The organism is Stenotrophomonas sp. S39 (assembly GCF_016624665.1).
In the GTDB taxonomy this organism is placed as follows: Bacteria; Pseudomonadota; Gammaproteobacteria; order Xanthomonadales; family Xanthomonadaceae; genus Stenotrophomonas.
On the sequence record NZ_JACVTT010000029.1, the window covers coordinates 1 to 49,071 of the forward strand.

The 49,071-nt window shown below is 65.4% G+C and carries 43 protein-coding genes; 18 read left to right on the forward strand and 25 right to left on the reverse strand.

What is annotated here, in order from left to right; translation table 11 throughout:
* Positions 1–1,849: 1,849 nt before the first annotated feature.
* The 3 genes from IAE41_RS09715 to IAE41_RS09725 are packed head-to-tail and all read right to left on the reverse strand — an operon-like array spanning position 1,850 to position 5,485.
* Positions 1,850–2,794, reverse strand: a complete 945-nt coding sequence (locus IAE41_RS09715) for an AAA family ATPase (RefSeq protein ID WP_200732976.1) — start codon at positions 2,792–2,794, stop codon at positions 1,850–1,852.
* Entirely contained in the window at positions 2,781–4,811 is a 2,031-nt protein-coding gene (locus tag IAE41_RS09720) for a hypothetical protein (protein WP_200732977.1), read from the reverse strand. Before IAE41_RS09720 ends, IAE41_RS09715 begins: the two co-directional genes overlap by 14 nt.
* Positions 4,808–5,485: a hypothetical protein gene (locus IAE41_RS09725; protein ID WP_200732978.1), complete on the reverse strand. Its 678-nt coding sequence runs from the start codon at positions 5,483–5,485 to the stop codon at positions 4,808–4,810. Before IAE41_RS09725 ends, IAE41_RS09720 begins: the two co-directional genes overlap by 4 nt.
* A 532-nt stretch (positions 5,486–6,017) precedes the next feature.
* On the opposite strand from IAE41_RS09725, the gene IAE41_RS09730 reads away from it, so the two are divergent.
* Positions 6,018–6,866 carry a hypothetical protein gene (locus IAE41_RS09730; protein ID WP_200732979.1) on the forward strand — a complete coding sequence of 283 codons (849 nt, stop codon included), beginning with the start codon at positions 6,018–6,020 and terminating at the stop codon, positions 6,864–6,866.
* A gap of 223 nt (positions 6,867–7,089) precedes the next feature.
* Here IAE41_RS09730 and IAE41_RS09735 read toward each other — a convergent pair whose 3' ends face one another.
* The 16 genes from IAE41_RS09735 to IAE41_RS09810 form a co-directional block, all read right to left on the reverse strand.
* Entirely contained in the window at positions 7,090–7,416 is a 327-nt protein-coding gene (locus tag IAE41_RS09735; RefSeq protein WP_200732980.1) for a hypothetical protein, read from the reverse strand.
* A gap of 47 nt (positions 7,417–7,463) precedes the next feature.
* Positions 7,464–7,694, reverse strand: coding sequence for a hypothetical protein (locus IAE41_RS09740; RefSeq protein WP_200732981.1), 231 nt, complete (start codon positions 7,692–7,694; stop codon positions 7,464–7,466).
* A gap of 86 nt (positions 7,695–7,780) precedes the next feature.
* Positions 7,781–8,536, reverse strand: coding sequence for a SapC family protein (locus tag IAE41_RS09745; protein WP_200732982.1), 756 nt, complete (start codon positions 8,534–8,536; stop codon positions 7,781–7,783).
* Positions 8,537–8,647: 111 nt separating this feature from the next.
* Entirely contained in the window at positions 8,648–8,920 is a 273-nt protein-coding gene (locus IAE41_RS09750; protein ID WP_079221882.1) for a hypothetical protein, read from the reverse strand.
* 290 nt (positions 8,921–9,210) lie between these two features.
* Positions 9,211–11,247, reverse strand: a complete 2,037-nt coding sequence (gene fusA, locus IAE41_RS09755) for an elongation factor G (RefSeq protein WP_200732983.1) — start codon at positions 11,245–11,247, stop codon at positions 9,211–9,213.
* A gap of 439 nt (positions 11,248–11,686) precedes the next feature.
* Positions 11,687–12,436: a hypothetical protein gene (locus IAE41_RS09760; protein ID WP_234458408.1), complete on the reverse strand. Its 750-nt coding sequence runs from the start codon at positions 12,434–12,436 to the stop codon at positions 11,687–11,689.
* A gap of 68 nt (positions 12,437–12,504) precedes the next feature.
* The gene (locus IAE41_RS09765; protein ID WP_200732985.1) at positions 12,505–13,266 is read right to left on the reverse strand and encodes a heme ABC transporter ATP-binding protein; all 762 of its coding nucleotides are present in this window, start codon (positions 13,264–13,266) and stop codon (positions 12,505–12,507) included.
* Positions 13,263–14,306 carry an iron ABC transporter permease gene (locus IAE41_RS09770; RefSeq protein WP_079221878.1) on the reverse strand — a complete coding sequence of 348 codons (1,044 nt, stop codon included), beginning with the start codon at positions 14,304–14,306 and terminating at the stop codon, positions 13,263–13,265. The genes IAE41_RS09765 and IAE41_RS09770 overlap by 4 nt, the downstream gene beginning before the upstream one ends.
* The gene (locus IAE41_RS09775; protein WP_200732986.1) at positions 14,303–15,349 is read right to left on the reverse strand and encodes an ABC transporter substrate-binding protein; all 1,047 of its coding nucleotides are present in this window, start codon (positions 15,347–15,349) and stop codon (positions 14,303–14,305) included. The genes IAE41_RS09770 and IAE41_RS09775 overlap by 4 nt, the downstream gene beginning before the upstream one ends.
* 53 nt (positions 15,350–15,402) lie before the next feature.
* Positions 15,403–16,782 (reverse strand): YncE family protein, encoded by a 1,380-nt coding sequence (locus IAE41_RS09780; RefSeq protein WP_200732987.1) that lies wholly within the window; start codon positions 16,780–16,782, stop codon positions 15,403–15,405.
* Between the two features lie 121 nt (positions 16,783–16,903).
* A complete protein-coding gene (locus tag IAE41_RS09785) occupies positions 16,904–17,914 on the reverse strand; it encodes an alpha/beta hydrolase-fold protein (RefSeq protein ID WP_200732988.1) in 1,011 nt (336 codons plus the stop codon).
* 175 nt (positions 17,915–18,089) lie between these two features.
* Complete coding sequence (locus IAE41_RS09790) at positions 18,090–18,482, reverse strand: DUF805 domain-containing protein (RefSeq protein WP_108759964.1); 393 nt, start codon at positions 18,480–18,482, stop codon at positions 18,090–18,092.
* A gap of 194 nt (positions 18,483–18,676) precedes the next feature.
* The gene (locus tag IAE41_RS09795; RefSeq protein WP_234458414.1) at positions 18,677–19,954 is read right to left on the reverse strand and encodes a replication-associated recombination protein A; all 1,278 of its coding nucleotides are present in this window, start codon (positions 19,952–19,954) and stop codon (positions 18,677–18,679) included.
* 374 nt (positions 19,955–20,328) lie between these two features.
* Positions 20,329–20,967 (reverse strand): outer membrane lipoprotein chaperone LolA, encoded by a 639-nt coding sequence (gene lolA, locus IAE41_RS09800; protein ID WP_079221872.1) that lies wholly within the window; start codon positions 20,965–20,967, stop codon positions 20,329–20,331.
* A 111-nt stretch (positions 20,968–21,078) separates the two neighbouring features.
* Positions 21,079–23,016 (reverse strand): DUF3857 domain-containing protein, encoded by a 1,938-nt coding sequence (locus IAE41_RS09805; RefSeq protein WP_200732989.1) that lies wholly within the window; start codon positions 23,014–23,016, stop codon positions 21,079–21,081.
* Between the two features lie 36 nt (positions 23,017–23,052).
* Positions 23,053–25,413, reverse strand: a complete 2,361-nt coding sequence (locus IAE41_RS09810) for a DNA translocase FtsK (RefSeq protein WP_200732990.1) — start codon at positions 25,411–25,413, stop codon at positions 23,053–23,055.
* A gap of 233 nt (positions 25,414–25,646) precedes the next feature.
* On the opposite strand from IAE41_RS09810, the gene trxB reads away from it, so the two are divergent.
* The gene (gene trxB / locus IAE41_RS09815) at positions 25,647–26,618 is read left to right on the forward strand and encodes a thioredoxin-disulfide reductase (protein ID WP_200732991.1); all 972 of its coding nucleotides are present in this window, start codon (positions 25,647–25,649) and stop codon (positions 26,616–26,618) included.
* Positions 26,619–26,691: 73 nt separating this feature from the next.
* On the opposite strand, the gene IAE41_RS09820 is transcribed toward trxB, so the two are convergent.
* Positions 26,692–28,260, reverse strand: a complete 1,569-nt coding sequence (locus IAE41_RS09820) for an N-acetylmuramoyl-L-alanine amidase (protein WP_325166996.1) — start codon at positions 28,258–28,260, stop codon at positions 26,692–26,694.
* Positions 28,229–28,861 (reverse strand): hypothetical protein, encoded by a 633-nt coding sequence (locus IAE41_RS09825; protein WP_200732992.1) that lies wholly within the window; start codon positions 28,859–28,861, stop codon positions 28,229–28,231. The genes IAE41_RS09820 and IAE41_RS09825 overlap by 32 nt, the downstream gene beginning before the upstream one ends.
* A 63-nt stretch (positions 28,862–28,924) precedes the next feature.
* Here IAE41_RS09825 and IAE41_RS09830 point away from each other — a divergent pair, with 63 nt between their 5' ends.
* Positions 28,925–29,146 carry a hypothetical protein gene (locus tag IAE41_RS09830; protein WP_200732993.1) on the forward strand — a complete coding sequence of 74 codons (222 nt, stop codon included), beginning with the start codon at positions 28,925–28,927 and terminating at the stop codon, positions 29,144–29,146.
* A gap of 17 nt (positions 29,147–29,163) precedes the next feature.
* Here the strand turns inward: IAE41_RS09830 and IAE41_RS09835 are convergent, their stop codons facing one another.
* Positions 29,164–29,994 (reverse strand): hypothetical protein, encoded by an 831-nt coding sequence (locus tag IAE41_RS09835; protein WP_200732994.1) that lies wholly within the window; start codon positions 29,992–29,994, stop codon positions 29,164–29,166.
* A 169-nt stretch (positions 29,995–30,163) separates the two neighbouring features.
* On the opposite strand from IAE41_RS09835, the gene IAE41_RS09840 reads away from it, so the two are divergent.
* The 5 genes from IAE41_RS09840 to IAE41_RS09860 all read left to right on the forward strand — a co-directional run bounded on the left by IAE41_RS09840 (position 30,164) and on the right by IAE41_RS09860 (position 33,407).
* The gene (locus IAE41_RS09840; protein WP_200732995.1) at positions 30,164–31,288 is read left to right on the forward strand and encodes a GNAT family N-acetyltransferase; all 1,125 of its coding nucleotides are present in this window, start codon (positions 30,164–30,166) and stop codon (positions 31,286–31,288) included.
* A 112-nt stretch (positions 31,289–31,400) separates the two neighbouring features.
* Positions 31,401–32,141 carry a leucyl/phenylalanyl-tRNA--protein transferase gene (aat, locus tag IAE41_RS09845; protein ID WP_200732996.1) on the forward strand — a complete coding sequence of 247 codons (741 nt, stop codon included), beginning with the start codon at positions 31,401–31,403 and terminating at the stop codon, positions 32,139–32,141.
* An 86-nt stretch (positions 32,142–32,227) separates the two neighbouring features.
* The gene (infA, locus tag IAE41_RS09850; protein ID WP_005409596.1) at positions 32,228–32,446 is read left to right on the forward strand and encodes a translation initiation factor IF-1; all 219 of its coding nucleotides are present in this window, start codon (positions 32,228–32,230) and stop codon (positions 32,444–32,446) included.
* A gap of 274 nt (positions 32,447–32,720) precedes the next feature.
* Complete coding sequence (locus IAE41_RS22510) at positions 32,721–32,885, forward strand: hypothetical protein (RefSeq protein ID WP_234458411.1); 165 nt, start codon at positions 32,721–32,723, stop codon at positions 32,883–32,885.
* Positions 32,886–32,915: 30 nt separating this feature from the next.
* Complete coding sequence (locus tag IAE41_RS09860; RefSeq protein WP_234458412.1) at positions 32,916–33,407, forward strand: hypothetical protein; 492 nt, start codon at positions 32,916–32,918, stop codon at positions 33,405–33,407.
* Between the two features lie 76 nt (positions 33,408–33,483).
* Here the strand turns inward: IAE41_RS09860 and clpA are convergent, their stop codons facing one another.
* Together clpA and clpS are read right to left on the reverse strand one after the other, a co-directional pair.
* Positions 33,484–35,766, reverse strand: coding sequence for an ATP-dependent Clp protease ATP-binding subunit ClpA (clpA, locus tag IAE41_RS09865; protein ID WP_200732997.1), 2,283 nt, complete (start codon positions 35,764–35,766; stop codon positions 33,484–33,486).
* A gap of 373 nt (positions 35,767–36,139) precedes the next feature.
* On the reverse strand, positions 36,140–36,466 hold the full coding sequence (gene clpS / locus IAE41_RS09870; protein ID WP_079221861.1) for an ATP-dependent Clp protease adapter ClpS: 327 nt from the start codon (positions 36,464–36,466) through the stop codon (positions 36,140–36,142).
* 110 nt (positions 36,467–36,576) lie between these two features.
* On the opposite strand from clpS, the gene IAE41_RS09875 reads away from it, so the two are divergent.
* From IAE41_RS09875 to IAE41_RS09910, 8 genes are all read left to right on the forward strand, one after another.
* Entirely contained in the window at positions 36,577–37,065 is a 489-nt protein-coding gene (locus IAE41_RS09875; protein WP_108759973.1) for a hypothetical protein, read from the forward strand.
* A gap of 1 nt (position 37,066) precedes the next feature.
* Positions 37,067–37,528, forward strand: a complete 462-nt coding sequence (locus IAE41_RS09880; RefSeq protein ID WP_079221859.1) for an NUDIX hydrolase — start codon at positions 37,067–37,069, stop codon at positions 37,526–37,528.
* Positions 37,525–38,667, forward strand: coding sequence for a tRNA 2-thiouridine(34) synthase MnmA (gene mnmA, locus IAE41_RS09885; RefSeq protein WP_079221858.1), 1,143 nt, complete (start codon positions 37,525–37,527; stop codon positions 38,665–38,667). The genes IAE41_RS09880 and mnmA overlap by 4 nt, the downstream gene beginning before the upstream one ends.
* Positions 38,664–39,278 carry a high frequency lysogenization protein HflD gene (gene hflD / locus IAE41_RS09890; RefSeq protein WP_108759974.1) on the forward strand — a complete coding sequence of 205 codons (615 nt, stop codon included), beginning with the start codon at positions 38,664–38,666 and terminating at the stop codon, positions 39,276–39,278. Before mnmA ends, hflD begins: the two co-directional genes overlap by 4 nt.
* Positions 39,279–39,431: 153 nt before the next feature.
* Positions 39,432–40,622, forward strand: coding sequence for a methyl-accepting chemotaxis protein (locus IAE41_RS09895; RefSeq protein ID WP_200732998.1), 1,191 nt, complete (start codon positions 39,432–39,434; stop codon positions 40,620–40,622).
* A gap of 98 nt (positions 40,623–40,720) precedes the next feature.
* The gene (locus tag IAE41_RS09900) at positions 40,721–40,936 is read left to right on the forward strand and encodes a hypothetical protein (RefSeq protein WP_200732999.1); all 216 of its coding nucleotides are present in this window, start codon (positions 40,721–40,723) and stop codon (positions 40,934–40,936) included.
* Between the two features lie 97 nt (positions 40,937–41,033).
* On the forward strand, positions 41,034–41,381 hold the full coding sequence (locus IAE41_RS09905) for a hypothetical protein (RefSeq protein ID WP_200733000.1): 348 nt from the start codon (positions 41,034–41,036) through the stop codon (positions 41,379–41,381).
* Positions 41,382–41,518: 137 nt separating this feature from the next.
* Positions 41,519–42,040, forward strand: coding sequence for a hypothetical protein (locus IAE41_RS09910; RefSeq protein ID WP_200733001.1), 522 nt, complete (start codon positions 41,519–41,521; stop codon positions 42,038–42,040).
* Between the two features lie 220 nt (positions 42,041–42,260).
* Here IAE41_RS09910 and IAE41_RS09915 read toward each other — a convergent pair whose 3' ends face one another.
* Complete coding sequence (locus IAE41_RS09915; RefSeq protein WP_200733002.1) at positions 42,261–44,999, reverse strand: GGDEF domain-containing phosphodiesterase; 2,739 nt, start codon at positions 44,997–44,999, stop codon at positions 42,261–42,263.
* Between the two features lie 131 nt (positions 45,000–45,130).
* Between IAE41_RS09915 and IAE41_RS09920 the strand changes: the two genes are divergently transcribed.
* Together IAE41_RS09920 and IAE41_RS09925 are read left to right on the forward strand one after the other, a co-directional pair.
* Positions 45,131–47,233, forward strand: coding sequence for a PAS domain S-box protein (locus IAE41_RS09920; RefSeq protein ID WP_200733003.1), 2,103 nt, complete (start codon positions 45,131–45,133; stop codon positions 47,231–47,233).
* A gap of 3 nt (positions 47,234–47,236) precedes the next feature.
* A complete protein-coding gene (locus IAE41_RS09925; RefSeq protein WP_079221850.1) occupies positions 47,237–49,012 on the forward strand; it encodes an EAL domain-containing protein in 1,776 nt (591 codons plus the stop codon).
* Positions 49,013–49,071 lie beyond the last annotated feature (59 nt).

The window sequence follows — 49,071 nt, forward strand, 5'->3', positions numbered from 1 at the left end:
CCGCCACCCCCTCTCCCACTCTATCCCCCACGGAACGAACCAACCCGACGAAGAAGACATTCAAACACCGGGGGGAGCGGACACTAGGAGAGGCCGCGCCCCCGAAGCGTGATGACCCTATCCAGCCAATCAAATCCTGCCCACCGCAACGGATCACTACGCTCCATATCACCTATCCGACTTGCGTCATCCCCCGCAGGAACAAGAACACGTCGTTGACAACCGATCATGGCCAAAGTGCGGAGCATTTGGGCTCTGCTTCGATCCCGGTCGGCGCCAACCGCCAGGCGCTCGGCCACGGCTTCATCGTAGCGACGCTGGAGGAAGCGTTTGAGCTTCGGTATGCAGGAAGCACCGTCCAAGCAGGGCCTAGATGTGAAATCAGAGGCATCGATAGAGGCATAGACCCATCGCCCATCGATCTCCAACGGCTTCAAACGGCATCCACCCGTAGCGCCCCAGTTTCCAGACACGTCTCTGAGGCTCCAAAGCGCCTGCCTGGCCTCACTTAGATCTATCAGGCCCTGCCTATGGCTATTAAGGACTTCTGCGCATGCACGAATGCAGAAGTTCAGCTCGGATCTGGACAGCAGGAACAGTGCAGCGTTCCCACCCACCTCGCTCTGCATGAGCTCACATTGCCAAGCGCCCTCGGAATTCCTTTGCATCATCGAGAGCACGTCCTCGCAAAGCATTCTCCAGATCCAAAAGCCCGCACCTACTGGACAGCAGTGAACCAGCTCAGCAATTGAGTCGGCCTGCAAGAAAAGCAGAGACTCACCAAACATAAGCCACGGCAAGTCTATGCATACATGCTTTGATGCATCCTCAAGATGAGCTAGCGCAACCCTCCGAAAGGCAGTGGCGACAACGCCAATGAGCGGCAGGCAAGTGTCGGCCCCGCAACCTTGGCTGCGTTCTGTTCCGCTTGAACCTTGCAGATCCCAGTTTGTGCCCGCCAGGTCCTGGTCCGTCACCCTCTTCAAGGATCCGTCGCAGACCCCAATGCTCTTCAGTCGGATATCAAACCGCGGATCGACATCACGGCGCATGCAGTCCGGCACAGGAAGGTGCTGAAGACTGATCGCACAGGCGTCAGCAAAATGCGATGCCTGCCATGCGCCCGAAATCTGCACTTTCGAAGCCTGTGCAGCAACGAGTGAAAGCCAACCAGACATCTGTTCAACAATGCCTGGCAAGCGACGGAACTCTTCACGCCTCGCCACGGGAACGCAGCCGGAGGAACCAATTAGAGAGTGTCCGCATACACATGTGAAAGATGCTTGAGACGACCGATATGCGACTTGGCTCGACGTACCGCAGCGAACGCAGGCAGATAGGAGTGGCACGAGGTGCACCGGGCACTTAACAAGAGCGGTGTGCTGATGGATCCAAAGGTGCACACCAAGCGAAATACACTGCGTGCAGAACCGAAGAACAGGTGAGTGCCACAAGTCGGGCACCCCATCCTTCTGATCAACCTCTGCCTTCACCATGGAGTCAAGTAGTGTCCCTTGGCTGGTCACAGGGAGACAGGAAACATCATGCAGACTTCTGGCCCAGTAATCAGGCAGTCCGAACATCACCATGCGAGGGCGGCGACCACCCTGCTGCCCGCCGCCCCCCACGTAGCTAGCGAGCAGAGAGCTCGGCGCTAAGTGCCTCCACCATGCTGCCTTACTAAAAAGCGAGTAAGCACTCTCTCCGAGCACCTCACTGTCGATGCGCCAGGGCGCGTAGACCTTCACTCTCGCACTCCTATCTCCGCGTGAATGCTCTGGTGGGATCGCTACTTTGCACAAGCTACTTATGCCGACTTGAGCAACGATCGCCACCGATTGCCGCTTACCTACGCATTACGGTACGCGGCGAGGAAAGTGGCTGAGATGAGCTGAGGTTCAACCCCCATCCCCTCCATATCCTTGTCCTTGAGCGCAACGCACAGCATGGCGAGAAATGACCCAATCGTCGCCATTGGAAGACCATTCTCCAGATGACTTCCAGGCAATTTTCCAATTGCACTCCACACGTCATCTTTAAGCTGCTCGAATCGAAATCCTGCGCGATAGGCGCGCGGAAAGAGGAACTCCGTGTAGACCAGCGCCCTGCCCTCAACTGTCCATCTGCAGCTGTCAATAGAGCTCATGATTACGCCAATATCATCGATACTCTTCACGCCGCGAAACTGAAACAAGCGACTCATGAACCTCGCGGATAGATCAGACCTTCCTTTCGTCGCCAGTTCCACTTTCGTTTCCGACAGCTCCTTCTGCCCAAACAGAACCGTGGTCACATCAACGTCAGCTCGCACAAGGTGGTTGATGACCCTCTTGATCCAGCGGAAATGTTGATGCTTCATTTCCTGAGCCTCGTCTATTAAGAGAAAAATGTGCCGCTCATTCCCGGAGAGCGATAAAAGTGAGCGATGAACTTGCTCTCGCTTTCCAGCAATGGACTTGGCAATGCCATCCCCACCGCTGAGAGCAATCATAATCGTCTCAAGCATGCGCCCCTCGGATGGCGCGAGGTCGTCATCCCCGAACTCCAGAGTCAGCACCCCCGACCCGGGAAATTTTCCTGCCAATTCAGCCTCAAGCGCTTTAATGCAAGACGACTTACCAAACAGGGGGAGCGCGACGAAAGCAATCGATGCGCGAGACCTCGTCGCAGCAAGCATCACCCTAGCGATCGCATCTTTCATGGTCCGCGTTTGAAGGACCGCGCTTGCCTTGATTAAGGGATGGTGACTCCAGTAGCGCCCCCTCAATATTTCAATCTCCTCAATCTCCATCATTCTCGAACCCCAGAACAGATGTGAATTTGTAATCGAGGTACTCATCGGGCGCCATGCGCTCGACATCATCTGACTCAACCAGTTCGTCCTCTCTGGGGCGTGATGCCTTAAGGTCGCCTTCGAGCCCCAACTCCCCTGAGAAGGCACTCTTCCTGGGCGCAGTCCCCGCCAACTCTGAAGTCGCGGCAAAAGTGGACAGCAGGCGTTTGCCGGGCTTCGACGCTTTCGTTGCCGTCTCGCAAGCAATCAGTACAACTTCGTTGAACTTAGCAACTGCAGATTCACCATATTCAACGCGGAGCTGCCCACTAGCTATGAGAGAGTTGATGTGCGAACGCGCGTCGAGCGAGTGTTCGTGTTTGGCCCATCCCCCCATCACTTTGCAGGTGTCGATGAAGCGCCCGGAGTAATAGTCGAAGACTTCGATGGACCTGATGTCCTTGCGAACGACGTGGAGGCGAACGCGCTTGCCAATGAGGTCGAAGTTCTTAGACAGCTCAAAACCCGTATAGGACTCTTTCTTGAATGTGAAATATGGACGCCGCCCCGTCTTCTTGTTACCTCGCACTGAAACGGAGTAGACGGACTCATTCAAGCCGGCCAGGTGCGCAGGAAGCGGCGGCAGCACCGGAAACATGAACCCCATCCCATCCTGATCGTCGCAACCCGCCTCCAGCCTCCCCATCGGCGAATCGCCATAGTTGGATTTGCCTTGATGGGTGTTGTACTCACTAATCACATCGTCAACGAACCGCAGCAGTCCTTCTAGTGGAATGCGAGCTTGACCAGCAGCCTTTTCAGGAGATTGGCGCTGTGGATCGACCGGACTGACGCCGGTTGTAAGCGGAATCCTTCGGAAACCACGCTTTTCAAGCTGCCCGAACACGTTCTCCACCAGAGACCTGCGCTCGAAGCGCGCCTTTGGCCCGAAGTTCACGTCGCAACCAACAATTTTCTTGGCTCTTTCGATTACATCGTGGGAAAGGTGAGCAAGCGCATTGTCCAGGAGGAGTGCATCAAACCCGCACCACTCAAAGGTCTCTGATAGCTCGCGCGGCAGCTTGGCGACTGATGAACGAGAAAGGCCGTCCACGTCACAAGAGGGCGCACCGCCACCCACTGCCGCGTTCAGCGCGTCCAGCACATCTCCGGAGTTGGCCTCGCGCCGCAGGACAACGGCGTACCCGAGCACAACCTTGAAGAACCTCTCAACGACGAGGACGATCGTGATCCGCTCCATGGGCAACCATCGGAGTCCCTCTGGCGATGGGACACCGATCGCGCCAATGAATCCACACTTATGTTCGTCAAGTTCAACAATGTCAAAAGGTCTAGTACATGCAAGCCGACCCTGGTGTCCTGTTGACGTATTGGCCCTAGCCCTTGCTTTCGATCCGTACTGCGTTGAGACGATCTGATCGTAATTCTCGTTTATGAACTTATTGCAGTACCTGCGGATCGACTCCCTGCCTTGGTACTTCGTCGTGAACGGCCACGAGGAACCAGGTATGCCGGCGTCCTTGCAGAGCTCAAGAAACTTCCCGTGAACGCTGGCAGCGCAGATCGCTGCCTCATACCCCACCTTCCTCATTGCACAGCCAATGAGGAAATCATCGAGCCCGGCTCGGACAGCTGGGTAGCGACTCAGCACACTACCCAGCGCGCCCGTTAGCCCGCCCTGTGCCATCCTTCCCGATCTGACCAAGGGCGCGTGCCGCTCGGGCGTGCTCAGTCGGCGGTGTGGCAGCAGACCTTGCCACCCAACTGCTCGCCCGAATGAATCCAGTCCGGTACAACGGCGAAATGCCCTAAGGACAGTTGCCCTATAGACGCCGAATTGCTCCAGGGAGGGGTCATGTGGCTCGCCATCGATGTAGGCTTTGACAGCCTTCGTCAGTAGATTGACCCTCGCACTTGCGAGCTCATCCAGGCCATCCAGCGAGATGTCGGCCCAGCTTTCATACGAGACGCGCTCTACCGGCGTGTTAGCCCTTGTCCAGCGGAATGTGTCGCTCATGACCCCTCTTCCAGATGAAGCTTGGTCGCCATTGACCAAGGGGCCACATCCAAGTCGGAACAGATCTCTCGCCTGCGCAGCAGCGCAGCGACCGTGCCTCGAAGAACTGCCGGATTGACATCAACCAATCGGAAAGCAAGCTCTCTCATGGAAACCGCCCTGGCGCTTCCCAACTCCAACAGAATCCTGCGCTCCACAACTGGGCTGACACCAACAAGCAGCCGACGAATGCACGCAACTATCCGCGGCCAGTTCTCCACGCGCTGCGCGTTCGCATCAATCGTGTAGCCACTAATGTGCACCAGCCCTGAGCCTGCCCCGATGTGCTGGGTTGCGGGAGAGCACCCCTTGGGGTCGAGATAGAGCTCAAACTTCTTGCCTTCATAGCTAACCGCGCTGGCAAAGTGTCGAGGCTCACCCTGCACAGATGGTGCCGAGCTTGCGGGCGAGCCAGACCACCATGGCTCGGCATAGTCGATGCGCACGAAGGAGTGCTCGCCTTCGATCAGATAGAAGGCCTGTCTCTGGAAGTCACTACTGAGCGCCAAATCTCGACTTGCGAACGGCGGCCTGATTAGCCAGATGTTCGCACCGGCTTCTCCCCGTGCCTGAATAGCGGACGAAACACGATCACGCTGAGCTTGTCGCGGTGACTTCTGCTGAACCCTAGGCATCGCCCCTCCTGTCGAGGTTCAGGAGGACTTCCCGCGCGGCGCCAGGCATATGGACGAAACACGCCATTGACACCCCGCAGCGGGGCGTCTAGCCTCTGCATCGCAACACACGGGCAGACCCCCGTTCCAACAGCCAGTCCTTGCCGGGACTGGCTGTTTTTCGTTGCAAATGAAACAAATTTTTGACTGCTTGCTTGAAGCGTAATCACTGGGCCAGAATCTGTCTCGATCGGATATTTTTTTTATCCGTCCTGGACCGATACCTATGGGCAGAAGACTGCTAGGAGCCGGTGAGCGGGTCGGGCCACGTATCTGGGCCCGATATCTGAAGGCGCGCTTTGCCTGCCCTGGGCTTGCGCAACTGAATGCGCAGCTCGCACTGCCCATTGTCCCGTTCGAGACATTTCACTTCGGGCATGAGCCCCCGCCCCTACCCCTACGCCTAGCCCCAAAGTTCTTTGAGAGCGCCTACGAGTTGGGCAGGTCGCCTGATGGCACGTACTGGCCTGAGCTCCACTCGCCCGACGGCCTTGTGAAGTTCAACCTGTTTGAACGCGTCGCATCGCGGGCCCCGGAGTCATCCAAGTGGCTTCTCAATGACATTTCCCCCTATTTGGGAGACGTATGCCCCCAGATCGAGGTAAGCCGGAAGGTGGTGAATGACGGGCTAAGCGAAATCGGGGCGTTCGCACTCTCTGTACCAGCGGTAGCGGCCCTTTTCCTTTTGGATCAGAGCGGCCTAGGCGATGCCGCAGCCGCTACAGTCTTTTCACTACTCACCCCATTGCCCCAGTGCCTAGCACTGACATTAGGGCTCTATCACATCGCTGTCTGGCACTCGGCACATCACGGCTATACGCCGGCAGTTGGCGACCTAAGCGATGCTTGCGCGGACGCGGCGTGCTCGTTCAGAAATGGCCTGATCTCACTCGGCCTGGATGACGCCGAGGAGCTGGGAGGACAGCTGATTTCCGAGCTAAGAAGGGGCTGCTATCTGATATCGAGCGAAGGAGTTCGATCAATGCGCAGCCCGGGGCTGCCCCCGCCGATTGAGATAGGGATCCGCTTGGTGTTAGTTGAAGACACGACCCGCACTAGGCAGGCAGCCAAGCACTTGGATGCGCTCGGCCAGATCGTTCTCGAAAGGGCCTACCCCTACCAAGTCCAAGACGCCTTCTATTCTTCTGGCCTGACAACCACGGAAGCTATCGACGCGATATTTGTCGGCTGCGGCGACGTGGTCGGAAGAACGACCTCCATGTGGGATGACGAACTGAACCGTCTATCTTCGGCACTAGCTAGCCGAACGCCGGAGAGCAACCCTCGGCTTGACGTGGCGAAATCAGGGCAAGTCAATCAACCAGTGTTCGCGCGGCCATGACTCTCGGTGGGACTAGTCGCCAGAGCTTCAGCCCGCCAACCCATGGAGCACCCCAAGGCCGACTGGAGTCGCCGCTGAAAACCCACCCAGAAAAGTAACAACTTTAGTTGGAGTGCAATTTATGTATCAAATATAGTTGGAGGATTGCGCAGTCCAAAGTGCTACTTCTTTCCTGCGCCCGGTCGTAACCTATTGTTTTCAAACATCCCGCCAAGTAACACTTTTAGTTGGGTCGGCTCTTGATGTCGAACCACATCATCCCTTCGATGAGGCCCTGTGGTCGGTACATCAGCGGACCGCGAACACCGACGCGCTTTCCGTCCCAACGTCGCGGCTGCTTCAACACGTCCCCAGGCAACGCCAGATCAAAGCAACGTCCGTCATCCAGCCGGATGGATCCCAGCGTTCGGCCACCTGGGATGATCTCCATGACGCCGGCTGCCTCGATCTGATCTTCAGCCGACGCCTTCTGGGCGTGCCCGGGCACAGCCCAGCCATTCGCAAGCACCAGCACACACGCCGCCACGAACCAACGGATTGGAACAGACATGCTGCCTCCTCGTGAGCCTTCCAGTCGCTCGACCGTGATGCGTCACGTTAATAGCCGAAAATCTCTTGAAATCTGAGCGCCCAACCAGGGCCTTGGCCCTCAGAATTCAACGCCCACGCCGCATCGCCAACGCCAGCGCGCTTGGCGATGATCGCAAAATCCGTACAGGTCCGTTTGCCACTGTGCCAGGCATCGCCCAGCACGCTGCCGGCCCGGGAATCGCAGCCGATGCGTATTTGCTTGAATGGCCAGGTGGCAAAACACACGCCCTGCGCCATCAGGATCGCCGCGCACCACGTGGATGCGCGACGGTGCCGAAGCACTATCCGGCGCGGCAGGCGGGCTGCCGCGCCAGAGGACCAACTCAGGCGGCGTCGCGCTCGGCCTGGCGGCGGGTCAGATCGTTGAAGCGACCCAGCGACATCAGGTGCTGGTGGATCAGCGCCAGCCAGCCGCTGCGGTGCCACTCAACCACCGTGGCTTCCGGCAGTGCGACGAACTTCTCCACGTCCACCACGAAGAAGCCGTTGAGGTTGAACTCACGGCCGTCGGGCAGGCGGATGGTGGCGTTGCGCTCGACCAGCAGGTCGGCATCCAGCAGTGCCTTGGAGAAGCTCTGGGTCTGCGCGTGCTCGCGGGTGTACTGGCCGCAGAAATCCAGGGCCTGCTGGACGATGTCGGCAGCCTTGCCGTCCACGAACAGCGGCTGGCCTTCATCGCCACCACGCGCAATGCGCGGGCTGTCTTCGTCGATGCCCAGCAGGAAGTCATTGCCCTCGCCCGTATCGATGAAGATGAAGGGGTGGCGGCGCAGGTAGGCCGGGATGTAGGTGTCGTCCGCCCACAGGCCATCGGTGATGAACAGGTTGTCGGTGGTCACGCCCACGGCTGCCATCGGCACGGCGGTCGGGCCAGCGAACAGAATCGGGAAATGGTGCAGTGCCAGCGAGAATTCGCCGAGCACCAGCGGGATCGAGTTGCTGCTGGCAGCGAACTCCAGCTTGCCCGGCAGGATGCGCACGTCAGCGTGCCGGTCGGCCTGCAGCGGCACCGGACGGGTGTAGAACAGGGGTGCGCCGCTCGGTGCAGCTTCGGTGGTGGTGTCGCTGGTGGTGGTCATCGTCAAAGCCATGTCGAACATGCACGCCTGCCATCCCGGGCGCGCCAGCGGGAACAACCTGAACCCCGCATTATCAACAAGCCGGGTGACAAGAGCCACCCCGACGAAGATTTATTTCAGCTGCAGCGGATAGCGCTGCCACAGCACATGGACCAGGAAGCCGGCCAGCTCGGTGTCGCGGGCGCTGACCGCCGCGCGGATCTTGTCCAGCAGCACCATGTCGCTGCACGAGCGGACATCGGCGTGGTTGGCCTGCCCTGCCCTGCGCGCACGGTAGCGCGCAGCGCGCTGCGCATCGCTCATCGCGTACCCGAACTTGGGCGGCCGGCCGCGCTTGCGCGGCAAGGTCAGCTCCAGGGTTCCGGGGTCATTGTCATCACGCATGGCGGGTGCGGTCGGCGGCAAATCAACTGGGGGTGCGCAATTTATCGTGAGGCATCACTTTAATCCAGCTTTTTCTGCAGTTTTGTTGCAGTGCGGCGCGAGCCGACGCGCGTAATGACGGACACATCCGATCCACGCATGGCGTGGATCTACCATCCCATTGTAGATCCATGCCATGCATGGATACGCATCGCACCTGCAGATACCAGTAGATCCACGCCGTGCGTGGATGCGCACGACACCTGCAGACAAAAAAAGGGAGCCCGCGAACGGGCTCCCTGCTCCACTCATCATGCAGCGCGCACGGGCTCGTAGCCGTGCAGGTGTGCTTCGCTGCTGGCGCGGCCCTGGCTGAGCGAGCGCAGCGAGGTGGTGTAACCCACCAGGTTGGCCAACGGTGCGAAACCACTGACTTCGGCGCGACCGTCCTGGTCGTCGATGCGTGCGATGCGGCCCTGGCGACGGTTGAGGTCGCCCACCACATCACCCACCGAGGCCAACGGCGAATGCACCGTCACTGCCATCACCGGTTCCAGCAGCTGCGTACCGCCCGCCGCCAGCGCCGCCTTGATCGCCTCGCCACCGGCGCGATGGAAGGCCATTTCCGAGGAATCCTTGGCGTGGGTTTCCCCATCCACCAGGCTTATCTCGATGCCCACCACCGGATGTCCCTGCGGCCCGGTCGTCAGCGCCGCACGCACACCCTTTTCCACCGCAGCGATGAAGCTGCGCGGCACCACGCCGCCGACGATGCGGTCGTTGAACACGACCTGGTCGTCCTCGCGCGGCACCACGTCCAGCACCACACGCGCAAACTGGCCCTGGCCGCCGTTCTGCTTGGACACCCGGCCAACCGCACCGGGCACCGCGCGCAACGGCGTTTCCTGGTAGGCCACGCGCGGCGCGCCAACGCCGACGTCGACCTTCCACTCGCTGCGCAGGCGCTCGACCATCACTTCCAGGTGCAGCTCGCCCATGCCCCAGACCAGGGTTTCACCACTGTCGCGCTCGGTTTCCACCTTGAACGACGGGTCTTCCTGGGCCAGGCTGGCCAGGCCCTGCGCCATGCGGATCAGGTCGGCCGCGCGTGCCGGCTCCAGCCGCCAGGCCAGCACCGGCGCCTGCGACTGGATGCTTTCCAGGCGCAACGGCTGCCCTCGCCCGCTCAGCGTTTCACCGCTGACGGCATCCTTCCAGCCCAGCACCGCAACGATGTCACCGGCCACGGCCTGCTCGATGTCGTGGGTCTGGTCGGCCTGCACGCGTACCAGGCGGCTGACGCGGCGCCCTTGCGGGTGCTGCGAGCTGGCAATGGCGTCACCTACCTTCAAGGTGCCCGAGTACAACCGCACGAAGCTCAGCGCACCGTGCTGCTGGTGGGTGATCTTGAACAGCAGGTCCGCCAGCGGACCTTCCGGATCCGGCGGCAGCGACACCTCGCCCTGTTCCGCTTCGGCAGTGACGGCCGGGCGGTCCAGCGGCGACGGCAGGTAATCGACCACTGCGTCCAGCAGCGTTTCGATGCCCTTGTCCTTGAACGCTGCGCCCGCCAGCACCGGCACGCCGGCGCCCGCCAACGTGGCCCGGCGGATGGCCGCGCGCAGCATCGCCGCATCGATCACGCCGCCTTCCAGCCACGCCGTGGCCAGCACGTCGTCATGGTCGGCCACCGCCTCGATGAGCGCCTGCCGCTGTGCCTGCCATTGCCCGCGCTCGTCCTCACCCCAGGGGGTGATGGACGCCGCAGCGCCGTCCTGCCAACGCAGCACGCGTTCGTCGACCAGGTCGACCCAGCCATGGAAGTCGCTTTCGCTGCCCAGCGGCACGCCCAGCGCCCACGGACGCGCCTGCAGCTTGTCCTGCAGCTGCTCCAGCACGCGCTCGAACGACGCGCCGACGCGGTCCATCTTGTTGACGAAGGCGATGAGCGGCACGCGATGCCGGCGGGCTTGGCGCCACACCGTTTCCGACTGCGGCTGCACGCCATCCACGGCCGAGAACACGGCCACCGCACCGTCGAGCACGCGCAGCGAACGCTCGACTTCAATGGCGAAGTCGATGTGGCCAGGGGTGTCGATCAGGGTCAGCCGATGCGGCGGCAGGTCGCGCGGCGCCCACTGCGCCTGCACGGCCGCAGCGCCGATGGTGATGCCACGTTCGCGCTCGATCGCCGAGAAATCGGTGGTCGCGTTGCCGTCATGTACTTCGCCGACGCGATGGATCTCGCCGCTTTTCCACAACAGGCGTTCGGTCAGCGTGGTTTTGCCAGCGTCGATGTGGGCAATGATGCCGAGGTTGCGACGGCGGGAAAGGACTTGGGTGTTCATGAGAAAGGTTCCTGCAAAGCCAACTTCAGGGGCCGCGCACCCCGGTTGGCGACAGGGCGCGCGGCTAGCGTTCGGTCTCGGCGATCTGGTGCATGGCACGTTCTCCTTGGTGTATCTGGTGAAAACAATGGGATGGGTAGAGTCGACCGTTGGTCGACTGCCAGGGCAGAAATCAATCGACCAACGGTCGACACTACCGAGGCCGCAACGCCCCAAACGAAAAGAGCGCCCCGAAGGGCGCTCTGTGGATGGTCCATCGATGGTCGTATCAACGGCCCCGTGGCACTCCAGGCAGACACGCCCGTTCCGCGCTAGCGCGGGTCAGGGTGAAAAACTTCAGGAGCGGCATCCGGTTCATGGGGCGCATTCTAGACCTGTCATTCTGGCGCGCAAGTGAATATTGCGCGTACAGATGGAACGATGAAGCTTGCCGAGGCTGTTACTCGCAGCCGTTGATCCGCCGCGCCTCGCCCACCGTCGCGGCATGGTCGCCGGTCACCGACACCCAATCCTTCAGCGAGTAATCGGCATCCACCTCGCCACGCCTGGGCGTGTCGTGGATCGTGATTTCCGTCCAGCTGCCCACCGCACCCAGCTCGGCCAGGCGCGCCGCCTGGTCCTCATCGGTGCTGAAGGTGTCGCCCGGCTTGGACGGCTTGGCGTTGTTCACCGTTGCGGTCTTCAGCGCCCGCACGCGCAGTGCGCCATTGGGCATGCGCTGGCTGATCACATCGTAGCGTTCAATGCCGTAGGCCCAGCTGCGCTCGGCCTGGCGGCGCACTTCGCGGCCATCATCGGCCACTTCAATCGAGCCATCCACCAGCCCGCCAACCGCGGCAATGCCGCCGTAGCCGGCCATCATGGCCTGGTAGCCGACCATCTGCCGCTTCTCCAGCGGCAGCTCGCTGGCTGCAGGCTTCATGCCCGGCAGCTTGAGGTACGCCGACTTCTTGCAGAGCAGCAGCACGCGCTGGTCCGCCCAGGCCATCATCATCGCGCCACCCGCGTAGTAGTGCGTGGTGAACAGGTCAGGGGCGGCACCCGGGCCTTGTGCATGACGCGTTTCGATTGACGTGGCCTGGTCGGCCGCCTTTTCGATCGACACCGTGCGGGTGGTTGCAGCGTGGGCGGAACACGCCGCTGCAACCATGGAAACCAGCAGTGCGGTGCGCGGGAAGTGATGCTTCATGGGGGTCATTCCGTTGAAAAAACGAACCGCCAATGATACGTCGCCGCGCAGCGCGACGCTTTACTGCATCAGGTCACCACCACCAGCGGCACCCCACGCCGAGGATGTTCAAGCACCACGACATCCTGCTGGTACACGCGCTGCAGGTTTGCTTCCGTCAGCACCTGCAGCGGCGTGCCATCGGCCGCCACCCTGCCCTGCTCCAGCAGCACGATGCGATCGGCATAGCCAGCCGCAAGATTGAGGTCGTGCAGCACGACGATCACGCACGCGCCCGCTTCGGCGCACGCGCGCACGCTGCGCAACGTGCGCTCCTGGTGGCGCAGATCGAGCGCGGCCGTCGGCTCATCCAGCAGCAGCAACGGCGTGTCCTGCGCCAGCACGCGCGCGAACGTGGTGCGCGCCGATTCGCCACCGGACAGCTGCTGCACCTCGCGCAGGCGCAATGCCTGCAACTCGGCGGCGTCGATGGCCGCCTCCACCCGCGCATCGTCCGCTGCGGGATCCGGCGGATGCGGCAGGCGCCCCATTGCCACCACTTCTTCAACACTGAAGGCGAAGCGCACGCCGTGTTCCTGCGGCATCACCGCACGCTCGCGCGCCAAAGGACCGGCCTTGTAGCTGCGCAAGGGTGCGCCGTGCAGCTGCACCTCGCCCACGTCCGGGCGCAGGTCGCCCGCGGCCACGGCCAGCAGGGTCGACTTGCCGGCGCCATTGGGGCCAACCAGCGCCGTCACCGTACCCGGCGCGAACGCCAGGGTGATGCCACGCAGGATCTCGCGCTGCTGGCGGCGCACCACCACATCGCGCAACTGCAGGAAATCGCTCATGGCGTGTCCTTGCGGCGCTGCTGCAGCACCAGCCACAGGAAGAACGGTGCGCCCAGCGCGGCCGAGAACAGGCCCAGCGGAATCTCCGCCGGCGGATCCAGCGTGCGCGCGGCGGTATCGGCGATGACGATCAGCAAGGCGCCCAACACGCCCGACACCGGCAGCAGCCAGCGATGGCCGGGGCCGACCAGCAGGCGTGCCACGTGTGGCACCACCAGGCCCACGAAGCTGATCGAGCCGGCGAAGGCCACCGCCGCACCCACCAGCAGCGCGCTGAACGCCACCAGCCTGCGTCGCGTGGCCGCAACATCCAGGCCCAGATGCTGGGCCTGGCGCTCACCCAGCGCCAGCATGTCCAGCGGCGTCGCCAGCCGCAGCAGCGCGAACACGCCAATGGCGAACAGCGGCAACACCGCCGCCACATCCGACCAGTTGGCCTGCGCCAGCGAGCCCATCTGCCAGAACACCAGCGATTGCAGCTCGCTCTCGCTGGCGATGTAAGTGAGGAAGCCGATCAGCGCCGAGCAGAACGCGGCCATCGCAATGCCCACCAGCAACAACGTTGCATTGCCGCTGCCCTTCCCCGGCCGCGCCAACGCATACGTCAGGCCGATGGCCAGTGCGCCACCGGCGAAAGCGGCCACCGGCACCAGCCAGCCCGCCGCGCCTGCCGCCCCCAGGACGATCGCCGCTACAGCGCCCAGCGCCGCGCCCTGGCTGACGCCGACGATGCCGGGGTCGGCCAGCGGATTGCCGAACAATCCCTGCAGGCTTGCACCGGCCATCGCCAACGCCGCCCCCACCATGGCCCCCAGCAGGGCGCGCGGAATGCGCAGCTGCCACACCACGGCGAGGTCGCGGCGGCTGACCGCCTGCGGATCGACCAGGCCCAGCTTCACCCCCAGGGCCTGCAGAACATCCAGAGGCGGCAGGCGCAGCGGCCCCATCGCGAACGACGCCAGCACCGCGCCCAGCAGGGCCAGCAGTGCCACCAGCAGCATCACCCGCCCGCGACGACGGCGCCGATCAGCCGGACTCATGCCGGCGGAAGCGCCGCCAGGGCCTTGGCCAGGGCCAGCGCCCCGGCACCGGTGCCGACGCTGGTGTACTTCAACTGCACATCCGGCATCACCCAGACCCGGTTGGCCGCGCCGGCCGGGGTCTGCTTCAGGGTCGGATAGGCCTTCCACAGGCCCTCGGCGCCGCCAAACTGCTGCAGATCATGCTCGGTCACCAGGATCACCTCCGGTGCGGCGGCGATGACGCCCTCGTTGCTCAGCTGCGAGTAGTTCTTGACCCCTGCCTCGCTGCCGATGTTGACGCCGCCCGCCAGGGCGATCATCTCGGCCGAGGCGCTGTCTGCGCCCGCCACGGTCGGCGCGCCGCCACCGCCGGTGGCCGACACATGGATCACGCGCGGTGCGTGCCCCAGGCCCTTGCCCAGCGTCGCCGCCTCATCCAGCTGGCGCTGCACCTGGTTGGCCAGGGTCTGCCCGGCTTCGGCCAGGCCGACGGCCGCGGCCACCTTGCGCACCTTGTCCGGCGCCGGCTGCAGGTCGTCGATGACCACGACCGACTCGCCCACTTCGCGCAGCTTGCCGGCCAGCACGGTGTGACGGCGCAGGCTGTTGCCCAGGAACAGCGAGCCATGCAGGCTCACCACGCCCTCCACGCCGGTGGTGCGGTTGAACAGGAACTGGTGCGGCGCGGCCTGGCCGGCCTTCGTGGTGGTGTTGGTCGGCGCAGCGAACACCTGCTTGCCCAGGCCGAGCGCCTCCAGCACGGCAATCACATCGTCGCCGCCGGCGATGATGCGGCTGGTGTCCGTCACCTCGGCATCAGCCCCGTCGTCGGAACGCACCTTGGCCGGCAGCACCGGCACCTGGCCGGTCAGTGCCGGCAGGTCGCTACCCGCCACGCGCTGCCAGCCGGCAGGCAGCTCGGCGGCCGTGGCCTGGGCTTCGGTGGCGGCCGGTGCGGCATCGGTCGCTGCAGGTGGCGCGGACGTGCCGCCACAGGCGGCGAGCGCCAGCGAAACGGCCAACGGAAGCGCGCACAGGCGCAGGCGGGAAGCGATGGTCATGCGGAATCTCCTTGCTGGCCGGGCGAAGGCACTGCCCCCGCCCGGCACGTGGGTTACGGCTGGCGCGGGGTGATGCGGGTGATGCGGTCGCCCTTGGCGTCGTCGGCGCCGCGCGACTTGTTCACCGCGAACACGCTGCCCTTGCCATCGGCGCGCACATGGTTGGGGAAGGTGCCACCATCGAGGTTGCCGACCACCTTGCCAGCGCGATCGACAACAGTCACGGTGCCAGCGCCGCGGTTGGTGACATAGGCCAGGCCGCTCTTGTCATCGAAGGCGACGTTCAGCGCACCGGCACCCACCGGCACGTCGTGCACGACCTTGCCGCTGGCCACATCGACGATCAGCAGGTTGTCGGTGCCCTGCGAGGCGACGTACAAACGGTTCTGCTGCGCATCGAAGGCCACGCCCGACGCACTGATCGAGTTGCCCAGGTCGATGATCTTGTCGACTTCGCCGCTGGCCACGTCGATCACCGCGGCTTCGGGGGTGCCGATGCTGACGGTGAACAGCTTGCCGGCCTTTTCGTCCAGCACCAGGCTCATCGGGGTGAACTTGCCCTCGTCCACGCCCGATTCCAGGGTGATCGACGGCAGCTCCTTCAGCGTCCTGGCATCGAACACCGACAGGTGGTCTTCGCCGGTGGCCGAAGCAAACACCTTGCCGTGGGTGCCATCGACCACGACGTCGCGCGCGTGTGGCACGGTATCGACCGGGAACTGGTGGACCAGCGACAGATCCTTCTGGCGGTACACCGCGATCGAGTTCTGGCGGGTGTTGGTGACCCAGACGTTGCCGTTGGTGTCATCCACGCCCACGCCATAGACCGCGTAGACCGCGCCGTTGGTGGTGCCGGCCACCTGTGCCGGGGTGATCGCCTTGGTCACCTTCAGCGTCTTCGGGTCCAGCTTCAGCAACTGCGACTGGGTGACCGGCGGACGGCCGACGGCCGAGGTGACGAACACGGCATTGCTGGCCGCGCTGTAGGCCGACTGGTACAGGCCCGGCACCAGCTTGTTGGACTGGGTGGCAAACTGCTGCTGGCCCGACAGCGGCAGCTGCGGCGAGACGCGCAGCTTCAGCACCGTGGCGGCCGACGGCTGGCTGGCACGCACCACCACCGGATGGGTGCCCGGGACGGCATCGGCCGGGATGGCAAGCTGGGTCTTGAAGTTGCCATCGGCATCGACCACCAGCGGCTGCGCGTTGAGCACGCTGTCACCGCGCACCAGGCTGACCTGCTGGCCCGGCACGAAGCCGCGGCCGATGACCTCGGCGGTGCTGCCCGGCACGACATTCTCGCCGCGCGAGATCACCGTGCCGTTGAAGGTGGCACTGGCGGGCTGATCGAACACCGGCTGGGCGGTGGCGGTGACCGCCAGCAGCAGGCCGGCGGCCAGGGAGGTCAGGCGGAGGGACGGACGAAACGACATGGAAGGCTCCTTGCACACGTAGGCCGCGCCACGTGGCGCGGGATTCATCGGTTGCCTGGGCCGCTGCACATCGGCAGTCACGCCTGGGTAGTGGGGGTGCACGGCCAGGCCGTGCGGAAGATCACTCTGCAGCGTTGGCGGGCGCCGGCGCCTTGCCGTCATCCACGCTGCGGTCGGTCACGCCGTACAGCTCATGCAGGGCGGCGTGGAACGAGGCCGGCAGCATCGGGCCATGGCCGAGGCCGGGGAATTCGCGGTACTGCACGCTCAGGCCGGGCACCTTGGCCAGGCGCGAGGACAGCTGCATGGCCGCATCCGGGGTAGCGCCGCCGATGCGACGCAGGTGCGCAACCACGCGCGGGTTGGTCATGTCGCGCTTGCCGCGATCGCCAACCCGCTCGGCACCGCCCAGCATCAGCCACACCTTGGCGGACTGGCCATGCACGTTCTGCACGAACTGCTGCTCCGGGTCGCCGAGGGCGGCACCCTGGCTCCACCACAGCGACGGGCTGGCCGACAGATAACGCTGGAATGCAGCCGGCCGGGTGTACAGCGCATTGAGCACGAACAGGCCGCCCAGCGAGTGGCCCCACAGCGACTGCTGACGGGTGTCGATGTTGGCGCGACGCTCCACTTCCGGCTTGATGCGGCGCTCGATCAGGTCAAGGAACAAATCCGCACCGCCACCGACAGCCTGGGTCGTGCCACCCTCGTCATCGGCGCGGTCGATCCAGGCGGTGTAGTCGCGGGTGCGCGCCGGGGAGTCGATGCGCAGCTCGTTGTCGTAGCCGATCAGCACCAGCACCGGCGGCGCCTTGCTCACGGCCAGCTCGGCCAGCAGCGGCTGGTCCAGCACCATGGCAACGGCGTTGCCATCCAGGGCATACAGCACCGGCGACGGCGTCTTCGAGGCCTTGGCCGGGATCGCCACGTTCACCCGCCAGCGGCGCTGCTGGTCAGGGCTGTTGATCACGAAACGCTCGAAACGGTAGCTGGACGCAGGCTCGTCCAGCACGGTGCGGCCCATCAGCTGCTGCGGATTGCGCTGCTGCGCATGGGCGTAGGGAGCAACCATCAAGACCCCCATCATCAGGGCGGCCAGACAGCCGAAGGAACGTGCGGAAAACATCATGGGCGACGGATGCGGCGGACGCGGCCGCCTCTTCATCAAGGGACCGCAGTCTACCTTAAACGCGAATGATTATCACATCGATCAAACGTCACACTGTGTATCGCGCGCGCGAACCTGGGGCCGCGCGCCAGTGCTAGCGCCGGGCCATGCCCGGCGAATGCGGCGCGGCCGGGATTCAGCCGAATTCCGGCGGTACCGGGCCGTAGCGATTTTCCTCAGGCGTGCCCGGCAACAGCGCGAACACCAGGATGACCAGCCCACCACCGGGCACCAGGGCCAGCAGGTACAGCCAACCCGACTGGTTGCAGTCGTGCAGGCGGCGCACGGTCACGGCGATCAGCGGCAGCAGCGTGGCAAGCCACACCAGGCCCAGCAGGCCCATGAAACCCATGACGATCGCGGCCAGCGCGTCTTCATTGCCGCGCATGATGATGGCCAGCACGCCACCCAGCAGCGAGACGGCCACGGCGACCAGCATCAGGAACAACTGGAACATCCAGTACTCGCGGCGATTGGCGCGGCCCTCGAACTGGGCATAGCGCTTCAACGGCAGAATCAACTGATCCACGGCATCAATCCTTGATGGAGAAGCCGCGCAGTGTGCCAAATGCTGGCGGACGCGACAAATATCGCGCACGCGACACCCGATGCCGCCGGGCATGGCCCGGCGAACGCAACTCGACTGCCGGCATTCCGTAGAGTCGAGCTTGCTCGACTGCCGCACAGGAGCAGTCGAGCAAGCTCGACTCTACAGAAGCGGGGTCAGCGGCCCTTGGCGGCTCTTGCCGCTTCGCGCTCGGCACGCAGCCGGTCCAGCTTTTCCTTCAGCTTGATCTCCAGCCCGCGCGGCACCGGGTTGTAGTACACGCGCTCGCCCATCGCATCCGGGAAGCCGGTCTGGTCCAGCGCAATGCCACCTTCTGCATCGTGGTCGTACTGGTACTCCGCACCGTAGCCGAGCTCCTTCATCAGCTTGGTCGGCGCGTTGCGCAGGTGCAGCGGCACCTCTTCAGTGCCACTTTCGCGCACATCCGCCTTGGCCTGGTTGAAGGCGGCATAGCCGGCGTTCGACTTGGCAGTGCTGGCCAGATAGAGCACCAGCTGGGCGAAGGCAAGCTCGCCCTCCGGGCTGCCCAGGCGCTCGTAGATGTCCCACGCTTCCAGCGCCATGCTCTGCGCGCGCGGGTCGGCCAGGCCGATGTCCTCGATGGCCATGCGGGTCAACCGGCGCGCCAGGTAGGACGGATCACAACCACCATCGAGCATGCGTGTCAGCCAATACAACGCGGCATCGGGGTTGGAGCTGCGCACGGATTTGTGCAGCGCCGAGATCTGGTCGTAGAACTGTTCGCCGCCCTTGTCGAAGCGGCGCGTGCGGTCGGCCAGCACCTGGGTCAGGGTCTGCGGGGTGATACGCCCGCCCTCCCCGCCCGCCAGCTCAGCGGCGATCTCCAGCAGGGTCAGCGCACGGCGCACATCGCCATCGGCAGCGGTGGCGATCTCCAGCAGCAGCTCGGGGGCGACCTCGATGTGTTCTTCGCCGAGGCCGCGTTCGCGATCCCCCAGCGCACGCTCAAGCGCCTCCACGATATCGGTGGGCGAAACGCCTTCCAGCACGTGCACGCGGCAGCGCGACAGCAGCGCCGAGTTCAGCTCGAACGACGGATTTTCGGTGGTGGCACCAACGAACAGGATGGTGCCCCGCTCGATGTGCGGCAGGAACGCATCCTGCTGCGCTTTGTTGAAGCGGTGCACTTCGTCGACGAACAGCACTGTGCGCCGGCCTTCGGCGAAACGCTGCGCGGCCTCGGCCAGCACCTGCCGCACTTCGGGCAGGCCGGAGAGCACGGCCGAGATGGCGCGGAACTCGGCGTCGGAATACTCGGCCAGCAGCAGCGCCAGCGTGGTCTTGCCGCAGCCCGGCGGCCCCCACAGGATCATCGAATGCACGCGACCCGATTCGACCGCACGGCGCAGTGCGCTTTCAGGCGCCAGCAGGCGCTTCTGCCCGACCATTTCGTCGAGGGTGCGCGGGCGCATGCGCTCGGCCAGCGGGCGCAGATGTTCCCGATCGACGCTCAGCAGATCGGGGCCGGGGAATGAAGTGGAACGATGTCTTGGCACGCGCGCATTGTACCGCGCTACCCAACGGTAGCGCCGGGCCCCGCCCGGCGAACCATGTCGGTAGTGCCGGCCGCTGGCCGACAGATCAAAAGCGTGCCAACCAACGGTTGGCACCCACCAGAGCGGTAGGTCGGTAGTGCCGGCCGCTGGCCCCCAGATCAAAAGCGTGCCAACCAACGGTTGGCACCCACCAGAGCGGTGGGCCCGGCGCACCGGTAGTGCCGGCCGCTGGCCGGCAGATCAAAAGCGTGCCAACCAACGGTTGGCACCCACCAGGTCGGCAACCTTGATCAATTACCGATGACGTCGGTGCCCTTCGGCGGGGTGAAGCTGAAGGTGCCGGCGGCGAAGCCCGGGTTGCGCTTCCAGCCACTGAAGGTAATGACGGTGCGCTGGCCGACCGCGTCGGTGATTTCCATCTTGGCCAGGCCCTGCGCGTTGAAGCCCAAGGCGGCGTACTGGAAGCTGGCTTCGGTATCGCGCTTCGGCGACAGCGACAGCCACTGCAGGCCGTCACGCTTGGCGGCCTCTTCGCTCAGGTCGTACTGCTGTTCCAGCAGCGCCGGATTGATCAGCGCGGTCAGCGGGCTGTTCTGCTCTTCCTTGCCCTGCTCGCGCACGGTGGCCTGCTCCAGGTCCGGCTCGTACATCCAGACCTTCTTGCCGTCAGCCACGATCAGCTGCTCATGCGGGCGCACGTATTCCCAGCGGAACAGGCGCGGCGCCGACAGGGCGACGCGGCCGCTGGTCGATTCCTTCACCTTGCCACGGCTGTCGAAGACCTGCTGGCTGAACTGGCCATCCAGGCCCTTCAGGCCACTGGTAAAGGTCTTCAGGTCATCGCGGGCGCCGGCCCAGGCGCTGCCGGCAGCGGCGCAGGCCACGGCCAGGGTGGTGGTGGCGAGGAAACGACGGAAGCGGATGTTCATGCAGGAATCCTGTGGGCGCATGCGCCAGGAAAGTTGGGAGCCAGTGTGCCCGGATGAAGATGAATGGGCGATCAGGGCGACATTATGCCGCCCCGCGCGTGCATCGGCGATTCAGCTGCCGGACGCCGGCAATCTGCCGTACAGCACCTGCCCGCGGAACCCGCGGCGCACCTCGCGGTACAGCGCACGGAACGCCGGGTAATCCTGCGGCTGGCACAGCGCATCGCCCCCCCGCACGGCGTTCTGTTGCAGGCGGTGATGGACGACCACCTCCTGCCCTTGCCGCGTCCAATCCACCCGGTAGTCACCGGCAGCATTGCTGAAATGCTGGCTCTGCGGGATGGCGATGATCGGCACGCTGCCCGGGAACTGCAGGCGGTAGGTTTCTTCGCGCAGGCTGGCGTTGCAGTAGAACGGTGTTTCGTTGGCCGGGGCCGACGCCGTGGCGTACAGCCCGCGCACCGATTCGCCGCCCGGCGGGTCTGGCACGGCCATGCCGCCGGCCACGCTGAAGTCCACGTAGTCTTCGGCCTGGAACGCCATGCGGTAGCCGAACGGATGGGTCAGGTCGACCGGCACGCCCAGCAGCTGCAGCTGGCCGCGCCCATCGAAACCGGAGGCGGCCATGATCGACTCTTCGGCACGTGCCCGGTTCTGCGCGTTGAGCTGGGCGAACTGCGCGCGCATGCCGATTTCGGCGTTGTCGCTCAGCTGCGGCAACGTCTCGCCGCGCAGGTTGCCCTGCGCATCGAAGGTGAAGCGCACGTCCATCGCCGTGGCATTGCGCTGCGGATCGTTGTCCGGCGTGCGCGCCAGGGTGGCGTCACGGGTGCGCAGCACCGGCGCCCCCAGGTCGCCATCGGGCAGCTGGCCGAAGCGCGCCCAGGCACTGGTCGAATCCAGGTACAGATCGAACTCGGGCACATAGGTGATGGCGTGGTTGAAACGGCCCAGCACCGGAATCTTCGGCAGCGTCGGGCCACCCCCGGCACCGATCAGCACCGGCGAACTGGCGATGCCCTTGGCTGCCAGCAGCGCTTCGAGGATCACCACGTGGTCCTTGCAGTCGCCATAGTGGTTGTCGAGGATGCTCTGCGCGCTGTTCGGCTCCAGCCCGCCGTTGCCCAGGTACACCGCCACGTAGCGGATGTTCTGCGCCACCCAGCGATAGAGCGCGTCGGCCTGCGCCTTGCGGTCGACCAGGCCGGCGGTCACTTCATCGGCCAGCGCCTGGATCTGCGGGGTCACCTGCGCGGCCTGGCCGGCCTTGACCTGGTAGGCGCGCCCGACCTGGGCCCAGTCACGGTACGTGCTGGCCATGATGTTCGGGCCGAATTCCCATACCGCCGCCGCCCAGTTCTGCGCCTGCATCGGTTCGCGGCGCTGGTAGCGCCAGCGCCACTGCGACTGGCCGTTCTTCACCGTCGGCGTGTCGCTGCCCTGCACGCCCCGGCTGTCCACATGCATGGGCAGGCTGGCCGGCGCGCTCAGGGTCACTTCGGCATCGTCGTACTGGGTGAACACGTTGAAGGTTTCCCACAGGCCGAAGTAGCCGGGGAAATACGGGGTCTGCTGGGTGCGGCGCACCTGGTAGACCAGGCGCGTGCCCGGCGCCAGGTTCGGGAACACGATCACCCGCACCTTGCGGTCGGCATACATGGCCGCGGCTGCGCTGGAATAGCTTTCCTGGGTGTAGATGCGGTCGGCCGGCACGTCGCGGCGATGGCCGTCGGCGGTCAACGTATAGGCGCTGACCACGTCCAGGGTCTCCATCTTCTCGCTGTAGCTCAGCCGCACCTGGCTGAACTGTTCCACCGCCGCCTTGGTCTTGAGCAGGATCTCGTAGGCTTCGGTCTGCACGTTGCCGGCATCGGGCCGCACCACGTAATCCGCACGGTAGCGGACAAAGCTGAAATTGTTGCTGGCCTCGGCATCACTGCCGACCGACGGTGGCGCGGGTGTCGGCGCCGCGGCCGACGCCCCGGCCAGGGCCGGGCTGGCGGCAAGCAGACAGGCCAGCGCCAGCGCGCAGGGAACGGGTCGGAACATGCGTCGGATCCTTGGACGTCGTAGGCGTGGCAGGTCTTACTTCGGCGGCGGCGGTGCCAGCACCGTGCGGTCGCCATTGTGCTCGGGCGAGCTGACCACGCCGGCCGCTTCCATGGCCTCGATCAGTCGCGCCGCGCGGTTGTAGCCGATCTTCAGCCGGCGCTGCACGCCGGAAATCGAGGCGCGACGGGTCTCGGTGACCACCCGCAGCGCTTCGTCGTACAGCGGATCGGACTCGTCGCCTGCAGCACTGGTTTCCGGCAGGCCGGTCGCACCGACCACCACGCCATCGCCCATCGTCTGCACTTCGTCCAGCACGCCATCGATGTAATCGGCCGGGCCCATCGCCTTGAGGTGCTCGACCACGCGGTGCACTTCATCGTCGGAAACGAAGGCGCCGTGCACGCGCTCGGGCATGGCCGTACCGGGCGGCAAGTACAGCATGTCGCCGTGGCCCAGCAGCGTTTCGGCGCCGGACTGGTCCAGGATGGTGCGCGAATCGATCTTCGAGCTGACCTGGAAGGCGATGCGGGTCGGGATGTTGGCCTTGATCAGGCCGGTGATCACGTCCACCGACGGGCGCTGGGTCGCCAGGATCAGGTGGATGCCGGCCGCACGCGCCTTCTGCGCGAGTCGAGCGATCAGCTCTTCCACCTTCTTGCCGACGATCATCATCATGTCGGCGAATTCGTCGATGAAGATGACCACGAACGGCAGCGTCTCCAGCGGACGCGGGGCCTCGCCCAGTTCCGGGTTCGGCTTGAACAGCGGGTCCATCAGCGGCTGGCCGGCGTCCTGGGCGTCCTTCACCTTCTTGTTGAAGCCGGCCAGGTTGCGCACGCCCACCGCGCTCATCAGCTTGTAGCGGCGCTCCATCTCGGCCACGCACCAGCGCAGGCCGTTGGCGGCCTCCTTCATGTCGGTGACCACCGGCGCCAGCAGGTGCGGGATGCCCTGGTAGACGCTCAGCTCGAGCATCTTCGGGTCGATCATCAGCATGCGCAGGTCTTTCGGCGAGGCCTTGAACAGCAGGCTGAGCACCATGGCGTTGACCGCCACCGACTTGCCCGAACCGGTCGTACCCGCCACCAGCAAATGCGGCATGCGTGCCAGGTCCGCCACGGTGGAGCGGCCGGCGATGTCCTTGCCCAGCGCCAGGGTCAGCACGCTGGCCGACTTGTCGTATTCCTTCGAACGCAGCAGTTCGGAGAGGTAGATCATCTCGCGGGTGACGTTCGGGATTTCCAGGCCGATCACCGACTTGCCCGGAATGACGTCGACCACGCGCACCGACTTCACCGAGAGGCCGCGGGCGATGTCCTTGTCCAGCGAGCTGATCTGGCTGACCTTGATGCCCGGCGCGGGCTCGATCTCGAAGCGGGTGATGACCGGCCCGGGGTTGGCGCCGACCACCTGCGCGTCGATGCGGAAGTCCTTGAGCTTGAACTCGATCTGCCGCGACAGCGCGTCCAGGGTGTCCTTGTCGTAACCCACCGGCTGCGGCTTGGGATCATCCAGCAGCGCCAGCGGCGGCAGGTCCGAGCCGTCGCCATTGACGCCACGGAACATCGGGATCTGCGTGTCGCGCTTGGCCCGGTCGCTCTTCTCGATCACCGGCTCCGGGCGCGGCTCGATCTTCACCGGCTCACGCTTGGCGCGCACTTCGGCGTCGGCCTTGCGCACTTCCTGGCGCTCCTCACGCATGGCGCGGGTCTGCTGCCACTCGGTGGCCTGTTCCTTCTTGCGTTCCAGCAGCGGCGCCAGCGACATCACGCCACGGCCGATCTTCTCCATCACCGCGAACCACGACAGGCCGGTCGCCAGGGTGATCGAGGCCAGCAGCAGCACCAGCACGAACAGGTTGGCGCCCAGCGCGCCGAAGCCCACCGTGAGCGAATTGCCGACCAGTTTGCCGAGGATGCCGCCCGCACTGGACACGTCGCCACTGAACAGCCGCACATGCAGGAAGCCGGTACCGGCGATCAGGAAGCCGACCAGCCCGACCAGGCGCAGGGCCGGATCGAGATCGTTCTCGCCCTTGCTCTCGCGCTTCAGGCCGAACATGGCGATCCACGCCAGCGCGCCAAGCACCACCGGCAACAGGAACGCGATGTAGCCGAACAGCTGCAGCAGCACGTCAGCGATCCACGCGCCGGCACGGCCACCCATGTTGTGCACGGGCGCAACCACGCTGCCCGTGTGCGACCAGCCCGGGTCACTGGCTGAATAGGTGAAAAGGCTGGCCGCCAGATACAGCAGCGCCGGCGCGATGGCGATCAGCCCCAGGTCGCGCCACAGGCGCTGACGACGGGGATTGTCGGTTGTGGCCGCTGCCGCCGAGCGACGCGACGCCTTTTTGTCGTCGGACTTGGAGCGTTCGGGCACCTGCTTCGCCACCTTAGACCATACCTTTGGAATGCGCTGTTAGTGTTTGATAATAAACGACACGGCGTCAGTTTTCAGTCACGGGTGACATCAACGGTGCCGACAGGGGCCAAAACCACCGGTGGGTGACGGCGTTCTGTTCATCGGCTTGAATCACCCCGCCCCAGCCGCCACTCTATGACCTGCCGAGGATGCTGCGCAAACATCGCCAGCGCCTTGTCCCATCTACCTTTTCGCGAGTTTACATGAGCACCAGCCTGCCCTCCCGCCACCAGCGGCTCGTCATCCTCGGTTCCGGCCCGGCCGGTTGGACCGCCGCCGTCTACGCCGCCCGCGCCAACCTGAAGCCGGTCGTCATCACCGGCCTGCAGCAGGGTGGCCAGCTGATGACCACAACCGAGGTGGACAACTGGCCGGGTGACGCCCATGGCCTGATGGGCCCGGACCTGATGGCGCGCATGCAGGCCCACGCCGAGCGCTTCGAGACCGAGGTCATCTTCGACCACATCCACACGGCCGACCTGTCCCAGCGTCCGTTCAAGCTGATCGGCGACAGCCACGAGTACACCTGCGATGCCCTGATCATCTCCACCGGCGCGACGGCCAAGTACCTGGGCATCCCGACCGAAGAGACCTTCAAGGGCCGCGGCGTCTCGGCGTGCGCCACCTGCGACGGCTTCTTCTACCGTGATCAGGACGTGGTCGTGGTCGGCGGCGGCAACACTGCTGTCGAAGAAGCCCTTTACCTGTCCAACATCGCCCGCAAGGTCTACCTGGTCCACCGCCGCGACACCCTGAAGGCGGAAAAGATCATGCAGGACAAGCTGTTCGCCAAGGTGGCCGCCGGCAAGATCGAGACCGTCTGGCACCATCAGGTGGAAGAAGTGCTGGGCAACGACGCCGGCGTCACTGGCGTCCGCGTGAAGTCGACCCTCGACGGCAGCACCCGCGACATCGACGCCCACGGCTTCTTCGTGGCCATCGGCCACCACCCGAACACCCAGCTGTTCGACGGCCAGCTGGCCATGAACAACGGCTACCTGGAAATCCGCTCGGGCCTGGGCGGCAACGCCACCCAGACCTCGGTGGAAGGCGTGTTCGCCGCCGGCGACGTGGCCGACCAGCACTACCGCCAGGCGATCACCTCGGCCGGCTTCGGCTGCATGGCCGCACTGGACGCCGAGCGTTTCCTGGACGCACAGGGCAAGGCCAACTGAGGCTTCAACTTCCTTTCCTGTAGCGTCGAGCCATGCTCGATTGAAGAAAACGGGCGCGGAAGCGCCCGTTTTTTCAACCCGCCGTCGCTGCCTCAATCCCGGCTGTGACGCCCGGACCTGAGACCGCACCTCCGGGCCTGCGCGTGCACTGCACCCAATGACGCACCGGCGGAGACTTCACGCCGTCATCGTCCACCACCTGGGTGTCCCAGAAGATGGGCGCGCTTCCGGCGTTCTCGCAACGCAGCGTGATCTGGCTCGGCTTGGCATCCGGGGTCTCGATGCGTACCCGCCCATCCGTGCAGGTCCAGCCCGGCGGGCAACCGACATTGGTGGTGATCAGTTCAATTGGGTACTGGGGATAGCCTTCAAATACGACATCGACCTGCTTCGATCCCCCGGCTGATAGGTGAATGCCCCCGATTGGCTCTGCCTTGAGAGGAAGGCAGTCCTTGCCTTCGCGGAATAGGCGATAGCCCTTCTCGACGCCTTTCATGGAGGCTGTACGGAAGACAGGATCCTGGAGAGCTGCGGCATCGGCAGCATTGGTGTGAAACGCCACTTCAACGACAAGAGACGGCATGGCTGCGAAGCTGTTCTCACCATGCCCCGCAGCAGCACCACTTCGGGGCACGGGGAACTCAACATACCCGTCCTGAGAATTGATGATTTCCCGCATGTAGCAAAGCGTGATGTCTGCAAGCAGCCGATCCCCTGGCTTGCTTGCATGGTAGTGAACCCGAGTGCCTCGGGCGACTGGGTCGCCTGCATTTGTGTGAATACTCAGCATCGCATCTACACCGAGATGATTGGCGTAGTAGGGGCGTGCCCGAATGTCGTCCAGTACTTCCCTGTCGTTCCGGTTGCTGCCGGCAAAGTGATGCCAAATGTCTGTCCGCTCAGGCAGAAGATTTCTGAGATTGTATCGGGCCGACATTTCTTGCCAAGGCTGCATCGAATCGGGATGAACATCATTTCCGACACGGCGGGCGCGATGAACAGTCAGACCACCACGATCCGCAAGAAGTCGCGCAAGTTCGTCCGCATATCCTGGCGTGATCAGGTCCTCACGAATGCCATGCCACTCGGGACGCTGGAATTCCCACTGCAACCCAGGGTGCACGCGCAACAGACCGTGACCGGCAGACACAATAGCTGAACCCCCTGTCTGCCGAGGGACGGCTTGACGAGGGGCGATGACGCTTCGGGGAAAATGCTCCCAGTAGAGCTTCCCCTCGTACAGCACCACAATTTCAACCTCGCCAACGCCCGCCTGCAGGACATATCCTTCCAAAGTATTCCTGAGGTATTGCTCCATTTCCTCAAGAGAGTGATCGTCCTCCATCGGCAGGATGCCAGGCCCGAACCGTATGACCATTCTGCGCTGTGAAATATCGACGGAGGCACTGACGGTCGCACCCAGCGACTTGGATTCGCGCAACCGATAGCCATTGAGTATTTCCTGCGCCTTCCGCGTCAGGAGAAGATCCAGCGCCGCGTCCGTGTCCCCCAGTGGCGGCGGGTTGCTCGCCGAAGCACATGGGCAAACCACATTAAAAGCAAGTATCGAGGCCAGCCCGCCACTTAGAAGTATTCGCCTAATGTCCATGTCAGCCCCGTGAAATATGTATGGGCGCGCCACTTCGCTCAACAATGAGCGCCTCCAGCTCATCACCATAGGCCGGACTGAGTGTGTCCTCCTGAATCCCCATCGGTGCGGGTCGCTGATACTCCCATTCCCCGCCTGGATAGAGGGCAATGTAGCCATGGCTCGACGAAACCAGTACATCCGAATGTGCGGGACGCGTTCTGGTCTTCGGCGGAACAGCAAGATCGTCCGGAAAGTATTCCTCGAGCGTCCGCCCCTCAAAGAGGAAGCGTATGTCATTCACTTCCAGACCGGATTTTTCAGCGTAAAACCTCAGCGAAGAGGCCATTGGATACAGAAAGCGTTCGCCATAGCTGTCGTACTTCCCTGGCAGATACCCTGGCCCAAAGTTGATCGTCAGTGACCGCTCCTCGAGGTCCAGGCTAATGCTTACGCTCACATGGAGCAGCACACCCTCTTCCCGCAGGTGCCGCTCAAGCTGGGAGGCGGCGTCCCGCTCCAGCATTGCGACCAGCTCTGCAAATATCGCCGGATCTTCCACCAACCCCGCATTTCTTGACTCGGACGCATGCGTGATGGACGAGAAGGCCAGCCCAAAGGCAATTGCAAGTGTCGCCAGCTTCGTTCCCTTCATCTCCTGATACTCCCCTCAATTGAGCGCGACCGCTGATGCGGCCCACACCCAGCTTCTCCGGACTTGGAACTGGGATCGATCGCGGAACAAGAAATTCAACTTTTCTCACTCCGCAGCCGCCGCGAACAGTCCAATTCCGTCATCATCATTCGCGTTTTGCGCGGGGCCTTTTTTCTCCCCTTGCGTACTTCTCGCCCCCTGACCTCACTGGAGGCCATTCCCGTCACCCACTGGGTCCACCTGCGCGACGGCACCACCCCTTTCGCCAGTCACGCCTTCCTGTAATGCGAAGTGCTCCGCCCTTACATCGCTTCCGCCGGATACTGCTCCTCGAATGACCTGCCGTTGTAGAAGAACTTCGTTCCCGTGGCCGGAAAAATAGGTCTCATCGCATCGAGTGCACCATTTGAAATAAACCCCTGCAGATCCTCCAGCTCGGCGCCACCGCTTTCGGGCAGAAGCCCCCCTCTCAGGTCGATTCGGATCATCCCTGTTCCAGGGTCATATACGGCTCTTACGTCCGCCGGGGTGTTCAGATGATTCTGTCGTCGGTAGTAATCGAGTGCATTTTGGATCGCACGGGTGACGATGGCATCCACCGCCGGATCCGTGTCCACGAGCCCTCGATGGAACGCGGACTGGCCGGCTTCGACCTGACCCGCCAGCGCGCGGCGCGGCCCCACGCGCGCCCTCTGAGCATCCTCAGCCTCCTTCCTGACCTCCGGAAAGTACGCTTCGATCTCGCGACCGTCGTAGCGGAATATGATTTCCTTTACTGGCGCAGCCTTCTGCGCAATGTGCGTCAAGCTGTGACGAAAGTCGTCATGCTGATCTTCAAAGCTGGCGCCGTAGTCATCCGGCAGGATTCCAGGGCCAAAGTAAACTCGAAGCGCGCCCGCCCCGAAGTCGAAAACCACCTGCACGCGGATGTCCTTCGACTGGCCCTCAAGGCGCTTCATCCGGTCCAGAATCTCCTGCGCCCTGACGGTCAGGATCGCATCAAGCTGTGCATCGCTGTGCTGAACGCTGGCCGCGGCCGAGCCAGCAACCGCCAATGATGGCAGGGGAGCGAAAAGCGATGCGATTGCAAAGCAAGTGCCCGGCGCGCAGCGAAGCAGTCGGGTCAGTGTCATGTGCTGGTCCTCCGGTTCGAGTCTTTGCAGCCGATGCGCTGCTTCATCAACGTGACTTCCAACCGGGATGAGCAACGGGACGAACTTCACGCATCCATGAAATTGCAAGAATCCTCAAGGCATTCACGACACCCGGCAAATCGAACCCCACCTGCCCTATCCTTCCCCCATGCTCTCCGCCCGCTTCCTCGACTCCCTGCAGGCCATTCCCGACACCGACTGGGATGCCCTGCACGACGGCCGCAACCCCTTCGTCAGCCACGCCTTCCTGTCCGGGCTGGAGGCCCACGGCTGCCTGCGCGAGGACTGGGGCTGGCAGTCACGGCACCTCAGCCTGTGGGACGACGACACCCTGGTCGGCGCCATCCCGGGCTACCTGAAGACCAACTCCCACGGTGAGTTCGTGTTCGACCATGCCTGGGCGAACGCCTATGCGCGGCACGGTCGCGACTACTTCCCGAAGTGGCTGGGCGCGGTGCCGTACTCGCCGGTGACGGGCCCCCGCCTGCTGGCCCGCGAAGGCATGGACCGGGCTGCGCTGCTGGCGGTGCTTCGCGAGCAGCTGCACGGGCTGGAGGTGTCCTCGGCACACATCAATTTCCACACCGCCAGCGACGACGACGCCTTCAATGACGACTGGCTGCTGCGCGAAGACGTGCAGTTCCAGTGGCAGAACCCGGGCGACTGGACGACGTTCGAGCAGTTCCTCGCTGCGATGGACCATAAGCACCGCAAGAACATCCGCCAGGAGCGCGCCAAGGTCACCCGCCAGGGAATCACCTTCCGGGTGGTGCATGGCAATGACGCCAGCCGCGCCGACCTGCAGGCGATGTACCGCTTCTATCTGCAGACCTTCCTCGAATACGGCAATGCGCCGGCGCTGACCGAGGCGTTCCTGCGCCACCTGGCGATTTCGCTGGGCCGCGGGCTGGTGCTGTTCCTGGCCGAGCAGGACGGCGAGCCGATTGCCGGCGCGCTGTGCCTGCGCGGGGGCGACACGCTGTATGGCCGCTACTGGGGTGGCGCCACCCTGCCCGGCCTGCATTTCGAAGCGTGCTACTACCAGGGCATCGAGTACTGCCTGCGCGAAGGCCTGAAGCGCTTCGAGCCCGGCGCGCAGGGCGAGCACAAACTGGCACGCGGCTTCCTGCCAACACTGGTGCGCAGCCGGCATTGGGTGGCCGATGCGGATTTTGCCGAGGCGCTGCAGGAGTGGTGCCAGCAGGAGCGGCGCGATGTGCGCCGGTACCGGCAGGAGCTGATGGAGCACAGCCCGTTCCGCGTGGGCGGGTAGCGTCGAGCCTGCTCGACTGAAGCGGCTCTGCCGGCCAGCGGCCGGCACTACCAGAGTCAACGCGCATCCACCATCGCGTTCCGGCGGGGTCGCGACGAATACAATCACCCGCATGACCCGCCCGCTGCCCTGGCGCCTGTCCGATGCGCCGGACTCGCCCTTCCCTCCGGCCGAAACCGCGCTGCGCAAGCCCGACGGGCTGTTGGCGGTGGGCGGCGATCTGCATCCGCTGCGCCTGCTCAATGCCTATGCGGGCGGCATCTTCCCGTGGTTCAGCGAGGGCGAGCCGATCCTGTGGTGGTCGCCCGATCCGCGCATGGTTTTCCACACCGACGGGGTGCACCTGTCCGGCCGATTCCGCCGCCAGTTGCGCGCCAGCACCTGGGAGGTCACCGCCGATACCGCCTTCAGCCAGGTGATGCGGGCCTGCGCGGCCGCGCCGCGCCCGGGCCAGGACGGCACCTGGATCAGCCCGGACATGGTGGGCGCCTACAGCCATCTGCATGACCTTGGCTTTGCCCATTCGTTCGAGGTCTGGGACCGGCAGACCCTGGTGGGCGGCATCTACGGGGTGGCCATCGGCACGATGTTCTTCGGCGAAAGCATGTTCAGCGGCGCCAGCGGCGGCTCCAAGATCGCACTTGCGGCGCTGGCCGCTACCCTGCATCGCTGGAACTGGCGCCTGATCGACGCCCAGGTGGAGAACCCGCACCTGCTGCGGATGGGGGCCGTTCACCTGCCGCGCGAAGAATTCCTGCAGCATGTCCGCCTGGCCGTGCGCGAAGAAGGCCGTGAAGGCCCGTGGACCCACGCCGTGGGGCGCCTGCCGGCCCGGGATCTGGCGGGAATTTAACCGGATCTTTGCAAGCTGGGCGAAGGACGCGTAAAATACCGCGCCTTAGGCCCAGCGTGGCCGTTTTTTGAACCGCACAGGACTACATGTCGAAAGACGATTCCATCGAGTTCGAGGGCACCGTCAGCGAGACGCTGCCGAACACCACTTTCCGCGTTCGTCTGGAAAATGGGCACGAAATCATCGCCCACATCTCCGGCCGCATGCGCAAGAACTACATCCGCATCCTCACCGGTGACCGGGTCAAGGTTGAAATGACCCCGTACGACCTGACCAAGGGTCGTATCACCTACCGCATGAAGTAAGCGGTCGGCGCCCTGCGCCACCCTGACAAGGCCGGCCCTGCTGCCGGCCTTTTGTCGTGCCTGCTCTCCGGGGCATCAGATGACTGCGATTTTTCGTATTTGTCCGAAAGATGTTGCGGGAACGGATCGCTAGACTTGGCGTGATGTTCGCCCACCCCCTGGATGCATGAGCTATCTGATCGTGTTGGACCCGCAGTCCGTGACCGCCCGCTGTTATGCCAGCAAGGGGCCTGACGGCACCTGGTTTGGGCAGCCCTGCCTCATCTGCGTCCAGATGGACGCATCCCATCCGCTGTACCTGGCCGCCGAGCGCGAGATCACCCACGCCGGCACACGCCAGCGCCAGCGCCTGCACATCCCGCACGAGGCCGTGGCATTCGTGATCGAGGGCCCGATGGGCCAGGGCCGGCAACTGGGTTTCCGCGCCATCAGCTCCTGAGCCCGGCGGGCCTACGTGCCGGAGGTCATCGTGACCGAACGCACCATGGCGTCGGTCAGGCCTGCTTGCGGCAGATTCGCATCGGCGACGCCAGCGGCATCGTGGGATCCGATCCAATCCGGATCGCATCCCCGCCCCGCCATGAACGCCCTGCTCACACGCGCCCTGTTGCCCGTCGTTCTGCTGGCCAGTTCCCTTGCAGCACACGCCGCCGACCCTGCCCAGCCCACGCCCCAGACCGAGTGCATAGCCCTGGGCGGCAACCGTGACATCCGCCCGTCCAGCACGGAGCGGGAAGTGCTGCTGCGCAACGGCGATGCGCACTATCGGGTCCACCTGCAGAAGCGCTGCCTGGGCGCCGCTGCCTCGGCCAGCTACACGTTTTTCACGCGCAGTACGCCCGAACAGATCTGCGGCAATGCCCGTACCCTGCTACGGACCGACAGCAACCATTGCAGGGTGACCCGGATCGAGCCGATCGATCCGGCGACCTTCAAGCGGTTGGCGCAGCAGGGGCGCTGAACGATCGCGGAAATGAAAAGGGCGGCCGAAGCCGCCCTTGCCAATCACATCGCGACCAGGCCGTGCCCGGCCGCCCTTACTCCACCGTTGCCGGCAGCAGGCGCTCCGGTTCGGCGTGGGTCTCGACCACCAGCTCGTCGTCGCGCACGTCGATGCTGACGCGGCCGCCGTTGACCAGTTTGCCGAACAACAGTTCGTCGGCCAGCGGGCGCTTGATCTTGTCCTGGATCATGCGCGCCATCGGACGGGCACCCATCAGCGGGTCGAAGCCGTGGTGGGCCAGCCAGTCGCGTGCGGTCGGGGTGGCCGACAGGCTGACGTGCTTTTCCTGCAGCAGCATTTCCAGCTCGATCAGGAACTTGTCGACCACGCGCAGGATGTGCTCGAAGCCCAGCGGCTGGAACTGCACGACCGCGTCGAGGCGGTTGCGGAACTCCGGCGTGAAGCTGCGGCGGATGGTCTCCATCGCGTCGGTGGCATGGTCCTGCTTGGTGAAGCCGATCGAGCGCCGCGAAGCCTGCGCCGCGCCGGCATTGGTGGTCATCACCAGTACCACGTTCTTGAAGTTGGCTTCGCGGCCGTTGGTGTCGGTCAGCACGCCGCGGTCCATCACCTGCAACAGGATGTTGAAGATGTCCGGGTGCGCCTTCTCGATTTCGTCCAGCAGCAGCACGCAGTGCGGGGTCTTGACGATCTTCTCGGTCAGCAGACCGCCCTGGTCGAAGCCGACGTAACCCGGGGGCGCACCGATCAGGCGGCTGATCGAATGCGGCTCCATGTACTCGGACATATCGAAGCGGACCAGCTCGATGCCCAGCTGCAGCGCCAGCTGCTTGGTCACCTCGGTCTTGCCCACGCCGGTCGGGCCGGCGAACAGGAAGTTGCCGATCGGCTTTTCCGGATTGCCCAGCCCCGAGCGCGCCAGCTTGATGGCCGACGCCAGGGTGCCGATGGCCGGATCCTGGCCGAAGATCACCATCTTCAGGTTGCGCTCCAGGTGCTGCAGCACGTCCTTGTCGGTCGCGCTGACCTGCTTGGCCGGGATGCGCGCCATCTTGGCGATGATCGCCTCGACCTCCTCGACGTCGATCAGCTCCTTGCGCTGCCCTTCCGGCAGCAGGCGCTGGCGGGCACCCGCCTCGTCGATGACGTCGATGGCCTTGTCCGGCAGCAGGCGGTCGGCAATGTGCTTGACCGACAGATCCACCGCTGCCTGCAGCGCCTCGTCGGAGTAGGTCACCCCGTGGTGGGCCTCGTACTTGCTCTTCAGGCCCTGCAGGATCTCGTAGGTTTCGCCCACGGTCGGCTCGACGATGTCGATCTTCTGGAAGCGCCGGGCCAGGGCACGGTCCTTCTCGAAGATGCCGCGGTATTCCTGGAAGGTGGTCGAGCCGATGCAGCGCAACTCGCCCGACGCCAGGGCCGGCTTGATCAGGTTGGAGGCATCCATGGTGCCGCCCGACGCCGAACCGGCACCGATGATGGTGTGGATCTCGTCGATGAACAGCACCGCGTTGGGCACCTTCTTCAGCGCGGTCAGCACGCCCTTCAGGCGCTTTTCGAAATCGCCGCGGTACTTGGTGCCGGCCACCAGCGCGCCCAGATCGAGCGAGTAGATGACGGCGTCGGCCAGCACGTCCGGCACCGACCCTTCGACGATGCGGCGGGCCAGGCCCTCGGCGATCGCGGTCTTGCCCACGCCGGCCTCACCCAGGTACAGCGGGTTGTTCTTGCGGCGGCGGCACAGGACCTGGATGGTGCGCTCGATCTCGTCCGCACGGCCCACCAGCGGGTCGATGCGGCCGGCACGGGCCTGTTCGTTGAGGTTGCTGGCGAATTCGGTCAGGGCATCGCCCTTGGGCTCGCCGTCCCCGCCTTCCATGCGGCTCTCGCCTTCCGGGGAGGACGGCTGCTCGCCCTCCTCGCCCAGCTTGGCGATGCCATGGGACAGGTAATTGACCACGTCCAGCCGGGTGACGTCCTGCTGGTTGAGGTAATAGACAGCATGGGAGTCCTTCTCGCCGAAGATGGCGACCAGCACGTTGGCGCCGGTGACCTCCTTCTTGCCCGAGGACTGCACGTGGTACACGGCCCGCTGCAGCACGCGCTGGAAGCCCAGGGTCGGCTGGGTATCACGGCCGTCGTCTTCGGCCAGGCGGGACACCGAGGCCTCGATGGCCTGCTCCAGCTCCTGGCGCAGGCGTTCGGCGTCGGCACCACAGGCCTTGAGGACGGCCTGGGCGGACGGGTTGTCGAGCAGTGCCAGCAGCAGGTGTTCGACCGTCATGAATTCATGCCGGGCCTCACGGGCGCGCTTGTAGCACTGGCCGATGGTGTGTTCGAGGTCTTTGCTGAACATGGATTACTCCGGCGGCAGATGGGGACAATATGCGGCCTGACTACGCGATTTCCATCACCCTAGCGGATTGCTGCGTTCAGATGGCGTTAGCAGTGCGGATTGCTTGATCATCGTTCACGCCCGGGCAGCCCGCCGGCGCTTCAGCGAACCCTACCCGATCGGCTGTCCATTGCCACGTGATGACCCGCAACACGCCTCGCCCCGGCGGTCAGCAGGCAAGGCAGGCGGATTGAACGTGAGCACGCAGGCGGGGCCAGAGAACGGCCATGGCTGGAACGGTGCGGACTGCTGGCGTTGACCCTCGGTAGAGTCGAGCTTGCTCGACTGCATTGAAGATCAGTCGAGCAAGCTCGACTCTACGCACTACCGGGGGTCAGGCCTTTTCCATCGTGCACAGCAGCGGATGCTGGTTCATGCGCGAGTACTCGTTGACCTGGGCAACCTTGGTTTCGGCCACTTCACGGGTGAAGACCCCGCAGACACCGCGGCCGCGGGTATGCACGTGCAGCATCACCTGCGTGGCCTTGTCCAGGTCCATGCTGAAGAACTGCTGCAGGACGTCCACCACGAAATCCATCGGGGTGTAGTCGTCGTTGAGGATCATCACCTGGTAGAACGGCGGCGGCGCCACTTCGGGGCGCGCGGGCTCCACGGCGATACCGTGGTCGTGATGGGATTCGGGGGAAGACTCGCGGGGCATCCGCACATTATAAGGGGTGCGGCGGCGCTGCGTCGGCCTGGCGCGGAATGGACGGCACGCACGGCCGCCGTCACAATTACCGCCTGTCCCCCACGTTTCACAGGATTTTCATGAAAAGGACCCTTCTGCCTGCCCTGCTGCTCGCCCTGGCCGCCGCCGGTACCGCCGGTGCCGCGACCACCGCTGACAGCAGCAAGGCCGATGCCGCCGTCGCCCGCCACCTGGAGAAGCTGGGCTACACCTTCGAGGTGGACGAGGACGGCGACTACCAGATGGTGTTCGACGTGGAAGGCGACCGCACGCAGATGGTCTACGTGCGCTCGGCCGTGGAGGACTTCGGCAGCCACAACATCCGCGAGGTGTGGTCGCCGGGCTATGTATCCAAGGACAAGCAGTTCCCCGAAGCGGTGGCCAACCGCCTGCTGGAAGACTCCCAGGACGCCAAGATGGGCGGCTGGGTGAAGCAGGACAAGACCGCCATGTTCGTGGTGAAGATCGACGCCGATGCCACCACCGACCAGCTCAGCGACGCCATCGATGCGGCCATCCGGACCGCCGATGCGATGGAGCTGGAGCTGACCAAGAAGGACGACCTCTGAGTTGAACGCTGTGCAGGACCCGCGCTGGGCACCGCATGCCACCGTGGCCACCGTGGTGGTCGACGGCGGCCGCGTGTTGCTGGTGGAAGAGACCATTGACGGCCGGCAGGTGCTGAACCAGCCCGCCGGCCACCTGGAACCGGGCGAGAGCCTCGCCGCCGCGGCCCTGCGCGAGACCCGCGAGGAAACCGGCTGGACGGTGGAACTGAGCGCCTTCATCGGCTGCTACCAGTGGACCGCGCCTGACGGCACCGCGTTCCTGCGCTTCTGCTACGCCGCCCGCCCGGTCTCGCACGACCCGGCGCAGCCGCTGGATACCGGCATCGACCGCGCCCTGTGGCTGGAGCCGGCCGAGCTGCAGGCCGCCGGCCCGCGCCTGCGCAGCCCGCTGGTCTGGCAGGTGGTGGCCGACTACCTGGCCGGCCAGCGCCATCCGCTTTCCCTGGTCCAGGAGGTCGCATGAGCAGCCCTCGGGTAATGGTGGGCGTGTCCGGCGGCGTCGATTCCTCCGTGGCCGCCTGGCGCCTGGTGCAGCAGGGCGAGGCCGTGGCCGGCCTGTTCATGCAGAACTGGGCCGACGATGGCAGCGGCGACTGCCGCGCCGAGGATGACCGCCGCGATGCGGTGGCTGTCTGCGGCCTGCTCGGCATCCCGTTCCACTTCCGCGATTTTTCCAACGAGTACTGGCAGGGCGTGTTCGAACACTTCCTGGCCGAGTACGCCGCCGGCCGCACGCCCAACCCGGACGTGCTGTGCAACCGCGAAGTGAAGTTCAAGCACTTCCTGGATGCCGCCCGCGAGCTGGGGGCCGAGCGCATCGCCACCGGCCACTACGCGCGCATCGCCCAGCGCGGCCAGCAATGGCTGCTGCTGCGCGGCGCCGACCGTTCCAAGGACCAGAGCTACTTCCTGCACCAGCTGGGGCAGGAACAACTGGCCGCCACCCTGTTCCCGATCGGCGACCTGGAAAAGAGCGACCTGCGCCGGATCGCCCGCGACGTCAGCCTGCCGACCCATGCCAAGAAGGATTCGACCGGCATCTGCTTCATCGGCGAACGCGATTTCCGTGAGTTCCTCGGCCGCTACCTGCCCGCCAAGGCCGGCCAGATCCTCGACCCGGCCGACGGCAGCGTCATCGCCGAGCACCCGGGCGTGTTCTATTTCACCCTGGGCCAGCGCGAAGGCCTGAACATCGGCGGCGTGCGCGGCCGCCCTGCCGCGCCGTGGTACGTGGTCGGCAAGGATGTGGCCAGCAACGTGCTGTACGTGGACCAGGACCGCGACAGCCGATGGATGCTGTCCGACCGGCTGCGCTCTGAGACCGCCCACTGGATTGCCGGTGCGCCGCCGGCCCGCCGCTTCGAGTGCACCGCCCAGACCCGCTACCGGCAGCCGGACGAGCCGTGTACGGTCGAGGTGCTGGACGATGGCAGCGTGCTGGTGACCTTTGCCCGCCCGCAGCGCGCCGTGACCCCTGGCCAGTCGCTGGTGCTGTATGACGGTGATGTCTGCCTGGGCGGCGCGGTGATCGCCGCAACCGATGCGCCGCTGGAACAGCGCCTGCGCACCACCCCTTCTCCTTTTGAGGTAATCGCTGCATGAGTTTCACTGTCGACGACCGCGTCCTGGCCCTGGCCGGCATTGCCCAGGCCCTGCAGCAGGTGCGCCGTATCGCCGATACCGGCCATTCCGACGCCGCGGCGGTACGTACCGCGGTGGACAGCGTGTTCCGCATCGATGCCGCCTCCCCGCAGGAGGTGTTTGGCGACCGCGACGCGCTGAAGTCCGGCCTGCGCCTGCTGCACAACTACTTCCGCAACCAGGGCCAGGACCCGATCCTGCCCAAGCTGGCGCTGTCGGTGCTGCAGCTGGAGCGGCGGTTCGTGCAGGACGGCGCCACCGTGAACAAGGTCGCCTCGGGCATCGAGCGCGCGCAGCGCCAGGCCCTCGAACTGGGCGACAGCGGCCATCCGGACGTGCTGGCCAGCCTGGGCGGCCTGTATGCGGACACCATCAGCCACCTCAAGCCACGCGTCATGGTGCAGGGCAACCCGCACTACCTGGGCCAGGCCGGGGTGGTGGCCGAGATCCGCGCGCTGCTGCTGGCCGCCGTGCGTGCGGCCGTGCTGTGGCGGCAGCTGGGGGGCAGCTACTGGGACTTCCTGCTCAGCCGCAAGGCGATGACCGAGGCCGTGGACCGCCAGCTGGCCTGAGGCCCGGGGTCGGATCCCTTTCCGGTACGAAAAGGGCTCTGACCCCTGATGCACCGGAGGCGTCGGAAATCCGGCGCATCCAGAAGGCACATCGACGTTAAAGAGAAAGGGGGTACGGCCGATACATCCTCCGTGCACCTCCCGAGAACGTCCATGTACTCACGCATTTTCATCCGTCTGGCCGCCCCCCTGGCCCTGACCCTGCTGCTCCCCTTCGCCATCGGTTTCGAATGGCCGGCCGCCCTGCGTTGGGCGATCCTGACCACGATGACGCTGAGCTGGCTGGGCTTTGCGTGGTGGACCACCCGCGCCCAGGCGCATCGTTCCCCGGAACATGCCCGTGTCCTGCGTGAGCAGGACCAGCTGCTGACCGAGCTGCGCAACTTCGTCGGCAACGAGATCGACGGTTCGCGTGGCGAAGTGGAACGCGCCCGTGACCTGATCCGCCAGGCTGTGTCCAGCCTGGGCGGCAGCTTCGATGCGATGAACCGCAAGTCCCGCCAGCAGAGCCAGGCCCTGTCGCGCATCGTCGACCGCGCCGGTGACGAAGGCAGCGCCGGCCTCGACGTCGCCCGCTTCGCCCAGCACGCCAGCCACCGCATGGAACAGCTGGTGGAAGCGCTGGAGCAGGTGAGCGGCCAGAGCACCACCACCGTGCAGCACATCGACCAGATGGCCCAGCACCTGGACGGCATCTTCGCCCTGCTGGAAGACGTCAAGTCGATTGCCGACCAGACCAACCTGCTGGCACTGAACGCGGCCATCGAAGCAGCCCGAGCCGGTGAAGCCGGTCGCGGCTTCGCTGTGGTGGCCGACGAAGTGCGCAACCTGTCCGAGCGCTCGACCACCTTCAACGAGCAGATCCGCAAGCTGGCCCACAGCTCCAAGGACGCCATCGCCAAGGTGCGCGAGACGGTCTCGCACATGGCCTCGCGTGACATGGACCGCTCCCGCGAAGCGCGCCAGGAAGCGGCGGCGATGCTGGACAACGTGGCCCAGATCAACGCCTCGCTGGGCGATGGCATGCGCGAAGTGTCCGAGTGCGCCCGCTCGATCGACGGCAGCGTGGCCGAAGCCGTGCGCGCCCTGCAGTTCGAAGACATCGCCACCCAGGCCCTGGGCGGCGTGCACACCCACCTGGACCGCCTGACCGCGATCAACCGCGAAGCGGTGGCCCTGCAGGAACTGCTGCACCGTAACGGCGGCGTGTTCGACGAAGAGATCGCCACTGCCCTGCAGCGCACCGGCAGCCGCCTGCGCGAACTGCGCAGCGAGTGGGAACGCCCGCCGCACAAGCCGGTTGCCCAGCAGAACATGGGCGCCGGTACGGTCGAGCTGTTCTGATCCAGATGTCCGCTGCCTGCTCCGGCAGCCCGCAAGGCCCCGGTCATTCCGGGGCCTTTGCCTGTAACCTGCCGTTGGAAGCTCCTGACCCGCGCACCATGACCCTGATCCGTGCCCTGCCCCCGATCGACCCCAGCCAGCGCCCGCGCAACCCGGGTGTCCGTGAGCAGTTGCAGGCGCTGGAGACGGTGGCACGCGAAGAGATCGAGGAACTGCAGCAGCTGGCCGATGCCCGCCCTGCCCCACCGGCGCCTGCCGGCGAACTGCTGGGGATGGCCTGGGATCTTGGGCTCGATGGGGATGCGCTGAGGTAGATCCACACCGCGCGTGGATGGCGCTCCCCGCCAGACGTTCCAGACTCATGGCATGATCCGCCCACGCCGCCTACGGCTGGACACGGAGTGTCGTCGCATGAGCACCACGTTCATGACCTGGCTGGGATTCGTCGCGATGATGGTCATCGCGGTCTGCTTCACCTGGCGCCCCGCCTACGCCACCTTGCGGCCACCCCGGCATCGGCCTGTCGCGTTCCTGTTCGGCAGCCTGGTGTTCCTGCTGATGGCCTTCATGTTCGCCTGGTTACCAGCAAACGCCATCGACACCGGGCATATCCATGTGAGCCATCGCCGCGCAGGCACCCTTGATGCGTGGCGGGAAATCGAGCCGATCACCTTCTGGCTGATCATCGTGGCGGAGTATCTGTGCGGGCTGCTGATCGCCAGCTATGCCATCGCAGGCATTGCGTTGATGGATCGGTAGATCCACGCCATGCGTGGATGGCTTTCATCCGCCGGTGTGACGCCTGGCCCTCGCCGCAACATCCACGCATGGCGTGGATCTACCGGGGTGGCGAAGCCGCTATGGCATGATGCGCCGGTCCCGTTCATGGAAGACCGGTGGCCCTCGCCCTGATCGCCCTGCTGCTGGTCGAAGTCCTGCTGCTTGTTCGGTGGGCGCCGTTCTTCTTCGGCACTGGCATTGCCCTGTTCAACCAGCGCATTGCTGCATCTCCGGCCGAGCTGGCCCAGCTTTCGCTGGGTGGGCTTGAGCATGACCTTGCGGACGAGAAATGGATGCGCCTGGTGTTCCATGCGCTGCCTGATGGCAGCGTCGCGTTCCGCGAGAGCTACGCCCCGCATTTTGGGGGCCGCTACTTCCCGCTGCTGCGCGGCCAGCTGGTGGTCGACACGCGGCGCCGCGAAGTGCGGGTGATTGGCCGATGCAGCTGGTTCGCGCTGGTGTTTACCGCGATGCTGCTGCCGATCGTCCTGGTGCGCCCGATGGCGTGGCCGATGGTGGTGTTCCTGCTGGTGTTCTACATGGGGTATTACATCCAGCGGCGGCGCTATGCCGGCGTTGTTGAGGCGGTGCGCGCGCGGCTGCGGTCGGAATTCCCACGGCGGTTTGTCGACCAGTAGATCCAGGCCATGCGCATCAGTGCCGACCAACGGTCGGCACCCACCAGGGCGAAGCCCGGTAGTAGATCCACGCCATGCGTGGATGATCGCGAGTGCGGGCATCAGTGCCGACCAACGGTCGGCCCCCACCAACAGCGCGAGTGCGGGCATCAGTGCCGACCAACGGTCGGCACCCACCAGGGCACAGATCAGTGCCGCCGGGCATGGCCCGGCGCTACCGCTACCGGGCCAGGGCGACTTCCGGGGCGGCGTGCTGCTGGCGAAGCCACAGTGCCAGGTCGCGCGGGCTGAGCGGGCGTGAGTACAGGTAGCCCTGGATCTCGTCGCAGCCCTGCCGCCGCAGCATGTCTTCTTCCTGGTGTGTCTCCACGCCTTCGGCCACCACCTTCATGCCCAGCGCATGGCCCAGATGGACAATGGCCTGGGTCACTTCGGCCGTGCCCGTGTCATGCAGCATGCCCTGCACGAAGCTGCGGTCGATCTTCAGGCGGCCCACCGGGAAGCGGTTGAGATAGTGAAGGTTGGAGAAGCCGGTGCCGAAGTCATCCACCGCCAGCGGAACGCCGTGCCGCTCCAGCACGTCGAAACAGTGGCGCAGGATGTCGGTGTCACGGATCAGCGCCGATTCGGTCAGTTCCAGCTCCAAGCGCTGCGGCGGCCAGCCATGGGCGTGGCAGATCTCGATCACGCGCTCGGCAAAACCACGGTCGCGCAGCTGCACGGCCGATACGTTCACCGCGATGCGCTCGAAGCGCAGGCCGGCGCGGTCCCATGCCGATGCCTGGCGGCAGGCTTCGGACAGCACCCAGTCGCCGATGCGGACGATCTCGCCACACTTCTCGGCGATGGGGATGAACTCGGCCGGGCTGCAGTAGCCGATGCCCGGGCGATGCCAGCGCAGCAGTGCTTCGATGGCCGGTGGCTCACCGTGGTGGGCATGCAGCAACGGCTGGTAGGCCAGGCTGAACTCCTCGCGCTCGATCGCGCCGTGCAGGCCGTGCTCGATCTCCAGCCGACGCTGGATGCGCGCCAGGGCGTCCTGGCTGTAGTACTGGTAAGTGTTGCGCCCCGCTTCCTTGGCCGCGTACATCGCGGCATCCGCAGCGCGCAGCAGCGAGTCGAAATCGGTCTGGGTATCGCCCAGCATCGCGATGCCCACGCTGGCGCCCACCTTCAGGGTGGTATCGCCCCGGCGCAGCGGCTCGGCCAGCGAGCCGATCAGCTTGCGTGCCACGTGGCCGGCATCTTCCGGCTCGGCCAGGTCACGCAGCACCACGATGAACTCGTCGCCACTGAAGCGGCCGAACAGATCGTTGTTGCGCAGATTCTGGTGCAGGCGGGTGGCGGCGGCCTTCAGCAGCGCATCGCCGGTGGCGTGGCCAAAGCTGTCGTTGATGGTCTTGAAGCCGTCCAGATCGATGAACAGCATCGCCAGCGACGTACCGCGGTCGCGGGCTTCCTCGATGGCCTCGGCGGTCTGCTCGCCCAGCAGCACGCGGTTGGGCAGGCCGGTCAGCAGATCGTAATGGGCCAACAGCTCGATGCGCTCGTTGGCTTCGCGCTCGCGGGTGATGTCACGGAACAGGACCACGAAGCGCGGCGGCAGGCCATCGCGACGATCCAGCTCGATCAGCACCTGCACCCACACGCGCAGGCCCGACTGGCGGTAGAAGCACAGATCGAGCTGCTCGGGCAGGCCACCACCGGCAATGCGCTGCAGCGCGGCCTCGAAATGCGCGCGGGAATCTTCGGTGTACAGCGCCAGCGCCTGGTCCAGGGTGATCGGCTCCTTGCGCAGGCCGTGGATGCGGTAGCACTCCTCGGTCCACTGCATGTGCCGGGTGCTGACCTCGATCTCGCAGCCACCGATGCGACCCAGCGCGGACACGCGGTTGAGCAGTTCGGTGCGCCAGCGGATGAGCGCGTCGGTCTGGTGCTGTTCGGTGATGTTCTGCACCTGGCCCAGCAGGCGCTTGGGGTGGCCATCCATGTCCAGCAATGGCTGCATCCACAGGCGCAGGTGCTGCGAGGGCTCGCTGCCGCGGGTCAGTTCAAGTTCCAGGTTGGCGGCGCGGCCGTCACGCCACAGCCGGCGCCACGCAGCGCGCAGCGCGCCGCGCGAACGCGGGTGCAGCTGCTTCAGCCAGCGGCGCTGGCCGGGCACTTCGCCGGGTTCCAGGGCCAGCAGCGAGCGCAGCTCGGGCGACCACCAGAACCGGTGGTTGGTGGGATCGAACGACCAGCTGCCCATGCTGGCGATGTGCTGGGCCTCGCTCAGGTGCAGCTGCTGTTCCTGCAGCAGCGCTTCCAGCTGCTTCTGCTGCTCGATATCGGTGTGCGTGCCGACCATGCGCAGCGGCTGGCCATCGGCGGTGCGGGCGACCACGCGGCCGCGATCCAGCACCCAGCGCCACTGGCCATCTTCCTGGCGGAAGCGGAACTGGGCGCTGTACTGCTCGCTGTGGCCGCGCAGGTGTTCGTCCAGCGCGGCGCGCATGTCGCCCAGGTCGTCGCTGTGCACGCGGGCGATGATGGCGTTGGCCGTCTCGTCCACCAGCGCCGGGGTGCGCACCACCCGGTCGCTGGGAATGTCCCAGTCCCACAGGCTGTGGCCGGCACTTTCCAGGGCCAGCTCCCAGCGCCCGCCCGCATCCACCGGCACCGGCTCGGGCACGCTGAGGGTGAAGGCCAGCAGGTTGCCGCTGCCATCGTGTACCGCGCGCAGGTAGCCATCGTAGTGACCGCGGGGGCCGCCCGGCAGGGTGCAGGCGACAATGCCACCGTCGGCCGCAAGCAGGCGCAGGTCCTCCAGCATCGGCGCGTAGGCCGCCACCGTCGACGGCAGGCCGTGCTCGCGCGCGGCCGCATTGGCTGCAAGCGGGCGCCCGCCACGGTCGACGATGACCAGCGCCGAGGCAAGCGGGTGCTGCAGCAGGCTGGCGATGATCCCTTGGTCCACGCGATGTTGCTCCGGAATGGCGCGCCCGACAGCGGGGCACGCAGTGGTTAACGGCGCGTCCGGCGGATAATTGAGTGCCTGGGCGCACCTGCGCGGTAATATGGCCGGCGCCCCCTCTTCCTGCCCTGTCCATGCCCGCAGAACCGACCGGCACCGCCCCCGCTCCCGACCCGCAGATGGCGAAGGCGCTGGGTCGTGACCGTCGCCGGGTGGTGCTGAGCTACCTGGTGCTGGCGCTGGCGTGGATGATCGCCACCGATGGTGCGATGGCGGCCCTGGTGCCGGACCCGCAGCAGCTGGCGTTCTGGCAGACCGTGAAGGACGCCTTCTTCGCCTTTGCCAGCGCTGGCCTGCTGTACCTGCTGCTGCGGCCACTGGCCGAGCACGTGCTGCGCACCCATACCCGCCTGCAGGACTCGGAGCTGCGCCTGCGGCAGCTGTTCGAGGGCAACCCCGGGCCGATCCTGGTCTACGACCTGGACAGCCTGGCCATCCTCGATGCCAATCCCGCCGCCTGCCTCGCCTTCGGCTGGGAGCGCGAGGAACTGCTGCAGCAGGCCATCGACGTGCTGTGGGCGCCTGGCGACCGGCTGGTGCTGCAGGCCAAGCTGGAGGCGATCCGCGAGGCACCCGAGCAGATCTGCATCCTGCGCACCCCGCTGCAGCTGCGCGACGGCAGCGTCCGGCAGATGGAACTGCGCTCGAACGCGATCGACTATGACGGGCGCAACGCCCGCCTGCTGATCGCCATCGACCGCACGGCCGAAGACCTGGCCCAGCTGCGCCGCGACCAGGCCCTGGCGCGGGTGGAAGAGGCTCACGAGCTGGCCCGCATCGGCGCCTGGGAGCTGGACCCGGCCAGCGGCCTCGGCCGCTATTCCAACCAGGTGTACCGCCTGCTTGGCCGGCGCCCGCCCGAGGCCCGGCGCTGGCACCGCTTCGATGAACTGCTGGTACCGGCCGACCCGACCACCGCGGCCCAGACCGAGCAGCTGCTGGCCGAGCTGTGTACCAGCCCCACGGCGCAGGTGGACGTACTGCTGCCAGTGTTGTCGATGGACGGCCGCGCGTTGATGGTGCACCTGCGCGCCGCGAGTGGCCTGGATGAGGCCGGCCGCGAGCGGGTGCTGGGCACCCTGCAGGACGTGACCGAGCGCGAGCAGTCGCGCCGCCTGCTGCGTGAGCGCGAGGAGCAGTTCCGCGAGCTGGTGCGGGTGCTGCCCGACGGCGTGGTGATCCTGTCCGAGGAGCATGTGCTGTACGCCAACGCCTGGGCCGCGGCCCTGTTCGGCTATGGCAGCCATACCCTGCTGGGCGAACCGCTGGATGCGCTGGTGGACCCGGCCGAACTGGACCGCGTGCGCGTGCAGCTGCGCGCCGGCCAGCCGCAGCACAGCCCTGGCCACAACAGCGTGGTGGTGATGCAGCGTGCCGATGGCCGCCGCTTCCATGCGGGCCTGGCCGTGGGCGAAGTGCGCTACGGCGGCCGCGACTGCAAGCTGCTGATCGTGCGCGACCTGAGCGAATCCGAGCGCACGCGCACCGCACTGGAAACCAGCAACCGCGAACTGCAGGCCATGGCTGGCCGCCTGTTCTCGCTGCAGGAAGACGAGCGACGCGCCATTTCGCGCGACCTGCACGATGACATCGGCCAGGCGATCACCGCCATCAAGCTTTCGGCATATGCGGCGCAGGATGAAGAGGACGCGCAGCGCCGCGGCGAGGACCTGGCGCAGATCGTCAGCCTGGCCGACACCACGGTGGCCAAGCTGCGCGACATCTCCACCCTGCTGCGCCCGCCACAGCTGGATGCACTGGGCCTGGAGGCAGCACTGAGCTGGCAGGCACGGGTCTTGTTCCGTTCTTCGCCGGTGGAGCTGCTGGCCGAAATCGATACCCTGCCCTCGCGCCCGGACAACAGCATCGAGCAGGCCTGCTTCCGCATCGCCCAGGAAAGCCTGACCAACGTGCTGCGCCACGCCCGTGCCAGCCAGGTGCAGCTGCAGCTGCGCGATGTCGACCAGCGCGGCCTGCACCTGCAGATCCGCGACGACGGCGAGGGCTTCGACCCGGACGGGCCGCGTGGGCTGGGCCTGATCGTGATGCGCGAACGCGCGCAGAGTGTCGGCGGCCATGTCCATATCGAGTCGGCGCATGGCGCCGGCACCCTCGTCGACGTCCACCTTCCCTACCAGGCGGCCACTGCGGCCGCCGCTGATTCCCCGGAATACTGAGCCATGTGGAACCCCAACATGCCCCTTGTCAGCATCGACGACGCCCCCGATCGGTTGGGCGCCGGCAACCCCGAGCTGCAGGTCATGGTCACCGAAGCCGCCTCCGGCGGCACCCCCTTGATGCTGATGCACGTGGATATCGACCACTTCGCATCGGTCAACGAAAACATGAGTGCCGACGTCGGCGACCAGGCCCTGGTGCTGGTTGCCCAGCGCCTGCAGTCCTACCTGCGCGGCCGCGGCAAGCTGTGGCGGCATGGCAGCGATGAGTTCCTGCTGGCGGTGCCGCGCACTGCCGACCTGCCGCTGCCGGAGGACTTCGCCGAAGAGATCCGCCAGCAGATGGAACTGCCGCTGTCGGTGCTGCCGTACACCCTGTTCATGACCGGCAAGCTGGGCGTGAGCCTGTGCCCGGAGCACGCCAGCAGTGCCTCGCGCCTGCTCGACCACGCCGAGGATGCGCTGTACCAGGCTGCGCGCGAGGGTGGCAATGCGGTGCGCATCCACGCGGTGGATACCCCGCCCAGCGCGCACAGCGAAAGCATCATCGCCCGCCAGATCGTCGACGCGATTCCCAATGGCGAACTGAAGCTGCGCTACCAGCCGCTGGTCAGCGCCCGCGACGGCCACGTGGTGGGCATGGAAGCGCTGCTGCGCTGGCAGTCGCCGACGCTGGGCATGCTGGTGCCGGAGCGCTTCATGCGTACCGCCGAGCGCCTGGGCATCATCGTGCAGATCGGCACCTGGGTGCTGGAAGGCGCACTGAAGCAGGCGCGGCTGTGGCGCGACCAGGGCTTCGATGACTTCACCATCGCCGTGAACGTGTCGACGCTGCAGCTGCTGCGGCCGAACTTCTTTGCCGAGGTGATGGGCCTGATCCAGGCGGCGGGCGTGCCGGCGCAGATGCTGACGCTGGAGATCAACGAGAGCGCGCTGACCAACAACGTCAACTTCGTCCACGAAACGCTGGCCAACCTGCGCAACGAAGGCATCAGCCTGAGCCTGGACAACTTCGGCACCGGCGATTCCAGCCTGAGTGCGCTGGTGCGCTACCCGGTGGACAAGCTGAAGATCGACCGCAGCTTCATCAAGAGCGCGCCGGCCGGCAACCGCGAGGCCGCCATCGCCCGCGCCATCATCGCCATGGGCCACCAGCTGGGCATGACGGTGATCGCCAATGGCGTGGAATCGCAGGCGCAACTGGGCTTCCTGCGCCGCAACGACTGCGATGTGTTCCAGGGCTACCTGTTCGGCGAACCGATGTCGGCCGATGCCGCCGGCATGACCCTGCGCCGCCGCTATCTGCGCCCGGAAGCGTTTGCCGAAACCCGCCCGGACCGCACCCTGCTGCTGCTGGATGACGAAGAGAACGTGCTGCGTTCGCTGGTGCGCCTGTTCCGTCGCGATGGCTACCGCATCCTGGCCGCCGGCAACGTGCGCGATGCGTTCGACCTGCTGGCGATCAACGACGTGCAGGTGATCCTGTCCGACCAGCGCATGAGCGACATGAGCGGCACCGAGTTCCTGGGCCGGGTGAAGATGCTCTACCCGGACACGATCCGCCTGGTGCTGTCCGGCTACACCGATCTGAACACGGTGACCGATGCGATCAACCGCGGTGCGATCTACCGCTTCCTGACCAAGCCCTGGAACGATGATGAGCTGCGCAAGCACATCCACCAGGCATTCCGCACGTACGAGGAACAACGGCGCAGCAATGCCGGGCCGACGCCGGTGGAAGCGGGAGACGCCGGCGAGGATCGCACGCCGCTGCGTTGAGGTTCAGGCCCCGGTAGTGGGGGGGGGGGGGGGGGGGGGGGGGGGGGGGGGGGGGGGGG

Coding starts and splice junctions, on each gene's coding strand:
- IAE41_RS09750 (WP_079221882.1), bottom strand. CDS start 8,920: ATGCGTGATGACAATGACCCCGGAACCCTGGAGCTGACCTTGCCGCGC.
- IAE41_RS09905 (WP_200733000.1), top strand. CDS start 41,034: ATGAGCACCACGTTCATGACCTGGCTGGGATTCGTCGCGATGATGGTC.
- infA (WP_005409596.1), top strand. CDS start 32,228: ATGTCGAAAGACGATTCCATCGAGTTCGAGGGCACCGTCAGCGAGACG.
- IAE41_RS09840 (WP_200732995.1), top strand. CDS start 30,164: ATGCTCTCCGCCCGCTTCCTCGACTCCCTGCAGGCCATTCCCGACACC.
- IAE41_RS09835 (WP_200732994.1), bottom strand. CDS start 29,994: ATGACACTGACCCGACTGCTTCGCTGCGCGCCGGGCACTTGCTTTGCA.
- IAE41_RS09740 (WP_200732981.1), bottom strand. CDS start 7,694: ATGGCGCAGGGCGTGTGTTTTGCCACCTGGCCATTCAAGCAAATACGC.
- IAE41_RS09720 (WP_200732977.1), bottom strand. CDS start 4,811: ATGAGCGACACATTCCGCTGGACAAGGGCTAACACGCCGGTAGAGCGC.
- mnmA (WP_079221858.1), top strand. CDS start 37,525: ATGAGCAGCCCTCGGGTAATGGTGGGCGTGTCCGGCGGCGTCGATTCC.
- aat (WP_200732996.1), top strand. CDS start 31,401: ATGACCCGCCCGCTGCCCTGGCGCCTGTCCGATGCGCCGGACTCGCCC.
- IAE41_RS09785 (WP_200732988.1), bottom strand. CDS start 17,914: ATGATGTTTTCCGCACGTTCCTTCGGCTGTCTGGCCGCCCTGATGATG.
- IAE41_RS09760 (WP_234458408.1), bottom strand. CDS start 12,436: ATGAAGCATCACTTCCCGCGCACCGCACTGCTGGTTTCCATGGTTGCA.
- IAE41_RS09765 (WP_200732985.1), bottom strand. CDS start 13,266: ATGAGCGATTTCCTGCAGTTGCGCGATGTGGTGGTGCGCCGCCAGCAG.
- IAE41_RS09895 (WP_200732998.1), top strand. CDS start 39,432: ATGTACTCACGCATTTTCATCCGTCTGGCCGCCCCCCTGGCCCTGACC.
- IAE41_RS09715 (WP_200732976.1), bottom strand. CDS start 2,794: ATGATGGAGATTGAGGAGATTGAAATATTGAGGGGGCGCTACTGGAGT.
- IAE41_RS09875 (WP_108759973.1), top strand. CDS start 36,577: ATGAAAAGGACCCTTCTGCCTGCCCTGCTGCTCGCCCTGGCCGCCGCC.
- clpS (WP_079221861.1), bottom strand. CDS start 36,466: ATGCCCCGCGAGTCTTCCCCCGAATCCCATCACGACCACGGTATCGCC.
- lolA (WP_079221872.1), bottom strand. CDS start 20,967: ATGAACATCCGCTTCCGTCGTTTCCTCGCCACCACCACCCTGGCCGTG.
- IAE41_RS09795 (WP_234458414.1), bottom strand. CDS start 19,954: ATGCGCCCGCGCACCCTCGACGAAATGGTCGGGCAGAAGCGCCTGCTG.
- IAE41_RS09725 (WP_200732978.1), bottom strand. CDS start 5,485: ATGCCTAGGGTTCAGCAGAAGTCACCGCGACAAGCTCAGCGTGATCGT.
- IAE41_RS09745 (WP_200732982.1), bottom strand. CDS start 8,536: ATGACCACCACCAGCGACACCACCACCGAAGCTGCACCGAGCGGCGCA.
- IAE41_RS09775 (WP_200732986.1), bottom strand. CDS start 15,349: ATGACCATCGCTTCCCGCCTGCGCCTGTGCGCGCTTCCGTTGGCCGTT.
- clpA (WP_200732997.1), bottom strand. CDS start 35,766: ATGTTCAGCAAAGACCTCGAACACACCATCGGCCAGTGCTACAAGCGC.
- IAE41_RS09825 (WP_200732992.1), bottom strand. CDS start 28,861: ATGAAGGGAACGAAGCTGGCGACACTTGCAATTGCCTTTGGGCTGGCC.
- trxB (WP_200732991.1), top strand. CDS start 25,647: ATGAGCACCAGCCTGCCCTCCCGCCACCAGCGGCTCGTCATCCTCGGT.
- IAE41_RS22510 (WP_234458411.1), top strand. CDS start 32,721: ATGGACGCATCCCATCCGCTGTACCTGGCCGCCGAGCGCGAGATCACC.
- hflD (WP_108759974.1), top strand. CDS start 38,664: ATGAGTTTCACTGTCGACGACCGCGTCCTGGCCCTGGCCGGCATTGCC.
- IAE41_RS09780 (WP_200732987.1), bottom strand. CDS start 16,782: ATGTCGTTTCGTCCGTCCCTCCGCCTGACCTCCCTGGCCGCCGGCCTG.
- IAE41_RS09920 (WP_200733003.1), top strand. CDS start 45,131: ATGCCCGCAGAACCGACCGGCACCGCCCCCGCTCCCGACCCGCAGATG.
- IAE41_RS09735 (WP_200732980.1), bottom strand. CDS start 7,416: ATGTCTGTTCCAATCCGTTGGTTCGTGGCGGCGTGTGTGCTGGTGCTT.
- IAE41_RS09925 (WP_079221850.1), top strand. CDS start 47,237: ATGTGGAACCCCAACATGCCCCTTGTCAGCATCGACGACGCCCCCGAT.
- IAE41_RS09900 (WP_200732999.1), top strand. CDS start 40,721: ATGACCCTGATCCGTGCCCTGCCCCCGATCGACCCCAGCCAGCGCCCG.
- IAE41_RS09770 (WP_079221878.1), bottom strand. CDS start 14,306: ATGAGTCCGGCTGATCGGCGCCGTCGTCGCGGGCGGGTGATGCTGCTG.
- IAE41_RS09805 (WP_200732989.1), bottom strand. CDS start 23,016: ATGTTCCGACCCGTTCCCTGCGCGCTGGCGCTGGCCTGTCTGCTTGCC.
- fusA (WP_200732983.1), bottom strand. CDS start 11,247: ATGAACACCCAAGTCCTTTCCCGCCGTCGCAACCTCGGCATCATTGCC.